Origin of the sequence: Bacillus sp. GMa5/1 (assembly GCF_050172015.1) — a bacterium.
In the GTDB taxonomy this organism is placed as follows: Bacteria; Bacillota; Bacilli; order Bacillales; family Bacillaceae_G; genus Bacillus_A; species Bacillus_A cereus.
The window spans coordinates 1-57,500 of sequence record NZ_JBNLYC010000010.1; the positions used below are offsets into that span (position 1 = coordinate 1).

A 57,500-nucleotide genomic window follows, 5' to 3' on the forward strand; every position below is an offset into this window, starting at 1 on the left:
TAACGATAAAATATTTTAAATGTTAGAAGTGTTGAGTTTTATAAATAAACTGTACAGACACAAACAACCTCACGCCCACATACACATAATAAAGACCACTATTTTGGCGGAGGTGAAAGGTTTGAGTCTATTCGCCGCAATTGGATATATGGTTCGAGAAGTGTTTGTCTTTGTTTCTTATGTGAAGAACAATGCGTTCCCGCAGCCGTTATCATCAGATGATGAGAGAAAGTACTTAGAGTTAATGGAGCAAGGTGATGCTCAAGCGAGAAATCTTTTAATTGAACATAATTTACGGCTTGTAGCTCATATCGTTAAAAAATTTGAGAACACAGGAGAAGATGCAGAAGATTTAATTTCAATTGGTACGATCGGGCTCATTAAAGCGATCGAGAGCTATTCTGCAGGAAAGGGAACGAAGCTTGCGACGTATGCAGCACGCTGTATTGAAAATGAAATTTTGATGCATTTACGTGTACTAAAGAAAACGAAAAAAGATGTTTCACTTCATGATCCGATCGGGCAAGATAAAGAGGGCAATGAAATATCGCTTATTGATATATTAAAATCAGAGTCTGAAGATGTAATTGATATGATTCAGCTTAGTATGGAGTTAGAAAAAATTAAAGAGTATATCGATATTTTAGACGAAAGAGAAAAAGAAGTGATTGTGAAACGTTTTGGACTTGGGCTAGATAAGGAGAAAACACAGCGGGAAATCGCTAAGGCGCTTGGTATTTCTAGAAGCTACGTATCACGGATTGAAAAGCGTGCTTTAATGAAAATGTTCCACGAGTTTGTAAGGGCAGAGAAAGAGAAAAAAGCGAAAGAGTAAAGTGTATTAGAAGCAGCCATATTTAAAATGGGCTGCTTTTCTTATTGTAAATAAGAAAAGAAAACGCGTTATGCTAAGAAGAAATACATGTTCACTGTTGAAAATGACGGATTCTATCTGTAATATTAGAAGGTGCTAAATAATTTAAGAATAATACCATACTTAGTTTTCTGTATATATAATAAGGCTGCTTTATATGATATGTGGGAATAAGAACCAATTTTACATATGATATAGAAAGAAAAGAAGGGAAAACTAAAGTTATAGACTGATTAGGGGGTTTCGCAATTTGCGACGTACATTATATCGACTTATGATAGAACTTACAAATGGTCGCTTTACTTCTTATATATTACGTAAATTTGCACAATCTCGTTTGAGCTCTATCATTATTCCATCGTACGCGAAAGTTTTTCAAATTAATCAAGATGAGATGGAAAAGGGTTTGAAGGAATATAGAACATTGCATGAATTATTTACGCGTAAGCTAAAAGAAGAAAAGCGTAGTATTGATACAGATGCATCGAGTATCGTTAGTCCTGTTGATGGTGTTTTTGCAGATCATGGTCCTATTGAGGATACAAAAACATTTGATATTAAAGGAAAGCGCTATTCAATCGTGGATATGCTAGGTAATGAAGAACGTGCAACGCGATATGCAGGCGGTACATATATGGTAATTTATTTGAGTCCAAGTCATTATCATCGCATTCATAGTCCGCTTTCTGGTTCTGTGACTGAAAGATTTGTACTCGGTAGAAAATCATATCCGGTAAATGCAGCTGGTATGGAATACGGGAAAGAACCACTGTCAAAAAATTATCGTTCTGTTACAGAAGTAAGCAGTGATGGCGAGCATATGGCTCTTGTAAAAGTAGGTGCTATGTTTGTTAATAGTATTGAGCTTTTGCATGAGAGAGACACTGTTCAAAAAGGTGAAGAAATGGCATACTTTACATTTGGTTCAACAGTTGTGTTATTGTTTGAAAAAGATATGATAGAAGTAGTGCAGGAATTAAAGAGTGGACAAGAGCTTCGTCTTGGTGAAAAAATAGCTACTCGCTTAGCTCATAAATAAAGAAAAGCTTTTATAACCGTAAGTAAGAGTTATGGGCAAAGATACTTAATGATGAAATCCCCTAGATGGGAGTACTTGTTTATTCGAGAGCCATCGTAGGATGGCTCTTTTTACAGGGCATCTAATAATTTATCCTTTAACTGTTTGATTGGTAAGGGCTGATTAAACTTTCACTTTATATGTAATCAAGATGATTTGACAAGCTTGTCCTCTAATGAGCGTCTAATGATTTCTTGTTTTATAAGTAAAATGAAGTCGGGATTTAATTTTAGTTCTTTTGCTTTATAATAAGACTCAGTGAGTAACTCAGTGGATAACTGTTCCATATGTTTTGTTTTCAAGGTGAGTCACCTCCTAATAATATAAGGATTGATTCGTTGATGCATTTAATGTACCAAAAAAATATGACAGTCACAAACGAGTGGTTATCCACATACCTAGGTGGATAAAGTGTGTATAGTTTGTTAGTAAATTCCAAATTAACTGCAAAATTAATGTGGAAAATGTGTACAATTTTATCCACAGGTTATATATCGAAAAATGTTGTCGAAAAATTTTATGAAAAATCCTCAAAGAGGTGAAAGAAATTGAAACTATTTTTACCAAATGAATATGTGAAAAATGTATATCATGTTCAACCAGAAGATTTAAAAAAACGTGGGATTAAAGGCGTTATTACTGACTTAGATAACACTTTAATTGAATGGGATCGTCCCAATGCAACGCCGCAACTTGAAAAATGGTTCTTGGAAATGAAAGAGCAAGGCATTCAAGTAACGGTTGTTTCAAATAATAATGAGCAACGTGTGAAAGATTTTGCTGATCCATTAGGTATTCCATTTATTCATAGTGCACGTAAACCATTTGTTCGCGCATTTAAGCGTGCGATACAAGAGATGCGTTTGCAGCCAGATGAAGTTGTAGTAATTGGAGATCAGTTACTGACTGACGTGCTTGGTGGAAACCGAGTAGGCCTTCATACAATTTTAGTTGTACCGGTAGCACAAACGGACGGATTAGTAACGCGCTTTAATCGAAAAATTGAACGAAGAATTATGAAAAATATGAAGAAAAAAGGTTTAATTAACTGGGAGGAATAAAGTTTGACTGAAACAATTAAATGTATTGGTTGCGGTGTAGAAATTCAAACAGAAAATAAAAACGAAGTGGGGTATGCTCCTGCCTCATCTTTAGAAAAAGAACAAGTCATTTGTCAACGTTGTTTTCGCTTGAAGCATTACAATGAAATTCAAGATGTATCGTTAACAGATGATGACTTCCTACGCATTTTAAATGGAATTGGAAAATCAGATGCATTAGTAGTCAAAATTGTAGATATTTTTGATTTTAATGGTAGCTGGTTACCTGGCTTACATCGTTTCGTAGGGAATAATAAAGTATTACTTGTGGGAAATAAAGCTGATTTAATTCCAAAGTCAGTAAAACATGATAAAGTAAAACATTGGATGCGCTATAGTGCAAAGCAGCTAGGATTAAAACCAGAAGATGTCTTTTTAATTAGTGCCGCGAAGGGACAAGGAATTGCTGAACTAGCAGATGCTATTGAGTATTATCGCGGCGGCAAAGATGTTTATGTTGTTGGATGTACGAATGTAGGGAAATCGACATTTATTAATCGTATGATTAAAGAATTTAGTGATGAGACTGAAAATGTAATTACAACATCTCATTTCCCAGGAACAACACTGGATTTAATTGATATTCCATTGGACGAAGAGTCTTCTTTATATGATACGCCAGGTATTATTAACCATCACCAAATGGCTCATTATGTTGGAAAGCAAAGCTTAAAGCTTATTACACCAACAAAAGAAATTAAGCCGATGGTATTCCAATTAAATGAAGAACAAACGTTATTCTTTAGTGGATTGGCACGTTTTGATTATGTAAGTGGTGGTCGTCGTGCATTTACTTGTCACTTCTCGAATCGATTAACAATCCATCGTACAAAGCTTGAGAAAGCAGATGAATTATATAAAAATCATGCCGGGGATTTACTAAGCCCACCAACGCCAGAAGAATTAGCAAATATGCCTGAGCTAGTGAAATACGAATTTAATATTCGTGAACCTAAAACGGATGTTGTATTCTCTGGATTAGGATGGGTTACTGTGAACGAACCAGGAGCAAAAATTGTTGCACACGTACCAAAAGGAGTAAGTGTTTCACTACGTAAATCTTTAATTTAATATGGAGAGGGATTTATGAAACAATTATATGGTGTAATCGGAAATCCAATTGGACATTCATTATCACCCGTTATGCATAACGATGCATTTGAACACTTGAATATGGATGCCCATTATCATGCGTTCCTTGTTGAAGAGGAATTGCTAGGGGAAGCAGTAAGAGGTTTAAAAGCATTAGGTATTTCAGGATTTAATGTAACAACTCCGCACAAGGTTGCTATTATGGAGTATTTGGATGAGATTGACCCATTGGCAAGGAAAATCGGTGCAGTAAATACAGTGGTTCATAAGGATGGAAGATTAATTGGCTATAACACAGACGGGATTGGTTTTGTTCGAGCGCTGCAGTCAATTAGTAATGAACCACTTCAAGGGAAACGTATTTTGTTACTTGGTTCAGGTGGTGCTAGCCGAGCTATTTATTTTTCTCTTGCTGATGTAGGTGTAAAAGAGATTGATGTAGCCAATCGTACAGTAAATAAGGCGAAGGAACTTATTGCTGCACGTACGGCCGATGTTAATTCTGTTGCTTTGTCGTTAGAAGAAGCGACAGAAGAACAAGGAAATTATGATATTATCATTCAGACGACAACGATAGGTATGCATCCGCACGTAGAATATACGCCATTACAAATTTGTTCGTTAAAAAAAGGAACGATTGTATCAGATATAATTTATAATCCATTTGAAACGAAAATTTTATGTGAGGCAAAAGAGCAAGGTGCAATCATTCAAAATGGTATTGATATGTTTGTTTATCAAGGAGCACTTGCATTTGAAATGTGGACAGGACGCACCCCAAATATCGAAAGAATGAAACAATTAGTTATAGAAAAGCTTGGAGGCTAACATATATGTTAACAGGAAAACAAAAAAGATTTTTACGTGCACAAGCACATCATTTAACACCAATTTTTCAAGTAGGAAAAGGCGGAGTAAATGAAAATATGATTAAACAAATTGCAGATACTTTAGAAGCTCGTGAGTTATTTAAAGTAAGTGTATTACAAAACTGTGAATTTGATCGCCGTGAGGTTGCGGAAGAACTTGCAAAAGGTGCACGTGCTGAAATCGTTCAAGTAATTGGAAGCACAATCGTTTTATACAAAGAATCAAGAGAAAATAAACAAATTAAGCTTCCTCGATAAAAAGATTAGCATGCGCTATTTTTATCGCTGATGCGTAATGATGTAGAGAGCGAAACCAATTGAACTTTTATTAATAGCAACTCTCTTCATTTCTAACCGAGGAGAGTTGCTGTATATAAAAGGAAGGGGCGTTTCTTTTGAGGAAAATTGGCATCATTGGCGGTACATTTGATCCGCCTCACTATGGACATTTGCTAATTGCAAATGAAGTATATCACGCTTTGAACTTGGAAGAAGTATGGTTCTTGCCAAACCAGATTCCGCCACATAAACAAGGGCGGAATATTACAAGTGTAGAAAGTCGTTTACATATGTTAGAGCTCGCGACTGAGGCAGAAGAACACTTTTCTATTTGTTTAGAAGAGCTAAGTAGGAAGGGCCCATCTTATACGTATGACACTATGTTACAATTGACGAAGAAGTATCCGGATGTGCAGTTTCACTTTATTATTGGTGGGGATATGGTTGAATATTTACCGAAGTGGTATAACATTGAAGCTTTACTTAATCTTGTAACGTTTGTTGGAGTTGCAAGACCTGGGTATACATTGCATACACCATATAAGATTACTACAGTGGAAATTCCGGAATTTGCAGTTTCTTCATCCTTATTACGTGAGAGATATAAAGAGAAGAAAACGTGTAAATATTTACTTCCTGAAAAAGTACAGGTATATATCGAGAGGAATGGGTTGTATGAATCGTGAGAATGCACTGCATATTGTCAAACAACAAATGCATGAAAAACGTTATATACACACAGTTGGTGTAATGGAGACAGCGATTGAGCTTGCTAAGTTATACGGTGTGGACGAGAAAAAAGCAGAGATGGCAGCTATATTCCATGATTATGCGAAATGTAGAGCAATTTCAGAAATGGAAGAGATTATTAAACGTGAAGATTTGCCGAAAGATTTACTTTGCTATAACAAAGAGTTATGGCATGCACCTGTTGGGGCATACTTAGTAGAAAAAGAAGTAGGCATTACGGATTCTGAAATTTTGCAAGCTATTACATATCATACAAGTGGTCATGAGAATATGACGATGTTAGATAAAGTGATTTATGTAGCTGATTACATTGAACCTGGGCGAAAGTTTCCAGGAGTGGAAGAGGCTCGTAAACTCGCATATACGGATATAAATCAAGCCCTATTATTTGCGTTAAAGAGAACAATTCAATTTTTAATGGAAAAAGATCAGACGATTTATCCATTAACATTCCAAACATACAATGCAGTTATCAAGGAGGAAATGAGTAAATGAACGATAAAGAATTATTAGTATTAGCGGCAAAAGCAGCTGATGATAAGAGAGCAGAAGATATGGTTGTCCTAAATATGCAAGGTATTTCACCAATTGCAGATTATTTCATTATTTGTCACGGAAATTCAGATAAACAAGTGCAAGCAATTGCACGTGAAATTAAATCAAAAGCACATGAGTTCCAAATCGACGTACAACGTATGGAAGGGTTTGACGAAGCACGTTGGGTATTAGTTGATCTTGGAGATGTAGTTGCTCATGTATTCCATAAAGATGAGCGTAATCACTATAATTTAGAGCGTCTATGGGGCGATGTGCCACGTGAAGATATTACAGAAGAGTTAGGCCAATGAAATACGAACAATTTGCATTGTTGTACGACGAACTAATGAATGATGTCCCTTATGATAAATGGGTGGAATTTACAGAGGAAAGTTTACAGCAGGCAGGTATGAAAGAGGCAAAAATTCTTGATGTAGCATGCGGTACAGGTAATGTAACCCTGCCGCTTGTGCAAAAGGGTTACGATTTAATAGGTGTCGATCTTTCAGAAGAAATGTTAACAGTCGCTCAGCAAAAACTAGGCGGAGAAGGGCATTTTATTCCTTTTTACCAACAAGATATGCGCGAGCTTGATGTTCCGGGTGAGTTTGACTGTGTAACGATTTTTTGTGATTCATTAAATTATGTATTGCAAGAAGATGGAGTACAAGAAACATTTAGAAGAGTATTTCACCATTTACGTCAAGATGGTTTGTTTTTATTTGATGTACACTCTTTATATAAAATACATCATGTATTTCAAAATGAAACGTATACAGTGAATGGAGAAGAAATATCTCTTATTTGGAATTGCTTCCCTGGTGAAGAATCAAATAGTGTAGAGCATGATTTAACATTCTTTGTTCAAGATCCAGAAGAAGATGTGTACCATCGGTTTGACGAATGTCACGTGCAACGTGCATATCAAGTGGAAGAGTTAACGAAATGGCTTGAAGAAGCAGGTTTTACAGTGCTTCGTGTAACAGGTGATTTTGAGCGACTTGAAGTTACAGAACAAACAGAGCGTATTTTCTTCATGGCGAAGAAAAACGGATAAAAACAAAAGCAACCGAGAAGGTTGCTTTTGTTTTATAAAGAAGATGTATTTTTAGTTCTAGCATAATCTAAAGATCGTATGCGTAAAGTGTGGGAATAGTAGTTGAAGTGAAAATGTATTGTAAAAAAGTAAGTATTTATAAAAAGGATTTGGAATGAAAATGACGTATTTATTATGTGTGTTTATTGAATTGCTGATCAACGCATTCTAAATCTTCATCAAATTTTTCATGTGTTCGCTCGATTAACTTATGGAACATATCTCCAACGTGTTCTTCTAAAACCCGAATGCCTTCCCCAGTAACGCCGCCTTTCACGCAAACCTTTTCTTGTAAGGTAGGTAATGTGAAGATTTCTTTTTCAAGTAATTTCCCCATCCCCACGACCATTTCACTTACTAAAGTAGTAGCCTCTTCGTGTGTAATATTTGTTTTATCTACCGCAGCGTTAATGAAGCATTGTAGTAAATAACTAAAGAAAGCAGGACCGCAACTTGCTATATCAGATGAAACGCGCGTTATATCTTCTTTTATTACAAGAGGTGTAGAAATGTTTTTGAATAGACGAAGTAGTTTTTGTTGCCATTCTTCAGAGCAATTATCTCCAAATGTAAATAGTGAGGCGCCAGAGAGAGCGCGATTTGTGATACTTGGAATGATACGCGCGACGTGGCAAGGTACGAGAGTCTCTAATTGTGATGGAGATATTGGACTTGTAATAGAAACTAAGCACGTTTCATCAGAAAAATGTTCAGCGTATTTTTTTAGGATAGGGTATATATCTATCGGCTTAACACAAATAAAAATAAGTTGTGATTGTTCGATTACTTCCGGGATTGTTTTTGCTATCTGAACAGAAGGGTATTTTTCTTTTATATGATATGCTTTTGCGGGCGTCCGATTAATGATTGTAAGGCAAGAAGGTTTGACAGCACGGGTTTCTAAAAATGCATCGATTAGTATATTTCCCATGTTTCCTGTCCCTATAATTCCTATGTTCAAAGTTTCATCCCTCCTTCGTAACAGCTTTCTCCTAAACAATATGAATGATGTTATAAATTTATGATTAGAGGTGTAAAATGATGTGGGATTTTCCGAAAAAGTGGTTGGGTTTAGTAGCTATTATTGGAACTTTACTTTTTCTTGTTTTTTGGAAAACGAATCAGAATGTAGAACGAACGCCTATTACAATGAATGTACAAGAGAAGGAGATAGAAAAAAAGGGTAAACCGAAAATATCGGATACAAAGGAACAGAAAAGAACAATTATAATTGATGTGAAAGGAGCGGTTAGTAAAGAAGGGGTATATGAAATGAAGGAAGGAGATCGTGTAAAGGATGCGGTTCAAAAGGCTGGTGGTTTTTTATCAGAAGTAGATATGAAAAAAGTAAATTTAGCACAAATTGTACAAGATCAAATGCTTCTTTATATACCGAGTAAAAATGAGTCAGAACAAGGGGTGCTTACTTCTTCTAAGGAAGATGGCAAGATTCGAATAAATACAGCGGCGAAAGAACAACTAGAAAAAATTACAGGGATTGGCTCTCGAAAGGCAGAAAGTATTTTGAAATATCGAGAAGAACATGGTCCATTTCAGAAAATAGAAGATTTATTAGAGATTGATGGGATTGGTGCGAAGTCTCTTGAAAAGATAAAAGGTCAAATTATTATTCCGTAAAAGATTGACGAAGTTTTTCTTCTTTCGCTACACTACAAGTAGACAAAAAAGTAGGTGAAAAATATGGAACGAATTTCATGGGATCAATATTTTATGACGCAAAGCCATCTACTATCTTTGCGTAGTACATGTACAAGGCTTGCGGTAGGAGCGACAATCGTTCGCGATAAACGAATTATTGCTGGTGGGTATAATGGTTCAATTAAAGGTGGCGTACATTGTATAGATGATGGTTGTTACGTAATCGATAATCATTGTGTTCGGACAATTCATGCCGAAATGAATGCTTTATTACAATGTGCCAAGTTTGGTGCGAAAACAGAGGAAGCAGAAATTTACGTTACGCATTTCCCTTGTTTACAATGTTGTAAGGCAATTATTCAAAGTGGTATTACAGCGGTTTATTATGCGCAGGATTATAAAAATCATCCATACGCCATAGAGTTATTTGAACAAGCGAACGTAACAGTGAAGCACGTTCCGCTAGAATATGATATTGCTGCATTAGAGGAGCAAAAACGTTATACAGAGTTGAAAGAATTATTTGCGTCTTTAGAAAAAGATAATTTATCAATGGAAGAATTACAGCATGTATTCACGAAAGCAAAAATGATGCTATAAGGAGTGAGTATAAGTTGCAGGAACAATGGGGGTATGTTGCAATCTCATTTATAATAGGGGTTGCAATTGCCTTTTCCTCGTCACTTTTATTGATAGTTTTTTGCCTCTTTTTAAATGTTTTCTTCTGTTTATATCGCACTTCGCGTAAAACCTTCATTTTTTGTATTGTAGCGTGCTTTAATAGCGCCATATACACTTCCTATGTTCAAACGTGGAATAAGCCTCTAGGGGAGTCCTATGGAGTTACAAGAGGGGTTATACAAAATACACCGCTTGTTAATGGGGATCGCCTATCTTTTCAATTTGAAGATCAGAATAAAAATATAGTGCAGTTAAGTTATAGAATCAAATCAGTCTTGGAAAAGAAAAAAATGCAACAATTATACGCAGGGATATCATGTGTATTCGAGGGTGAGAGGAAAGAACCGGAAACAGCTCGGAATTTTCATGGTTTTAATTACCGTGATTATTTATACAAACAACATATTCATTTCACATTTGAGGCTACATATATTTCTGAATGCTATAAAACATCACTGTCGCTCACGCAATGGATTCTTCTTTTGAGGCAACAAGTAATCTCGAAAGTTACAGAAATGTTTCCAGAGCAATCAGGTGCTTTTATGAATGCATTACTATTTGGTGATAGACAACAAATGACGTTTGAAGTGGAAGAGCAATATCAACAATTTGGTCTTGTACATTTGTTAGCAATTTCAGGTTCGCACATTGTACTGTTAATGGTGATAGTATATTTTATTTTGCTAAGAAGCGGTGTGACAAGGGAGGTAGCAACAATTTGCCTTATCGTTTGTATTCCTTTGTATATGGTTTTAGCAGGGGCGTCACCCTCTGTTATAAGAGCTTCTATAACAGGAGTTTTGATGTTAATTGCTTTTATGTGCTCGATTCGTTTATCTAGTTTAGATGCTTTAAGTGTAACAGCTATATGCATGCTTATATATGACCCTTATCTTGTTTTTAATATTGGATTTCAGTTTTCTTTTGTAGGTAGCTTCGCTTTACTTTTGTCTGCTCCGTTATTGTTAGAGAGTAGCAACGGAGTAATCCGAAATTCTATTTATATTTCTATCATTTCACAGCTCGTTAGTACTCCGATTTTGTTATACCACTTTGGTTATTTTTCTCCATATAGCATTCTCCTCAATCTCTTATACGTTCCGTTTTTATCTATCATTGTATTACCATGTAGCATTATTATTTTACTGTGTATGCCAATTGTCCCGTTTCTCGCAAAAGGATTTGCCGATGTATTATCAATAGGCTTGAGTATGTCTAATGATTTTCTAAGTTATTGTAAAAGTTTACCATTTACCCAGCTTATCTTCGGGGAAACGCCCTTCAATCTTGTAGCTGTATATTGCGCCAGTATTGTCAGCATATTGATGGTTTGGGAACGGAGAGCGCCGAAAAAAATAGTTTGTATAGTTGCGAGTGTATTTCTTTTTATTAGCACATGTCATTATATATATCCATATTTTAGAGGCGGCGGAAGTGTAACATTTATTGATGTTGGACAAGGTGATGCAATATTAATTCGCCTTCCGTATGATAAAGGGATTTATCTTATTGATACAGGTGGAACGCTTCGTGTGAATAAGGAAGAATGGCAACAAAAAAAGCATGAATTTTCTGTTGGAAATGATGTTTTAATACCCTTTTTACAAAAAGAAGGTATTAAAACAATTGATAAATTAATCGTAACGCATGGAGATGCAGATCATATAGGTGCTGCGCAAGAATTATTATCATATATACCTGTAAAAGAAGTGGTATTTGGCCGAAAGGGAAAAGATGCAGTATTAGAAAAAGTAGTAAAGAAACAGGCATTAGAAAAGGAAATGAAAATAACTGAAGTGGGGGAAGGGGAGAGTTGGAGTGTAAATGAAGCGGAATTTTTCGTTTTAGCTCCAAAAGGAAAAGAAAAAAGCGAAAATAACGCTTCAATTGTAATATGGGCAAAATTTGGAGGGTTGAAGTGGCTATTTACAGGCGATTTGGAAGAAGAAGGGGAAAAGATTTTAGTAGAGGCATATCCAGATTTACAAGTGGATGTTTTAAAAGTTGCTCATCATGGGAGTAATACGTCATCTATAGAGCCTTTTTTGAACGTCATACAGCCTCGTGTAGCGATTATATCTGTTGGTAAGCAGAATAGGTATGGACACCCGCATAAAGAAGTGATAGAGCGTTTTGAGAAGATGGGGAGTGCGATATGGCGCACGGACAAGCAAGGTGCTATTTCCTATGTTTTTAAAGGGGAAAATGGAACCTTTAAAAGTAAAATCACATATGATAAAACACATAATAGATGAAAAAGAGAAGACTGCCATGAAGTGGCAGTCTTTAAGAACCGATAAATTTAATAACAGTTGCAATGATGAAAAGTGTTGCGAAAAAACCAAATGAGACGATAAATCCTACCCCTGAATCAATAGCGTCATTGCGTTTACTTTGAACGTTTTGTTCAAAATCATTCATTTAGAATCCCTCCCCAACATTCCACTTTAGTATAAAATATTGTCAGAAAAAAATCTACAATTTCCATATGAAGAGAAAACGAGCTTTTTTGTTACTTGTAAATCATGAAGTAATGTGAGTTTTTCGTTTCCAAGCATGTTAACAGTTGGCACTTATACTCAAATTTTTATTGCGAATAATAAAGGGAAGGTGATTACCGCACACCAATAAGAAACCCGGGGCTTATTGCGTGGCGTTTAATATAAATAAAGGGACGGGTTATAAAGCCTGTTCCTTTGTACTTGTAAAACAAAAGCTAGGGCATTAGTATAAATATATATTGCCAAGTTAGGGAGTAGGAAAAAGTATGAGTGATATACATAAAAAAATTAAAAAGAAACAGTTTGCTCCGTTATATTTAATATATGGAACGGAAGCTTTTTTTATAAATGAAACGATAAAGCTTATTACGACAGAAGCACTTGAAGAAGAAGATCGAGAGTTTAATGTTGTGACATACGATTTAGAAGAAGCGTATTTAGAAGATGTGGTTGAGGATGCGCGTACGCTTCCTTTCTTCGGAGAACGGAAAGTACTGTTAATAAAATCACCGCTATTTTTGACTTCGCAAAAAGAAAAGTTAGAGCAAAATATAAAAATTTTAGAAGAATACATTGGTGAACCTTCTCCATTTTCTATTCTTGTTTTTGTTGCGCCTTACGAAAAACTTGATGAGCGAAAAAAAATTACAAAACTATTAAAGAAAACAGCAGATGTAGTAGAAGCGAATGCGATGCAAGTACAGGATGTTCAGAAGTGGATTGTTGCTCGTGCAGATGAAGTGCATGTGCATATTGATAACGCGGCTGTTAGTTTGTTGCTAGAGCTTGTGGGAAGTAATGTAACGATGTTGGCGAAGGAAATGGACAAGTTAACGTTATACGTTGGTATGGGCGGAGAGATTACGACGAAACTTGTTGCAGAGCTTGTGCCAAAATCAGTTGAGCAAAATGTATTTGCTTTGACAGAAAAAGTGGTGAAAAAAGATATTGCAGGTGCAATGCAAATTTTGGATGGATTATTTACGCAGCAGGAAGAGCCGATTAAATTGCTTGCGTTATTAGTGAGTCAATTCCGCTTGTTGTATCAAGTGAAAGAGCTACAGCAACGTGGTTATGGACAAAATCAAATTGCGTCTCATATTGGTGTACATCCGTATCGTGTAAAGTTAGCAATGAATCAAACGAAGTTTTTTTCTTTTGAAGAGTTAAAAAAAGTGATTATAGAATTAGCGGAAGCTGATTATAGTATGAAGACGGGAAAGATGGATAAGAAGCTTGTGCTCGAATTTTTCTTAATGCGATTAAATCATATGTGATGACACAAAAAAGTTCATGCACTTAGTGCATGAACTTTTTTGTATATAAAAAAACGATCCAAATGGATCGTTTTTTAAACGCCTTACGCGTTTACTTGTTTCGCTAAGCGAGATTTTTGACGAGCTGCAGCGTTTTGGTGGATAAGACCTTTACGAGCTGCTTTGTCAAGTTTTTTAGAAGCAGTTTTGAAAGCTTCTTTAGCATTTTCAAGATCGTTATTAGTAACTAAAGCTTCTACAGTTTTAACAGCAGAACGCATGTCAGACTTGATAGAAGCGTTATGTGCACGACGCTCTTCGCTAAGTTTAGCGCGTTTGATAGCAGATTTGATGTTTGCCATACTTTTCACCTCCCTGGTGCAATCGAATGACTCGATTCTTACATAGAACAAGTGATATTCTATCAAACGGTGAAGAGAATTGCAATAGTATATCCATGAAATTTCACGTAAAGGAAAGAATGACCTTATATAACTTTGGGAAATCTAACGATATTTACTATGAATTACGGAGGAGATACGATGAAAGAACCATTAGATTTAAGTAAATATAGCATTAGAACTGACCTTGCTGTAGAAGCTCATCAAATGTTGCAAGAAAGCCAAGAAGAACAAAAAGGGATACAGGGAGTTATTGTAAAAGAGAGAGAAGAAGAAGGTACTATAATTACAAAAGTAACGATTGATGAAGCTGCCTCTGAAGCGATGGGGAAAAAACCTGGAAATTATTTAACACTTGAAGTACAAGGGATACGTCAGCAAGATACAGAACTTCAACAAAAAGTGGAGCGTATTTTTGCAAAAGAATTTTCTTGTTTCTTAGAAGAGGTTGGAGTTACAAAAGAAGCAAGCTGTTTAATTGTAGGTCTTGGGAATTGGAATGTAACACCAGATGCTCTTGGACCGATAGTTGTAGAAAATGTATTAGTAACGAGACATTTGTTTCAATTGCAGCCTGAAAGTGTAGAAGAAGGATTTAGGCCTGTTAGTGCAATTCGGCCGGGGGTAATGGGGATTACAGGAATCGAAACGAGCGATGTTATTTATGGAATTATTGAGAAGACGAACCCGGACTTTGTAATTGCAATTGATGCATTAGCTGCTCGTTCTATTGAACGAGTAAATAGCACGATACAAATTTCTGATACTGGAATCCATCCTGGATCAGGGGTTGGGAATAAACGTAAAGAACTAAGTAAAGACACATTAGGTATCCCTGTTATCGCAATTGGTGTTCCGACTGTGGTCGATGCTGTTTCGATTACAAGTGATACGATTGATTTTATTTTGAAACATTTTGGTCGAGAGATGAAAGAAGGAAATAAACCTTCACGATCTTTGTTACCAGCGGGATTTTCATTTGGAGAAAAGAAAAAATTAACAGAAGAAGATATGCCAGATGAAAAGAGCAGAAATATGTTTTTAGGTGCTGTTGGTACGTTGGAAGAAGAAGAAAAAAGAAGGCTGATTTATGAAGTGCTATCTCCTCTTGGTCATAATTTAATGGTAACCCCAAAAGAAGTAGATACTTTTATTGAGGATATGGCGAATGTAATAGCGAGTGGTTTAAATGCAGCGCTACATCATCAAATTGATCAAGATAATACGGGAGCATATACACATTGAGGGGAACAGATGATTATGGTTTGAGTCGCTTTGCGCTTTTGTGTATATGTAGTGTAGCTTTATGTTTACTTATGATGATAGCAGGAGTGGCACTTGCTAATCATGGTTTGAAAAGTATGAAAGGCTATCAGCAATTGTCATATGAACAAATAGCTCATATGACAGGGACAGAAAGTACAGGTGCTGAATCAGAAATTTTGGGTAGCTCGTTTTCGGCCTCAGAAAAACAACAGCAATTAGAACGTTTAAGAAGTTTTAATGTTGTAGAAGGAATTGGGATGGCGGTAGCAAGTGTAGCTTATGAAATGACGAAGTTCGGGACGGATATAGTTGTTGGGAAAATAAAAGGAATTTTTAGCTAAGAGTAACATGGGAGGCGGTTGTTTTACTGATTTGTAGGACAGCCGTTTTAAAATTTGAAAAGGGTTTGTCTCTTATGGTTTATTCGCATAAGATATAGATAGAATGATTTGTATCGTAAGCAGCACGAGTTTTCATTGAATCTTTGTTGCTCTATTGATATAATCAGTGCTAGTGTATATTGGCGAGACTATTAGGAGTTGAGAACATAGATGAATAAAGAAGAAAGAGCAAAAAGACAGTCCAAAATTCGTAATTTCTCTATTATTGCTCATATTGACCACGGAAAATCAACGTTAGCAGACCGTATTTTAGAGAAAACAAACGCGTTAACACAACGCGAAATGAAAGCTCAGTTGCTTGACTCTATGGATTTAGAGCGTGAGCGTGGTATTACAATCAAATTAAACGCAGTACAATTAAACTATAAAGCAAAAGATGGTGAAGAGTATATTCTTCATTTAATTGATACACCAGGACATGTCGACTTTACGTACGAAGTATCTCGTAGTTTAGCGGCTTGTGAAGGCGCGATTCTTGTAGTAGATGCAGCGCAAGGTATTGAAGCGCAAACGTTAGCAAACGTATACTTAGCGCTTGATAACAATTTAGAAATTTTACCAGTTATTAATAAAATCGACTTACCAAGTGCGGATCCAGAACGTGTACGTCAAGAGGTAGAAGATGTAATTGGTTTAGATGCATCAGAAGCGGTACTTGCTTCTGCGAAAGCTGGAATTGGTATTGAAGAAATTTTAGAACAAATTGTTGAAAAAGTACCAGCTCCGTCGGGTGATTCAGAAGAGCCATTACAATGTATGATTTTCGACTCTTTATATGATCCGTACCGCGGTGTAATTGCTTATATCCGTGTTGTAAATGGAACAGTAAAAGTTGGCGATAAAGTACGTATGATGGCAACGGGTAAAGAATTTGAAGTAACAGAAGTAGGTGTATTTACACCGAAAACTACGCAACGTGACGAGTTAACAGTAGGTGATGTAGGTTTCTTAGCAGCATCGATTAAAAATGTTGGTGACACACGTGTTGGTGATACGATTACACATGCGAAACGTCCAGCTGCAGAGCCGTTAGCAGGTTACCGTAAGTTAAATCCGATGGTATTCTGTGGTCTGTATCCAATTGACTCTGCTCGTTATAACGATTTACGTGATGCATTAGAAAAATTAGAGTTAAACGATTCTGCTCTTGAGTTTGAACCAGAAACATCTCAAGCGCTAGGATTTGGTTTCCGTTGTGGTTTCTTAGGGCTTCTTCACATGGAAATCATTCAAGAACGTATTGAACGTGAATTTAAGATTGACTTAATTACAACAGCGCCAAGCGTTATTTATAAAGTTTATTTAACTAACGGTGAAGATGTTATTGTTGATAACCCATCTAATATGCCAGATCCACAGTCTATCGATCGTGTAGAAGAGCCGTTTGTGAAGGCTTCAATTATGGTTCCGAATGACTATGTTGGAGCTGTAATGGAGATTTGCCAAGGTAAACGTGGAACGTTTATTGATATGCAATATTTAGATGAAACGCGTGTTACATTAACATATGAAATCCCGTTATCAGAAATCGTATATGACTTCTTCGATCAATTGAAATCAAATACGAAAGGGTATGCATCATTTGACTACGAGTTAATTGGCTATAAACCATCTAAACTTGTGAAAATGGATATTCTTTTAAATAATGAACAAGTGGATGCTTTATCATTTATCGTACACCGTGATTCAGCGTATGACCGTGGTAAAGTAATCGTAGAGAAATTAAAAGAATTAATTCCGAGACAACAGTTTGAAGTGCCAATTCAGGCGACTATCGGAAATAAAGTTGTAGCACGTTCTACAATTAAAGCGATGCGTAAAAACGTACTTGCAAAATGTTACGGCGGTGACATTTCTCGTAAGCGTAAACTTCTTGATAAGCAAAAAGAAGGTAAAAAACGTATGAAGTCTGTTGGTTCTGTAGAAGTACCGCAAGAGGCATTTATGGCTGTACTGAAAATGGATGACAACTAATATTTGAAATAAAAAAGAAGTCGTTTGTGCGGCTTCTTTTTTCTGTATAATTACTTTTTAGACATCTGAGCAGCTCTCATTTACAATAATGAGAGAGCTTTTTAGTTCATATAGAGTTAGGAGATTGTTAATGTCCGAAAATATTCGAAAAGATATTCAAGATAAAATACAAAATGGTAATTTTAATTGTGAAAAGGAATTGACGCTTTCTATTATTAGTGGAAAGTGGAAAGTTGTGATACTGTGGCATCTTGGTGTGGAAGGACCACATCGTTTCAGTGAATTACAACGGTTATTCCCAAGCATTTCTCATAAAGTTTTGTCGAACCAATTAAAAGAGTTAATGGAAGATGGAATTGTTGATCGGACAGTATATCCCGAAATTCCTCCTCGCGTTGAGTATTATATGACGGAACTAGGCATGTCACTTTTACCGATCGTTGAAATGATGTATGATTGGGGAAAAATGCGAATGGAACAAATTCGTAATACGTTAGAGAAGTAGAGAACCCTCCGGAGTGCGGAGGTTTTCTTTTTAGAAAGGTAGGAGTTATATTTGGTACAAGCTGCATATATTCATATTCCGTTTTGTCAGCACATTTGTCACTATTGTGATTTTAATAAAGTGTTTATTGAACGCCAACCGGTTGATCAATATTTAGATTATTTAGAGAAGGAAATAATAAATACGGTTCAAAAAGTTCCGTTTGATAGTATAAAAACGATTTTTGTGGGCGGGGGAACTCCGACAGCGTTAAATATGGAACAGACAAAAAAATTACTCGAGATTATTAATCGTCATTTGCGTCCGTTCGCCCCAAATTGTGAATTAACATTTGAAGCGAATCCAGGAGATCTGCCGAAAGAGAAGTTGAATGTACTGCTAGAAGGTGGAGTGAATCGAATTAGTTTTGGTGTGCAAACGTTCCGTGATGAACTGCTTGAGAAAATCGGGCGCAAGCATACGAGGGAAGATGCATTCCTCGCGATTCGAGAAGCGCAGGAAGTAGGATTTAAAAATATTAATGTAGATATTATTTATGCTTTGCCAGGACAGACAATAGAAGATGTAAAAGAAACATTAGATATTGCTTTTACGCTTGGTGTACAACATTTCTCTGCATATTCATTAATTGTGGAACCTAAAACAGTGTTTTATAACTTAATGAACAAAGGGAAATTGCGTCTTCCGGGTGAAGACCATGAAGCGAAAATGTATGAAATAGTAATGGATGAAATGGAGAAACACGGTTATAACCAGTATGAAATTAGTAATTTCTCAAAAGGTGACAATAAAAGTAGACATAATCTCACATACTGGAATAATGAAGAGTATTATGGATTTGGAGCTGGAGCTCATAGTTATGTGAACGGGGAACGTATTCAAAATGTAGGTCCGCTGAAGCAATATTTTAATAAAATGGATGAAACAGGATTTCCGTATTTAGATGTTCACAAAGTGACGGAGAAAGAAAGAATGGAAGAAGAGCTGTTCTTAGGGCTTCGAAAAACAAAAGGTGTTTCTAAAACGGCGTTCCGCAATAAATTTAATGTAGAGATGGATCAAGTTTTCGCGAAGCAGTTACAAAGCAACCAAGAGCAGGGATTGCTTGAAGAGGAAGATGGACATGTGCGTTTAACGCGAAAAGGAAAATTATTAGGGAATGAAGTATTCCAATCATTTTTGATTGACTAATTAAATGTTCCATAGGCGTGAAAAAGTTTCATTATTTCGTGACGTTTCCGTTGACAATTGAATGTCAATTTTGGTAAGTTATTAATAGATTTAGCACTCAAAGACAAAGAGTGCTAACAGAGGTGATGATGAGATGCTTACGGAACGTCAGCTCTTAATTTTACAAACAATTATTGATGACTTTATTGGATCAGCGCAGCCCGTTGGGTCTAGAACGTTGGCTAAAAAAGATGAAATTACATTTAGTTCAGCTACTATTCGAAATGAAATGGCGGACTTAGAAGAATTAGGTTTTATTGAAAAAACGCACAGTTCTTCTGGACGTGTTCCTTCTGAGAAAGGCTACCGATTTTATGTAGACCATCTTTTAGCACCGCAAAACTTACCGAACGCTGAAATTGTACAAATTAAAGATTTATTTGCTGAAAGAATTTTTGAAGCGGAAAAAATTGCACAACAATCTGCTCAAATTTTATCAGAACTTACGAATTATACGGCCATTGTTCTTGGACCGAAGTTAAGTACAAATAAACTTAAAAATGTACAAATTGTGCCGCTTGATCGTCAAACTGCTGTCGCTATTATTGTAACCGATACAGGGCATGTACAAAGTAAAACGATTACCGTTCCGGAATCTGTTGATTTATCAGATTTAGAAAAAATGGTTAATATTTTAAATGAAAAGCTATCTGGCGTACCGATGGAAGAACTTCATAATAAAATCTTTAAGGAGATTGTTACAGTTTTACGTGGGTATGTTCATAATTACGATAGTGCAATAAAAATGTTGGATGGTACATTTCAAGTTCCGTTATCGGAAAAGATATACTTTGGAGGAAAAGCAAATATGCTTTCGCAGCCAGAGTTCCATGACATTCAAAAGGTTAGATCTTTACTTACCATGATTGATAATGAAGCCGAATTTTATGACATTTTGCGTCATAAACAAGTCGGGATTCAAGTGAAAATTGGTAGGGAAAACTCTTCGACGGCTATGGAGGATTGTAGTTTAATTTCTGCAACATATTCGATCGGCGAAGAGCAACTTGGAACAATTGCTATTTTAGGTCCTACGAGAATGCAATATTCTCGTGTAATTAGTTTGTTACAGTTATTTACGAGACAATTTACTGATGGACTTAAAAAGTAAATGAGAGTAATACATTCGCTCAAGTGATGAAATTTTCATTGCTGTGTGTAATATATAATGCTTAGGTAATCATGCTATGCATGATACCTAATACCTTTTAAGGAGGTGAATATTGTGGAAGAGCGTAACGAACAAGTGGTAGAAGAAGTAAAAGAAGCGCAAGTTGAAGAAGCTGTCACACCAGAAAACAGTGAAGAAACTGTAGAAGAAAAAAGTGAGGCTGCTCTTTTACAAGAAAAAGTAGATGAGCTACAAGCGAAACTAACGGAAACGGAAGGTCGCACATTACGTCTACAAGCTGATTTTGAAAATTATAAGCGCCGTGTCCAAATGGATAAACAGGCTGCTGAAAAATATAGAGCACAAAGTCTAGTTTCAGACATCTTGCCAGCTCTTGATAATTTTGAAAGAGCAATGCAAGTGGAAGCGACTGATGAGCAAACGAAATCCTTGTTACAAGGTATGGAAATGGTGCATCGTCAATTGTTAGAAGCGCTGACTAAAGAAGGTGTGGAAGTGATTGAAGCTGTTGGTAAACAGTTTGATCCTAATGAACACCAAGCTATTATGCAAGTGGAAGATAGTGAATTTGAATCAAACGCGGTTGTGGAAGAATTCCAAAAAGGTTATAAACTAAAAGACCGTGTGATTCGCCCATCAATGGTAAAAGTAAATCAATAATTTACATAAAACTAGGAGGATTCGCCATGAGTAAAATTATCGGTATTGACTTAGGTACAACAAACTCTTGTGTAGCTGTTATGGAAGGTGGAGAACCAAAGGTTATCCCAAATCCAGAAGGAAACCGTACAACACCTTCTGTTGTAGCTTTCAAAAATGAAGAACGTCAAGTTGGGGAAGTTGCAAAGCGCCAAGCAATTACAAACCCAAATACAATCATGTCTGTTAAACGTCATATGGGTACAGACTACAAAGTAGAAGTTGAAGGTAAAGATTATACACCTCAAGAAATTTCTGCAATCATTTTACAAAACTTAAAAGCTTCTGCTGAAGCATACTTAGGTGAAACAGTAACGAAAGCTGTTATTACAGTACCTGCATACTTCAACGATGCAGAGCGTCAAGCAACGAAAGATGCTGGTCGTATTGCTGGTTTAGAAGTTGAGCGTATCATTAACGAGCCAACAGCAGCAGCACTTGCTTACGGTTTAGAAAAACAAGACGAAGAACAAAAAATCTTAGTATATGACTTAGGTGGCGGTACATTTGACGTATCTATCCTTGAGTTAGCAGACGGCACATTCGAAGTTATTTCAACTGCTGGTGACAACCGTCTTGGTGGCGATGACTTTGACCAAGTTATCATCGATCACTTAGTAGCTGAGTTCAAAAAAGAAAATAACATTGATTTAAGCCAAGATAAAATGGCGCTTCAACGCTTGAAAGATGCAGCTGAAAAAGCGAAAAAAGATCTTTCTGGTGTAACACAAACTCAAATTTCATTACCATTCATTAGTGCTGGAGCTGCTGGTCCATTACACTTAGAATTAACGTTAACAAGAGCGAAATTCGAAGAGCTTTCAGCAGGTCTTGTTGAAAGAACATTAGAGCCAACTCGTCGTGCATTAAAAGACGCTGGTTTTGCTCCAAGCGAATTAGATAAAGTTATTCTTGTTGGTGGATCTACTCGTATCCCAGCTGTACAAGAAGCTATTAAACGTGAAACTGGTAAAGAGCCATATAAAGGTGTAAACCCTGATGAAGTTGTAGCATTAGGTGCTGCAGTTCAAGGTGGCGTACTTACTGGTGATGTAGAAGGCGTTCTATTATTAGACGTAACTCCACTTTCTTTAGGTATTGAAACTATGGGTGGCGTGTTCACGAAATTAATCGAGCGTAACACTACAATTCCAACAAGTAAGTCACAAGTATTCTCGACAGCTGCTGATAATCAACCAGCAGTAGACATTCACGTATTACAAGGTGAGCGTCCAATGTCGGCTGACAACAAAACGTTAGGTCGTTTCCAATTAACTGACCTTCCACCAGCACCACGTGGTATTCCACAAATCGAAGTAACATTCGATATTGATGCGAACGGTATCGTTAACGTACGTGCGAAAGACTTAGGAACAAGCAAAGAGCAAGCTATTACAATCCAATCTTCTTCAGGTCTTTCTGATGAAGAAGTAGAACGTATGGTACAAGAAGCGGAAGCAAATGCTGACGCTGACCAAAAACGTAAGGAAGAAGTTGAACTTCGTAACGAAGCTGACCAACTTGTATTCCAAACAGACAAAGTTGTAAAAGATTTAGAAGGTAAAGTAGATGCAGCTGAAGTTGCAAAAGCAACAGAAGCGAAAGAAGCATTACAAGCTGCAATTGAGAAAAACGAGCTTGAAGAAATTCGTGCGAAAAAAGATGCTTTACAAGAAATCGTACAACAATTAACTGTTAAATTATACGAGCAGGCTCAAGCAGCTGCTGGTCAAGCAGAAGGTGCGCAAGGTGCACAAGATGCTGGCGCAAAGAAAGACAATGTAGTTGACGCTGAGTTTGAAGAAGTAAAAGAAGACAAGTAATTCAATTGTAAACATAATAAGTAAGATGACAAAAAGTCAAAGTCAAGCGTGCCTTGACTTTGACTTTTTTCACGAATGAGAAGCGATGTGTGAGGATCTTAAGTTTTTCGCTTTGCATACTGTAAGTGAGGAAACTTTGTTGCAAAGCACTTTCTTTCGGTGTTAAAATTACGTTTATGTGAAAGATTCGGGGGTTGTAAATTTATGAGTAAACGAGACTATTATGAGGTCCTTGGACTTAGCAAGGGCGCTTCAACAGATGAAATTAAAAAAGCGTATCGTCGTTTGGCTAAAAAATACCATCCAGACGTAAGCAAAGAAGAAAATGCAATTGAAAAGTTTAAAGAAGTACAAGAAGCATACGAAGTGTTAAGTGATGATCAAAAGCGTGCACAGTACGATCAATTTGGTCATGCTGGTGCAAATCAAGGATTCGGTGGATTTGGCGGCGGAGGAGACTTCGGCGGTGGCTTCGGTTTTGAAGATATATTTAGTTCTTTCTTTGGCGGTGGCGGCGGCAGACGTCGTGATCCAAATGCTCCGCGCCAAGGTGCTGACTTACAATATCAAGTCACTTTAGATTTTGAAGAAGCTATTTTTGGTAAGGAATTAAATGTGGAAATTCCAGTAGAAGATCCATGTGATACTTGTAAAGGTAGTGGAGCAAAACCAGGAACTTCAAAAGAAACATGTAAACATTGTTCAGGCTCTGGTCAAGTGAGTGTAGAACAAAACACACCGTTTGGTCGTATCGTAAATCGTCAAGCTTGTGGTCATTGTTCAGGAACTGGACAAATTATTAAAGAAAAATGTACGACATGTCACGGTTCAGGTAAAGTTCGTAAACGTAAAAAAATCAATGTTAAAATTCCAGCGGGTATCGATAATGGTCAACAAATTCGTGTGTCTGGAAAAGGTGAAGCCGGCGTAAATGGCGGACCAGCAGGAGACTTATATGTTGTCGTTCATGTAAGAAATCATGAATTCTTCGAGCGTGAAGGAGATCACATTATTTGCGAAATGCCATTAACATTTGCGCAAATGGCGCTTGGTGATGAAGTGGAAGTTCCTACTGTTCATGGTAAAGTGAAGCTGAAAATTCCAGCAGGAACACAAACTGGAACAGAATTCCGCTTAAAAGGAAAAGGTGCTCCGAACGTACGTGGATACGGCCAAGGAGATCAATATGTAGTCGTTCGTGTTGTTGTACCGACGAAATTGACTTCGCAGCAAAAAGATTTATTACGTGAATTTGCAGGACAAGAAGAGCAGGATGATAGTTTATTCGGAAAGCTTAAACGTGCTTTCAAAGGGGAATAATGGAAATAAAAAATGGAGTTGGTAAATTGTGAAATGGTCAGAAATTAGTATTCATACAACAGAAGAAGCAGTAGAAGCTGTCTCTCATATTTTACATGAAGCTGGTGCTAGTGGAGTTGCGATTGAGGATCCAGCGGAGTTAACGAAAGAGCGCGAGCAACAATATGGTGAAATTTATGCATTGAACCCAGATGAATATCCGGCGGAAGGTGTATTAATAAAAGCGTATTTCCCGCAAACGGATTCTTTACATGAAACGATTGCAGGTGTAAAATCATCTATTGATGTGCTTCCATCTTACGACATCGAAATTGGTACTGGAAATATTACCGTTAACGAAGTCAATGAAGAAGATTGGGCTACTGCTTGGAAAAAATATTACCATCCAGTACAAATTTCTGATACATTCACAATCGTACCGACTTGGGAAGAATATACACCATCTTCTCCTGATGAAAAAATCATTGAATTAGACCCGGGTATGGCGTTTGGTACAGGAACTCATCCAACAACAACGATGTGTATCCGTGCTTTAGAAAAAACAGTACAGCCAGGTGACACTATTATTGATGTAGGAACAGGTTCTGGTGTACTTAGTATTGCGGCTGCAAAATTAGGTGCGTCTTCTGTTCAAGCATATGATTTAGATCCGGTTGCGGTTGAAAGTGCAGAAATGAATGTACGTTTAAATAAAACAGATGATATCGTGTCTGTTGGACAAAATAGTCTTTTAGAAGGCATTGAAGGTCCTGTTGATTTAATCGTAGCTAACTTATTAGCAGAAATTATTCTATTATTCCCTGAAGATGCAGCAAGAGTTGTGAAGTCAGGTGGATTATTTATTACATCGGGCATTATTGCTGCGAAGGAAAAAGTAATTTCTGAGGCGTTAGAACAAGCTGGATTTACAATTGAAGAAGTGTTACGAATGGAAGATTGGGTAGCAATTATTGCACGAAATGCGTAATATAGATTTTAGTCTATAATGAAAAGGGGAGTCTCTCACTATAAGGTGAGAGACTTGCCGTTTGTTATATGAAAAATGATAACGTTTCGTTCTTTTCGTAAGTGTTGACTTACGAAAGGAACGAAACTCTACTAAGGTGATTATATGCAACGTTATTTTGTAGAAGAGAAATATGTAAATGAGACAAGTATTCGCATTGTAGGTGATGACGTACATCATATCGCAAGAGTGATGCGTATGTCAGCTGGTGATCATATTTATTGCTGTGTAAACGGAAAAACAGCAGTATGTTCAATTGATGAAATTACCAGTGAATTTATTAATACGGCTATTGTAGAATGGGTAGAGGCGTCAAGTGAACTTCCTGTTTTCGTGACGATTGCAAGTGGACTGCCAAAAGGAGACAAGCTAGAGTTAATTTTTCAAAAAGGAACTGAGCTTGGGGCAGCTGCATTCTTACCATTTCAAGCATCTCGCTCTATCGTAAAATGGGATGCGAAAAAAGCTGATAAAAAAGTTGAGCGTTTAAGAAAAATTGTGAAAGAAGCTGCGGAACAATCACATAGAAGTGAAATTCCAGAAGTACATGCTCCGGCATCATTTAAGCAATTGCTTTCAATGAGTGGTGAGTATGATGTTTGTCTTGTTGCTTACGAAGAGGAAGCAAAACAAGGTGAGAAATCTAATTTTGCGAAAGCTTTAACGACAATGAAACCAGGTCAAAAGCTATTGATTGTATTTGGCCCAGAAGGCGGTTTAGCTGAGGAAGAGATTACAGCGCTTCGTGAACATAAATTTGTACCATGTAGTTTAGGACCAAGAATTTTAAGAACAGAAACGGCGCCGTTATACGCGTTAAGTGCTGCTTCGTATCATTTTGAATTGATGGGGTGATGATCAATGTCAACTGTTGCGTTCCATACGTTAGGTTGTAAAGTAAACCACTATGAAACAGAAGCCATTTGGCAATTGTTTAAACAAGGTGGTTATGAAAGAACAGAATATGAAAAGAAAGCTGATGTATATGTTATTAACACATGTACAGTAACGAATACTGGGGACAAAAAAAGCCGTCAAGTAATCAGACGTGCTGTGCGTCAAAATCCAGATGCAGTTATTTGCGTAACGGGATGTTATGCACAAACATCTCCAGCTGAAATTATGGCGATTCCGGGTGTAGATATTGTAGTTGGTACACAGGATCGTGAAAAGATGTTAGGTTACATCGAAGAATTCCGTAAAGAGCGTCAACCAATTAATGCTGTCCGTAATATTATGAAAACACGTGTGTATGAAGAACTTGATGTACCTTATTTCACGGATCGTACACGTGCGTCTTTAAAAATACAAGAGGGTTGCAATAACTTCTGTACATTCTGTATCATTCCTTGGGCGCGTGGTTTAATGCGTTCTCGTGATGGAAAAGAAGTTATTAAACAAGCACAACAATTAGTGGATGCAGGCTATAAAGAAATCGTATTAACGGGTATTCATACAGGTGGATACGGCGAAGACATAAAAGATTATAACTTAGCTGGATTACTTCGTGATATGGAAGCGGAAGTAGGCGGATTAAAACGTCTTCGTATTTCTTCTATTGAAGCGAGTCAAATTTCAGATGAAGTAATTGAAGTGTTAGATAAATCTGAAGTAGTTGTACGCCACTTGCATATTCCGTTGCAATCTGGTTCTAATACTGTATTAAAACGTATGCGTCGTAAATATACGATGGAGTTCTTCCAAGAGCGTTTAGATCGTTTGAAAGAAGCGTTACCAGGCCTTGCGATTACATCTGACGTAATCGTTGGTTTCCCAGGTGAAACAGAAGAAGAATTCATGGAAACATACAATTTCATTAAAGAGAACCGCTTTTCTGAGTTACATGTGTTCCCTTACTCAAAACGTACAGGAACACCTGCAGCACGCATGGAAGATCAAGTTCCTGAAGATGTGAAGAATGATCGTGTTCATCGTTTAATTGAGCTATCTAATCAATTAGCGAAAGAATATGCATCAGCGTTTGAAGGTGAAGTGCTTGAAATCATTCCAGAAGAGCAATTTAAAGACGGCGACCGTGAAGGGTTATATGTAGGGTATACAGATAACTACTTGAAAATTGTATTTGAAGGATCAGAAGAATTAATTGGTAAGCTAGTGAAAGTGAAAATTACGAAAGCTGGTTATCCATATAACGAAGCGCAATTTGTTCGTGTTCTTGAAGATGATGTAAAAAAAGAATCAGCTAGCGCATAAAAAGAGCGTGCAACCGGAAACGGTTTGCATGCTTTCTTTATTTGAAGCGGTTAAGTACTATAAGGTGGGGAGGCGTTTCATGCATCCCTGTATGAAAAAAGATGAAATGATAAAAATATAGTTGTCTTCATCAGTAAAGGATACTAGCTATTTGCATAACTTTTGAAAAGGAAATGCTTCTATTCTTCTTTTATTCTGCCAAATAGTTGACCTGAAGTGATAAAATGTATTATAATCGTAAAAGACATGCTGAAGAAGTGTTTCTTTTTGCATGCTGAAGTTAGTATGTAAGTGTGATGTTTCGGAGGGAGGGAAAGAGAATGTCAAAAACAGTCGTTCGTAAAAACGAGTCTTTGGAGGATGCACTTCGCCGTTTTAAAAGATCGGTTTCTAAAACTGGTACACTTGCTGAAGCAAGAAAGCGCGAGTTTTATGAAAAACCAAGTGTAAAACGTAAGAAGAAATCTGAAGCGGCAAGAAAGCGTAAATTCTAAGAGAGGGTGTAAGTTATGAGTCTTCTCGGTCGTTTAAACGATGATATGAAACAAGCGATGAAGAATAAACAAAAAGAAAAATTAACCGTTATTCGTATGGTTAAGGCTGCTTTACAAAATGAAGGTATTAAACTGCAACATACTCTTACTGAAGAAGAGGAAATAACAGTTTTAGCTCGTGAAGTAAAACAGTATAAGGACTCCCTCCTTGAATTTAAAAAAGCTGGTCGTGAAGACCTTGTTAATAAACTGCAAAGTGAAATTCAGATTTTAAGCGCATATTTGCCAGAGCAATTAACTGAAGAAGAACTAGTTGATGTAATCAAGCAAGTTATTTCTGAAGTTGGTGCGACTTCTAAAGCAGATATGGGTAAGGTGATGACTGCTATTATGCCGAAAGTAAAAGGTAAAACAGACGGATCACTTGTGAATAAGCTGGTTATCCAGCTATTAGCGTAAAAAAACGTCTCATTTCGTATGAGACGTTTTTTTAATGTTCTTATTAAGGAGAAACGCTATATTGCTTAAAAAGGGTTTCTATAAGTGATAGAAACCCCTCTAGTTAAAGTTTCAATTTATTATTTCCTTGTATAATTCCGATTCTACACCTATTCTTACTTCCTTGACTAAAACTTCTTTCGCAAATAAAAGCTAAGTACCGAACCTTCTGAAAATCAGATTGAAGTTTTATAGCTTGCTCTTCAGCATAATCCTCAAAGGTAACGAAAGAGATTCTAACTATTTTAGATTTTGCATCAGTTGCATAAAATGGCCGGATATTACTGTCGATAATTTGTTTTATAACATTCGAAATTTCTTGACTAAAGCCAATTTACTTTCGTATTTCCTCATTTATTAATTCATTTTTTAATGAACCCTAATATTTTTTGAAATTCATATAACAACCATCTATAAAATATTCTTACTTACAACGTAACATTCAGAGTGGAGAAATTTTCTTTTTTTTTGATTTTATCCCTCATTAACGGGCAGCCCGATTGGTGAGGGGGGATTAAAGTTTCACTTTATCTCATTTGTCCAATAAATGACAACTACTTATTCTATGGTCAGTATGTCACATCCAGAACGAATTGTAACAGTTTTTTTCAAGTTTCTAACTTCTCGCTAGGCTCAATTTCTTAATGTAACTTGTACTGATATCCTGTAGGGGCGCATATTCTTGTATTAATACTTCTATTATTAAAGGTAACATCCTCTGATCCATCATTGTCCTGACAAATATGATTTCATATAGCGACTGTTTTAATTAACATGATATGAACTCTTACAGAATATAGTTATGTTAGTGAAGTCGTTATAACACGATAGGCACTTGTGAAGAAATACATATATATGGGATGAGAGGGGGTCTTTCGAGATGAAGAAATTAGAACAAATGAAAAATTGGTTGACAAAACAAGTAGACCTACCAGTGGATGTATTAATGGATCTACCTCGGATTACTCTTGTTGGGCAAATACATATTTATATAGAAAATCATCGGGGGTTATTAGTGTTTTCAGATAAAGAAGTGCGATTACTTTTAAAACACGGTCAATTATTAATTAAAGGACAATCCTTTGTTATTAAAACGATTCTTCCAGAAGAGCTTTTGCTCGAAGGGATAATTGAGCAAGTAACATTTTTAGAAAATGAAAAAAAAGGTGATTGAAGTGAAACTTCCATTTGTGAAGTTTTTCTTCTTTATCCTGTAAAAGTTCCGTTGATAGAGACTGATTACAGTTTTACTCGGTTTCATTTTAGTACGAGCTATTTTAATGTTTCAAATAAAAAGTAGTATATCTACTTTTAGAAAGGTAGTGAAGGTGGTAAATGAAAAATAAATGGTTTATAAAGTGGCTTGGATATGTAAAAGTGCGAATTGAAGGTAGAGGAGCGGAACGGTTTGTTAATGAATGTGTACGGAGGAATTTATTAGTTTGGGATGTTAAAAAGATAGCTGATGAAACGTTAGTTTTTTGTATGTTGTTACGCGATGTGAAAAAAATAAAACCAATTTATAGAAAAAATGAATGTAAATTATATTTTATTGGACGTTATGGTTTTCCTTTTTGGAATAAGCGTTTAATTAAAAATAGTGGATTTTTAATTGGTTTTTTAATTTTCTTTTTTGGTGTGATTGCAATGTCAAATATGGTTTGGAAAATTGAAATTACAGGAGCAAAACCTGAAACGGAATATATATTGATGAAAGAATTGGATAAAATGGGTATTAAAAAAGGGAAACTACAATTTCAAATGCCGAATGTAGAAGATGTACAACGCCATTTGACAGATAATATTAATGCCATTACTTGGGCGGGACTAGAAGTAAGAGGAACGACGTATCATTTTAAAATTGTTGAAAAAAACGAACCGAAGAAAGAAAAGGAACAAAGGCCGCAAAATTTAGTAGCAAAAAAAGAAGCGATTATTACAAAGACGTTCGTAGAAGTTGGAAAGCCGGTTGTACTGAAAAATGATCATGTAGAAAAAGGGCAGATTCTCGTATCAGGAATATATGGTAATGAGGAAAGTCCGACGATTGTTTCAGCGAAAGGTATTGTGTATGGAGAAACGTGGTATACATCTAAGGTGGATGTCCCGTTAAAGACGCAATTCCAAGTGTATACTGGTAATGTATACAATGAACATTTTCTTAAATTTGGGGATACGAAAATAAAAATATGGGGATTTCAGCATGATAAGTATAAACGCTCTCGTACTGAAAGTGTAAAGCATGATGTGAAATTATTTGGTTTTACACTGCCGATTGCATATGAAAAAGATGTTGTGAGAGAAGAGGAAGAAGCGAATCGAGAATATACAGAAAAGCAAGCGCTGAAAGTAGCGAAAGAGATGGCCGAAAAAGAACTAAAGAAAAAATTGGATGAACATGCTATGATTGTAAGTGATAAGATTTTGAGTAAAGAGGTTGAGGCGGGTCAACTAAAGGTCACATTGCATTATACTGTGGTTGAAAATATTGCAGAGCCACAACCAATATCCGAATCCGATATTCAAGGAGACTGAGTAATGGCAGAACAATTAGTAGAAATGAACCAACAATTGGAAAATACTAACGAAGCAATCGCTCTTTTTGGAGTCAATGATGCACATTTAAAAGTAATTGAACGAGAACTGAATGTATCGATCGTAACTAGAGGAGAAACTGTTCATGTATCTGGGGCAGTTGAAACGGTGACACTCGTAGAAAAAATCTTACAGCAATTACTTGTTGTAATTCGTAAAAGTATATCAATTTCAGAGAGAGATGTTGCGTATGCAATTCAGCTTGCACAACAAGGGAAAATTGCTCAATTTGAAGAGTTATATGAAGAAGAAATTTTCAAGACTGCAAAAGGTAAATCCATTCGTGTAAAAACAATGGGGCAAAGACGATATATTCATGCGATGAAGAAGAATGATATTGTCTTTGGGATAGGGCCTGCAGGAACTGGAAAAACATACTTAGCTGTAGTAATGGCTGTGAGGGCTTTAAAACAAGGGTATGTAAAGAAAATTATTTTAACAAGACCTGCTGTAGAAGCTGGAGAAAATTTAGGTTTTTTACCAGGGGATTTGAAAGAGAAGGTAGATCCATACTTACGCCCATTATATGATGCCTTACATGATATTCTTGGACAAGAATATACGCAGCGTATGATGGAGCGAGGAGTAATTGAAATCGCGCCGCTTGCTTATATGAGGGGGCGTACGCTTGATGATTCATTTGTTATTTTAGATGAGGCTCAAAATACAACGGGTGCTCAAATAAAAATGTTTTTAACAAGATTAGGTTTTAGTTCTAAAATGGTTATTACAGGGGATCCTTCACAAGTAGACTTGCCAAAAGGGGTAAAATCAGGACTATCTATAGCTGCTAATATTTTATCTGGTGTATCAGGTCTGTCATTTATTACATTAGAACAAACGGACGTTGTGAGACATCCATTGGTGCAACGTATTATTGAGGCATATGATAAAATGGAATGATCCTATTTGTCAGGATCATTTCTTTTTGTATGATAAGGTTGGCGAACGTCATATTTTTTACTATCATGAAAGATAAGGAAAATAAACTATAGGTACTAGTGTATAAAATGTTGCCTCAAAGTATCGTTTGGTAGAAGAAATGAAAGCTATAAATAGTTTCACTTTATTTCTGGAGAGGAGAAGGTATTGAAATCATGTCAAGATCTCAAGAAATTTCTAAGTGGTTTCGTAATTTACAACATTCGAAAAAACTAAGTTGGATTTCTTACGTTGTATTAGGAGCAGTGCTGTTTTTTGCGCTTATGAATAATGTAAAACCAGAGCAATTAGATGTTAATATGTATTCTATTGCGAAAAAGACAATCCATTCTCCTATAAAAATTGAAGATAAAGTTACAACGGATAAAAAGAAAAAAGAAGCCGCTACAAAAGTTGAAGATCAATATACATATAAAAGTGAGTATAAACAAAACAAAGTTGATATTGTGAATGACGTCTTTGCTAAAGTGGATGAAGTGGTGCAAGAGATTAAAGCTGTTGGACCGGATGATCAAAAAAAGATGACTGATGCTGAGAAAGTGGAGAAGTTAAAAAAGAAACTACCCGCTGACTTAACGAAAGAATTATCTGATTCAAACTTACTAAGTTTGATTAATGCAGATTCGAGCCAATTAGTATTAGCGAAAGATGCTGCGGTCACAGCGATTAATAGTATCATGACTGAGCATATTAAAATGGACGAATTGAAAGATGCGAAAGAACGATATGTAAGTGAGATGAATAGTGTTAATGTTGATAATGGTTTAAAAGAGTCAATTAAGGCGCTAGGAAGATATGCAATTTCAGCAAACTATTTTTATGACCCGATCTTAACGAAAGAGAAGAGAAAAGCAGAGGAAGATTTAGTTCCACCTGTTTATATTCTTCAAGGACAAGTTCTTGTTAGAGAAGGTGAAACAATTTCAAGTGATGTGTATAATCAGTTGAAATTAGTTGGTTTGTTAGAAAAAGGGAACGGCTTTCAACCTTATGTTGGATTAGCGGTACTCATTGGTGTGTTACTATACTTTATGCATAAACAATTTGAATTATTTTTAAAGAGAAAAAGAGAAGATAGACCGTATGTTTTAGCGTATATTACAATTTTGTCTATCACAATCGTCTTAATGAAAATCATTAGTTTGTTTCAAAAACTTGAATACGCGGGGATTGCATATGTTGTCCCAGTTGCGATGGGAACAATACTTGTAAAACTAATGATTGGTGATCGATTTGTCTTTTTAACGAGTATGATTTTTTCTGTATGCGGAAGTATTATGTTTAATGAAGGAGTAACGAGTACATTAAATTATAGTGTAGGGATTTACGTATTGTTAAGTTCATTATCGGTTAGTATTTTCTTGCGAGAAAAAAATCGTCGTACAATGATTTTACAAGCTGGTATACTCGTTTCTGTATTAAATGTAGTCGTATTGGCGGCGCTCTTATTATTACGTAATGGGAATTTTTCGCCTCTTGAAATTGGTACGCAATTATTAATGGCTTCACTTTCAGGGATTATATCATCCGTTTTGGCTATGGGGATTTTACCATATTTAGAAAGTGGACTTGGAATCGTATCAAGCATGAAGCTTATGGAACTATCAAGTCCAAATCATCCGCTTTTACGCAGAATTTTGTTAGAAGCGCCAGGGACATATCATCATAGTGTAATGGTAGCGAATCTTTCTGAGGCTGCTTGTGAAGCAGTCGGGGCAAATGGTGTATTAGCGCGTGTAGGGGCATATTATCATGATGTAGGAAAAACAGTACAACCGCAATTTTTTATTGAAAACCAAATGGGAATTGAAAACCCGCATGATAAATTAGATCCTGTAACGAGTAAAGATATTATAATTGCTCACGTAACGGATGGAGTAAGAATGCTCGAAGAATATCATATTCCACAAGAAATTATTGATATCGCTGGGCAACATCACGGTACAACGTTACTGAAATATTTTTATTATAAAGCTATTAAAGAAGATAAAGAAAAATATACAGAAGAGATGTTCCGTTATCCAGGTTCAAAAGCAACTTCGAAAGAATCGGCAATTGTTGGTATTGCTGATAGTGTAGAAGCTGCGGTACGTTCTATGAATCACCCAACGCCAGAACAAATTAATAATTTGGTGCAAAGTATTATTAAAGATCGACTACAAGACGGTCAATTTAGTGAATGTGATTTGACGTTTAAGGAACTACAAATCGTTGGAAAAACGTTGTGTGAAACGTTAAATGGTATTTTCCATTCGCGTATTACATATCCGGAACTTCCGGAAGAAAAGGAGAAAGAATGAGTTTGTTAATTGATTTTATTGATGAAACAGAAGAAGTAAAAGAAGCGTATATGAGTTTAATTCGTGAAGTGTTAGAAAAAGCAGCTCAAATGGAAAATATCGAGGATGGTGCGGAGGTATCGGTGACATTTGTAGATAATGAGCGCATTAGAGAAATTAATCGTGATTACCGAGATAAAGATCAACCTACAGATGTAATATCCTTTGCGATGGAAGAAATGGGAGAAGGAGAAATGGAGATTGTTGGTGCAGAGATGCCACGCATGTTAGGTGATCTTATTATCTCTATTCCAAGGGCGAAAGAGCAAGCTGAAGAGTACGGACATTCTTTCGATCGTGAACTTGGATTTTTGGCATTACATGGCTTTTTACATTTACTTGGTTATGATCACATGACAGAAGAAGATGAAAAAGAAATGTTCGGAAGACAAAAAGAAATTTTAGAAGCTTTTGGATTAGGACGATGAAAAAAGGAAAACTTATAGATAGTTTTGGATATGCTATAGCTGGTATATTCTTTTGTTTTCGTCATGAGCGAAATATGAAAATCCATTATTTAGCCGCAGTCATTGTTATATGCTGCGGCTTTTATTTCCATATTACGAGAACAGAGTGGATGATATTACTTATTGTAATAGGGAGTGTAATGAGTTTAGAAATGGTAAATACGGCTGTGGAAAAAACAGTAGATTTAGCGACTGCCGATATTCATCCATTTGCAAAAATTGCAAAGGATGTTGCGGCAGGAGCGGTTTTATTGTTTGCAATTATAGCTGTTATAATTGGTGCTATTATCTTTTTACCGTATATGGTATAGTTGCATTCCGAAGCTTTTATTAAGCTTTGGAAGTGCCGTAAGGGGCTTTAATGAGAGAGTGTACCTCTTCATAGCTGTGAACAGGAAGGATGCGGGAATATGAATAGTAAACAATTAATTCTAGAAGCAATCGAAGCGCGTAAACAAGCGTACGTACCATATTCTAAATTTCAAGTAGGTGCAGCACTATTAACGCGCGATGGAAAAGTATATCGTGGATGTAATGTTGAGAATGCATCATATGGCTTATGTAATTGTGCTGAAAGAACAGCTTTATTTAAGGCGGTTTCTGAAGGAGATAAAGAATTTGTAGCCATTGCGGTTGTAGCAGATACAAAGCGCCCAGTACCTCCTTGTGGAGCATGTCGACAAGTTATGGTAGAATTATGTAAACAGGATACGAAAGTATACTTAACAAATTTACATGGTGACGTTCAAGAGACGACAGTCGGAGAATTGTTACCAGGAGCATTTTTAGCGGAGGATTTACATGAATAGAAAAGGTTATAAATCAGGTTTTGTCTCTATTATTGGCAGACCGAATGTTGGGAAATCTACATTTTTAAATCGTATTATCGGCCAGAAAATTGCTATTATGAGTGATAAGCCACAAACGACTCGTAATAAAATTCAAGGTGTATATACAGAAAATGATGCACAAGTTATTTTCATTGATACACCAGGAATACATAAACCTAAACATAAACTAGGCGACTTCATGGTGAAGATGGCGCAAACGACATTAAAAGAAGTTGATATCGTTCTGTTTATGGTTAATGCTGTCGAAGGCTTTGGTCGTGGTGAAGAATTCATCATCGAGAAGTTAAAAGAAACGAAACAACCAGTATTTTTAGTAATTAATAAAATTGACCAACTTCATCCAGAGCAATTACTAGAGTTAATTGATCAATATCGTAAACTACATGAGTTTGCAGAGATTGTACCAATTTCTGCGTTAGACGGTAATAATGTGGACGCTTTAATTGGAACAATTAAAAAGTATTTACCAGAAGGACCACAATACTATCCAGATAATCAAGTAACGGATCATCCGGAGAGATTTATTATTGCAGAGCTTATTCGTGAGAAAGTACTACATTTAACACGTGAAGAAGTGCCGCATTCTGTGGCTGTTGTTATCGATGCGATTCAAAAGCGTGAGGGCGGGGCAGTTTATATAAATGCAACGATTGTTGTTGAACGTGCATCACAAAAAGGAATCATCATCGGAAAACAAGGGAAAATGTTAAAAGAAGTTGGTAAGCGAGCTCGTTTTGATATTGAAGCGCTACTTGGTTCTAAAGTATTTTTAGAAGTATGGGTAAAAGTGCAAAAAGATTGGCGTAATAAAATGTCTCAGCTTCGTGACCTAGGTTTCCGCGAGGATGAGTACTAAAATAGAGTCAAGCTGTAATCAGTGGATGGTTGGTTCATCCACTGATTATTGGTTTTTATGAACTTTGATAAATTAGGAAAAATTTTTCTCACATGAAAATGGACAAAATGGGTCAATTTAATAACAACAAAGGAAATTGGTTTATAGGCTACGCTTATTGAGAAAGGTGGATTCTTATGCTAGATTTTACCTGGAAGTTTTTCTCCAAAACAGGAAGCATTGAAACGTACTTGCTTTTGAAAGAAATGGAAAAAGACGTAAACGATGAGATGGATCAACATGAAGAGGAGCTAGCGCATCTAGACTCTCCAATTTCTTGACCCGTTTTGTTCAAACCTTGGATGGTGACGAACATGTTTCAAAAAGTTGAGGGCATCGTTATCCGTACGACAGATTACGGAGAAACGAACAAGATTGTTACAATATTCTCAAGAGAACTTGGTAAGGTAAGTGCAATGGCAAGAGGGGCAAAAAAACCGAAAAGCCGATTAGCATCTGTGTCGCAATTAATGACACATGGCCAGTTTCTTATTCAAATGGGATCTGGGCTTGGAACATTGCAACAAGGCGAGATTATTTCAACTATGAAAGAAATTCGCGAGGATATATTTTTAACTGCTTATGCATCATTTATTGTTGAATTAACTGATAAAGCAACAGAAGATAAAAAACATAATCCGTATTTATTTGAAATGTTATATCAAACGTTGCATTATATGTGTGAGGGTGTTGATCCAGAAGTATTATCATTAATTTATCAAACGAAAATGCTTCCGGTATTAGGGATGCGCCCGTACTTTGATACATGTGCGATTTGTCATCAAGAAACAGACTTTGTCGCCTTCTCCGTTAGGGAAGGCGGTTTTCTGTGCTCACGTCATGCAGAGCAAGACCCGTATCGTATACCGGTAGGAGAAGCTGTTCATAAATTATTACGTCTTTTCTTCCATTTCGATTTACATAGGCTCGGAAATGTATCGGTAAAGGATAGCACAAAAAAACAAATGCGTTTAGTATTGAATACATATTATGATGAATATTGCGGAATTTATTTGAAATCAAGACGTTTTTTAGAACAACTTGATAAGTTTCAAATATAATTTTGGGCCGTATACGGTCCTTTTTACATACTTTCTTTTTCGAATAGCATATTTAGTATATAATATTTAAGAGATAGTATAACTTTTTTCGTTGTGCATTAAAGGTGGTGATTATCATAGAGCTGAATAAACGGCAAGAACATATCATTCAGATTGTAAAAGATCACGGTCCTATTACAGGGGAATCAATTGCAGCGCAATTGGGTCTAACACGTGCGACGCTAAGACCAGACTTAGCAATTTTAACGATGGCTGGTTATTTAGAAGCACGTCCACGCGTAGGTTATTTTTATACGGGTAAAACTGGGGGGCAGCTATTATCTGAAGCTGTTAAGAAAATTAAAGTACAAGATTATCAATCTAGACCGGTTGTAATTGATAAAAATGTTTCCGTATACGATGCAATTTGTACGATGTTTTTAGAGGACGTTGGTACATTGTTCGTTGTAGATCAGATGACTCTATTAGTTGGTGTTGTGTCTCGTAAAGATTTATTAAGAGCGAGCTTAGGAAAGCAGGATTTAACCTCTCTTCCGGTTAATATTATCATGACAAGGATGCCAAACATTGCGATGTGTCGTAGAGAGGATTCTTTATATGATATTGCGATGGAATTAATAGAAAGACAGATTGATGCAATGCCAGTTGTAAAAGATACGAAACAAGGTTTAGAAGTGATTGGGCGAATTACAAAAACAAATATTACACGTGCGTTTGTAAATTTAGTAAATAACGAATAAGTGTAATTTGTTTAAAGTGAGGTAATGTAATGGATAATAAAATCGTATATGTCGTATCTGACTCTGTAGGGGAAACGGCTGATTTGGTTGTTCGAGCAGCAATGGGGCAATTCCCGTTTGCTCCTGATATTAGACGTGTACCGTATGTAGAAGATACAGGGACATTAAAAGAAGTGATTTCGATTGCTAAGAGTAATCAAGCACTTATATGTTTTACGTTAGTTAAGCCTGATATGCGCAAATATTTAGTAACAGAGGCTGCAAAAGAAGGGGTAGAGGCATACGATATTATCGGCCCTCTTATTGATCAAATTGAAGAAATTACGGGGCAAGTGCCGAGATATGAGCCAGGCGTTGTCCGTAGGTTAGATGAAGAATACTTTAAAAAGATTGAAGCGATTGAGTTTGCTGTGAAGTATGATGACGGCAGAGATGCACGAGGTATTTTAAAAGCGGATATCGTGTTGATTGGTGTTTCGCGTACATCAAAAACACCACTTTCCCAATATTTAGCTCATAATAAACGCTTGAAAGTTGCGAATGTACCACTCGTGCCAGAAGTTGACCCACCTGAAGAACTATATCAAGTGGCAAAAGAAAAATGTTTCGGTTTGAAAATTACGCCAGATAAGTTAAATCATATTCGAAAAGAACGATTAAAATCACTTGGATTAAGTGATGGAGCAACATATGCAAATATTAATCGTATTCAAGAAGAAATTGATCACTTTGAGGAAGTAATTAGTAAAATAAATTGTCAAGTAATCGATGTATCGAATAAAGCAATTGAAGAAACAGCAAATATTATTGTGAATGCAGTGCAAAACCAAAAAATGTTTTAGCACATTTACCAAAGGTGAATGTGCTTTTTTCGCTCGTGTGAAATATGGTACCTATGGATTTTGTAATAGATTGTAGTGTAATGGTTATACTTATACTCCTTTGTCTTTTAGTATATTCAAGGTGTGAGTTTGTCATCCTGAAATGTAAGATGAAAAAATAAAGGGATATGTAGCGTAGTTGAAGAAAATATATTATAATAAAAAATTGTGATAAAAACCTATATTTTACGTTTAGACTTTAATTTTTCAGAATAAACTAGGGATAGGATTTACGAAAAAGACATGTAATTACGTTAAATCGACAAAATCTATACAAGAAAACGCACATTATGGAAGGATTCACAGAAGGGATGTAGAATACAGAAATATGCAAAGCATTGACAACATATTAGTTGGTGTAGATGTATATCCCGTGAAGGCTGAAATTGTGCAAGTTGGAGCGGAATTTCATGTCGGAATTTTGTTTGTCGCATCATATGCTCATCCTTTAAGGAAATAGCAAGGCAATTGGATCTTTGTAGATACTGAACAAAATGGAGTTGATCGTTATATGGATCAACATGAAAAAGTTACAAATCTCAAGATCAAACAGTATATGTAGCTTGCTACTCTTCTTATAAAAAGGTGTGTATGTATTGTTTCTAAGAGATACATTTGTAACAGATGAGCAAATGTATACAATTTTATATAGCAAGTATGTATATGCGATTTATGCAGATAAAGGACCTATAGGAAAGGTTCAAAATCGTTTATACAATGTAATCGGCAACACTTTCTAACAAGTTTAGAAAAATATTGTCGAATTATAAAGGAATTTTTTAATTTATATCGAATACAAAATACGACACGGAGATGGAGTTATGGGGAACAGAATTCCCGAAGAAGTTGTTGAACAGATTCGGACATCATCCGATATTGTAGAAGTCATTGGTGAATACGTTCAACTTAGAAAACAGGGGCGTAACTATTTCGGCCTTTGTCCATTTCATGGTGAGAATTCTCCTTCATTCTCTGTTTCATCTGATAAGCAAATTTTTCATTGCTTCGGATGTGGAGAAGGTGGAAATGTATTTTCCTTTCTAATGAAAATGGAAGGACTGGCTTTTACCGAGGCTGTTCAAAAGCTAGGCGAAAGAAATGGAATTGCGGTTGCAGAGTATACATCAGGGCAAGGACAACAAGAAGACATATCTGATGACACTGTCATCATGCAACAAGCTCATGAATTATTGAAAAAGTATTATCATCATTTATTAGTAAATACGGAAGAGGGAAATGAAGCACTTTCATATTTATTAAACCGTGGTATTACGAAAGAGATGATTGAGAAGTTTGAAATTGGTTATGCATCACCTGCTTGGGATGCAGCGACGAAAATTTTACAAAAAAGAGGTTTATCGCTGTCTAGTATGGAACAAGCTGGCCTTCTAATAAGAAGTGAGAAGGATGGTAGTCATTATGATCGCTTCCGTGGAAGAGTTATGTTCCCGATCTATACGTTACAAGGTAAGGTGATAGCGTTTAGTGGAAGGGCGTTAGGAGATGACACTCCGAAATATTTAAATAGCCCTGAAACACCGATTTTTCACAAAAGTAAATTGTTGTATAACTTCCACCAAGCAAGACCGTTTATTAGAAAGCGTGGGCAAGTGGTTCTTTTCGAAGGATATGCCGATGTACTAGCTGCGGTAAAAAGTGGTGTGGAAGAAGCTGTTGCGACAATGGGAACAGCTTTAACTGAAGAACAAGCAAAACTTCTGCGACGTAACGTTGAAACTGTTGTTCTTTGCTATGATGGTGATAAAGCAGGGCGAGAAGCGACGATGAAAGCAGGGCAATTATTGCTAAAAGTTGGTTGCCAAGTGAAAGTCACATCCTTGCCAGATAAGCTTGATCCTGATGAATATGTGCAACAATATGGGACTACTGCTTTTGAAAATCTTGTGAAATCAAGTGTGAGTTTTGTTGGTTTTAAAATAAATTATTTGCGTTTAGGGAAAAATTTGCAAGATGAGTCTGGCAAAGAAGAATATGTGAAGAGTGTTTTAAAAGAGTTATCGTTGTTACAAGATGCGATGCAGGCAGAGTCATATTTGAAGTCATTATCGCAAGAATTTTCGTATTCAATGGAAACACTTTTGAACCAATTGCACCAATATCGCAAAGAACAAAAGGTACAGCAAAAACAAATAAAGCAGGTTGCTAAACCGTCTCAAGTCGTTCAAACAAAACCGAAGTTAACAGGTTTTGAAAGAGCGGAAAGAGAAATTATTTACCATATGTTGCAAAGTGCAGAAGTAGCTGTTCGTATGGAATCCCATATAGAAGATTTTCATACAGAAGAACATAAAGGGATTTTATATGAACTATACGCATATTATGAAAAGGGAAATGAACCTTCAGTTGGAACATTTTTAAGTTGGCTCTCTGATGAAAAGTTGAAAAATATTATCACTGATATTTCGACGGATGAATTTATTAATCCAGAATACACAGAAGAAGTGTTGCAAGGCCATTTGGAGACGCTTAGACGGCATCAGGAAAAACTTGAAAAGATGGAAATTATCTTTAAAGTGAAACAAATGGAAAAAACAGATCCTGTAGAGGCTGCTAAATATTATGTAGCATATTTACAAAATCAAAAAGCGAGAAAATAGCTTTTTTGATAAAGTTTTAGTATAATGAATGTTTGTATCTCGCGTAAGGAGGGGAACAGATGGCTGACAAACCAGCTCGTTCTAAACAAATTGAAACTGAAATGACCCTTGAGCAAGTGAAAGAACAACTCACTGAGCTCGGAAAAAAACGTGGCGTTCTTACATATGAAGAGATTGCAGAACGCATGAATGGATTTGAAATTGAATCCGATCAAATGGATGAATACTATGAATATTTAGGTGAACAAGGCATTGATTTAGTTGGTGATAATGACAACGAAGAAGGCCCTAATAATCGCCAAATTACAAAAACAGAAGAAGAGTTTGACCTCAATGATTTAAGTGTACCACCTGGGGTTAAAATCAACGATCCTGTTCGTATGTATTTAAAAGAAATTGGTCGTGTAGACTTACTATCTGCAGAAGAAGAAATTCGACTTGCAACGCGTATTGAAGAAGGCGATGAAGAAGCGAAACGTCGTCTTGCAGAAGCAAACTTACGTCTTGTAGTAAGTATTGCAAAGCGCTATGTAGGCCGTGGTATGCTTTTCTTAGACTTAATTCAAGAAGGTAATATGGGTCTAATTAAAGCTGTTGAAAAGTTCGATTATCGTAAAGGTTTCAAATTTAGTACGTATGCAACTTGGTGGATTCGCCAAGCTATTACACGTGCCATTGCAGACCAAGCGCGAACAATTCGTATTCCAGTTCATATGGTTGAAACGATTAATAAGTTAATTCGTGTACAACGTCAATTATTACAAGATTTAGGTCGCGAACCATCTCCTGAAGAGATTGGTGAGGAAATGGATCTTGCTCCAGAAAAAGTACGTGAAATCTTAAAAATTGCACAGGAGCCAGTTTCTCTTGAAACACCAATTGGTGAAGAAGATGACTCCCATTTAGGTGACTTTATTGAAGACCAAGAAGCAACATCGCCTGCGGACCATGCAGCCTATGAATTGCTAAAAGAACAATTAGAAGATGTGTTAGATACACTAACAGATCGTGAAGAAAATGTTCTACGTCTTCGTTTCGGTTTAGATGATGGACGAACTCGTACGCTTGAAGAAGTTGGGAAAGTATTCGGCGTAACGAGAGAGCGTATTCGTCAAATTGAAGCAAAAGCACTTCGCAAATTAAGACATCCAAGCCGTAGTAAGCGTCTTAAGGATTTCTTAGAATAGGTTATTTTTTAAGTTTACTTCACTTTTGTGAAGTAAACTTTTTTATTTTATTAATTTTTGTTAAAATTTAGCTATGGGCAACGATTACAATTTCTTGTAATTTATTTTACAGAATTGTCTTTTGATTTGCAAATGCTCATTTTTCGATTTTTCGATTAATTTTGTTTATTATATACAAAAATATATGTAGAAAAGCGAAAAATATGATGAGAAACGTTAATAATTATCGAAATAATAAGCGATATGACAATAAAAAACAATAAACTGAATTTATGGAATATTTTTAACAAGTAGTAGTTTGCTCTTTTCTGATAGAGCGTTTTCAAGTACAATATAAATGACTGAATCATCTAACTATTTAGGGGTATAGAGGGGGGAGAAGAGATATGAAACGTAATCCGCTGATTCCGTTCGCTCTTATTGCAGCATTGGGTATTATCGTTATGTTTGTATTTTCATTTCAGGGGCTAAATAAATCTAAAGAGTTAGCTGATGCAAAAAATGGCGGGAAGCCAGCACAAACGGCATCAAAACCAGAAGATATTGTGAAGCAAAGCTGTACGAGCTGCCATGGTGATCAGTTACAAGGGGCAGTTGGACCTAACTTACAAAAAATTGGTGGGAAACTTTCAAAGGATGAAATTAAAGAAATTCTTTCGAAAGGAAAAGGCAATATGCCTGCCAATATAGTTCCAGCTGATCAAGCCGCTAAAGTAGCTGATTGGTTATCGAAGAAAAAATAAAGTTCCGTATGACAAGCCTTTTGCTTATGCAAAGGGCTTGTTTTTCTATATTTTCTAAAATACGATGAATGATAGAGCGGTGAATTGTTGTTATGGGCTTGCAACAACTACTATAAATTCATTATCATGGAGACAGACTGACAAGAGAAGGAGTAATGGAAATACATGAATGAAGTAAAGCTTTCAAAACGATTAGAAGAAGTTGTACGTGAAATACCAGTAGGATCTACAGTTGCTGATATTGGATCGGATCATGCGTATTTACCGTGTTATACAATTATAAATAATATTGCTACAAAAGCAGTTGCAGGAGAGGTTGTAGATGGACCATTTCGCTCTGCGCAAGCAACTGTAGCTGAAAGTGGTTTACAAGATAAAGTAGATGTGCGTAAAGGGAATGGATTAGCTGTTATCGCACCAGGAGAAGTAGATGTAATTACGGTTGCCGGAATGGGCGGAGCGTTAATTCGTGACATTTTAGAAAGTGGTAAAGAAAAATTAGAAGGTGTAACACGTTTAATTTTACAGCCTAATATTGCAGCGCATCATATTCGTGAATGGTTTATTGAGAATGGTTGGGAGCTTATCCATGAAAAAATCGTAAAAGAAGATGGGAAAATTTACGAAATTTTAGTAGGGGAGCGCGGAAATGTTGTAGCGCCTTACTCTGAAAATAAACAAGCTGAATTGTTTATGGGACCATTTTTAATAACAGAAAAAAGTGAAGCCTTCGTTGAAAAATGGGAAGGAGAATTAAAAAACTTCCAAAATATTTTAAAACAGTTAGAACGTGCGGCTGATTCTGAAGAAACAAAAGCGAAGCGTGGGGAAGTAGAAGCGAAAATGAAAATGATAGGGGAGGTTTTATCATGAGTAAAATTCCAAACGGCCATGAAATTATTTCTTTATTTGAAAGTATGTATCCGAAGCATTTGGCAATGGAAGGAGATAAGATTGGTCTGCAGATTGGAGCGCTTAATAAACCCGTGCAGCACGTATTGATTGCGCTAGATGTAACGGAAGAAGTTGTGGATGAAGCAATTCAATTAGGGGCAAATGTCATTATTGCTCATCATCCTTTAATTTTTAACCCGTTAAAAGCGATTCATACAGATAAGGTGTATGGGAAAATTATTGAAAAGTGTATTAAAAATGATATTGCAATCTATGCAGCGCATACAAATGTGGATGTTGCTAAGGGCGGGGTAAACGATTTACTTGCTGAGGCGTTAGGATTGCAAAATACAGAAGTTTTGGCACCGACATATGCAGAAGAAATGAAAAAAGTTGTTGTGTTTGTGCCAGTCACTCATGCAGAAGAAGTAAGGAAAGCATTAGGAGACGCAGGTGCTGGTCATATCGGCAATTATAGCCACTGTACGTTTAGTAGCGAGGGTACAGGCACATTTGTACCTCAAGAGGGGACAAATCCTTATATCGGGGAAACTGGACAGTTAGAACGTGTAGAAGAAGTGCGAATCGAAACGATTATTCCAGCTTCCTTACAGCGGAAAGTGATTAAAGCAATGGTAACGGCGCACCCTTATGAAGAAGTAGCGTACGATGTGTATCCGCTTGATAATAAAGGTGAAACGTTAGGCCTAGGAAAAATAGGATACTTACAAGAAGAAATGACGCTTGGCCAATTTGCAGAACATGTGAAACAATCATTAGACGTGAAGGGCGCAAGAGTTGTCGGTAAGTTAGATGATAAAGTGCGTAAAGTAGCTGTACTTGGTGGAGATGGTAATAAATATATAAACCAAGCGAAATTTAAAGGAGCAGATGTATATGTAACTGGTGACATGTACTATCATGTTGCTCATGATGCGATGATGCTCGGTTTAAATATAGTTGACCCGGGACATAATGTTGAAAAAGTAATGAAACAAGGTGTGCAAAAGCAATTACAAGAAAAAGTGGATGCAAAGAAACTCAATGTACACATTCATGCTTCGCAGTTACATACAGATCCATTTATATTTGTATAAGAAAAATAAAAACCGTTGCTCATGTAAGCAACGGTTTTTATTATTGTTCTTTTTTCACTTTCACGCGAGGTAATATTTTTTGTAACGGTACTTTTCGAACTCTTTCCCATGTAGCGGGATTCATTGGGTCATATTGCTCTAAGAAAGCGATAACTTCTTTCGTAATTGGCGTTGGAGTAGAAGCACCTGCTGTAACAGCTACGTTTTCTACACCTTGTAGCCACTCTAATTGAATTTCGCTTACATCAGCAACTCGATATGCTTTTGTACCCGCGATTTCTTGTGATACTTGTGCTAAGCGATTTGAATTGTTACTTTTCGGATCACCAACAACAATTGTTAAGTCTGCAACATCAGCTTGTTTAGCGACAGCTTCTTGGCGAACTTGAGTAGCTAAACAAATTTCTTTATGGAATTCTGCTGTTGGGAATTTTTTTTGAATGTCCTCCATTAAATGTTGAACATCCCATTGACTCATCGTTGTTTGATTTGTTACTAAAATTTTATCTGTTGGGATTTCTAATGTTTTTAAATCATCGGCTCTTTCGATAAGGTGAACGATGTCAGGTGCAATACCAACTGCGCCTTCTGGCTCTGGATGATTTTTTTTACCGATATAAATGACATGATACCCTTCCGCTTTCTTAGCTTCGATAAGGTCATGCGTCTTGGTAACATCTGGGCAAGTGGCATCGATTGTTGTTAAACCTTTTTCTTTTGCGCGTTGTTTAACTTCTGGAGAAACACCGTGTGCTGTGAAAATAACAGTACCAGAATCAATTTTATCTAAAATTTCTAAGCGACTTGGACCGTCTAATGTGATGATTCCATCTTCTTCAAAAGCGTCTGTAACATGTTTATTGTGAACAATCATACCTAAAATATAAATGGGTCTCGGCAATGATTTATCTAATGCAGCATTACGTGCAATTACCATTGCATCGACAACACCGTAGCAATAACCACGAGGGGAAATTTTAACAATTTTCATATGAGTAATCCTCTCCTTCTAAACAAGGGATACTTTTGTGCATAGTCTTTTACATTATAAAGGAGGAGTGGATAGAAAACAAAGGATTGTTACACATATAGTTTTGGTTTTGTTGCTGTTTGTTGAACTGGTTCTTTCGGTAACTCTTTTTCTATTACAGGTTCAATCACTATTTTCTTTCGTTTTCGTTTCTTTTTTTGAGGTGCAGGAGGCGGACTTTCTACCTCAACTGGCTCTGTTACATTTTCCGTTTGATTTTCTTCCGTACTTTTTCCAGAGGTGAGGATTTTAACAATGCTTGGTAGACTACGCATAATAGGACCATACTGTTCGACGACAGGACCTACAGATTGAACGACTTGGGATACTTTTTCGATGTTGTTTATCATATTAGTGGGATTTGAAATTAAGTTCGAAAAGAAACTGCCGATGCCACTGCTTGCTGTTGCCGCAGCTGTAGTTGCGCCGCCGCGCGTTTCATTTGATTCATACATTTGAGGCGGTATCATTTGCTCAGGGTGTTGCTGCATGTATGGTTGATATTGTGGATGTTGCTGCTGATATTGTTGGTGGTATTGCTGCTGATATTGCTGTTGATATTGTGGCGGTGGTGGTTGCTGATGCATCATCGGTTGCCCCTCCATTTGTCGGTAAGGTGGAACCATTTGCATAAAAGGCTCGGTTGGATCGTGTTTTTTAAAAAGCTTAGCAAGAAAACCTTTCTTTTTTTGTGCCATTGGTGGTAGTTGTGGAATTGGATATGGTGTATAAGGTTGTTGCCCTGGATTCGGATACATTTGCCTTGTAGGGGATTTCGGAAACATGTGAGAAATCCTCCTTTCTTCAGTTAGGTATATACACATACAATATGCAATAAAAGGGAAGAAGGTTAGTTTTTGAAGTGAAAACCTAAACTAAAGATGGATTTTACTTGTAGATTTCGATATAATGTAGACTTGACTGATTTGTGCGCGCAGTAGAAATTTTAGAAAGAAGGTGTAACTTATGACACAACAAACTTTTACACAGTATGATTTTAAACCATTTTTAATAGATGCAGTTCGTGAACTACGCTTTACAGAGCCGACAGGAATTCAGCAGAAAATTTTCCCGGTCGTGAAAAAAGGTGTAAGTGTAATTGGACAATCCCAAACAGGTTCTGGGAAAACACATGCATACTTACTTCCTACATTAAACAGAATTAATGCAAGTCGTGAAGAAGTACAACTTGTTATTACAGCGCCTACTCGTGAGTTAGCACAACAAATTTACGAAGAAATCGTGAAATTAACAAAGTTTTGTGCGGAAGACCAAATGATTACAGCACGTTGTTTAATTGGTGGAACTGATAAACAACGCTCAATTGAAAAGTTGAAAAAACAACCTCATATCGTAGTTGGAACACCAGGACGTATTAAAGATTTAGTAGAAGAGCAAGCATTATTTGTTCATAAAGCAAATACGATTATTGTCGATGAAGCAGACTTAATGCTTGATATGGGATTCATTCATGATGTAGATAAAATTGCAGCACGCATGCCTAAAAACTTGCAAATGTTAGTTTTCTCTGCAACAATTCCTCAAAAACTAAAACCGTTTCTGAAGAAGTATATGGAGAATCCAGAGCATATTCATATCAATCCAAAACAAGTTGCAGCTGGAAACATTGAACACTATTTAGTGCCTTCTAAACATCGTAATAAAATTGATTTAGTGCATAAAATGCTACTTCAATTTAAACCGTATTTAGCAGTTGTTTTCACGAATACGAAAAAGATGGCAGACCAAGTTGCTGATGGATTAATGGAACGCGGCTTAAAAGTTGGACGAATTCACGGGGATTTATCACCACGTGATCGTAAAAAAATGATGAAACAAATTCGTGACCTTGAATTCCAATATATTGTTGCGACTGATTTAGCAGCACGTGGTATTGATATTGAAGGGATTAGCCATGTTATTAACTATGAGCTACCATCAGATTTAGATTTCTTCGTTCACCGCGTTGGAAGAACAGCACGTGCGGGGCATTCTGGTATTGCAGTGACGATATATGATCCAGCAAACGAAGAAGCGTTAGATAGTTTAGAAAAACAACGTCATATTGAGTTCAAGCATGTAGATTTACGCGGAGATGAGTGGGCCGATTTAGGTGAGCGTCGTCGTCGTAAGAGCCGTAAAAAACCAAATGACGAACTTGATGTTATGGCAACGAAAGTTATTAAAAAACCGAAAAAAGTAAAACCAAACTATAAACGTAAACTTGCAACAGAACGTGACAAAGTGAAGAAAAAATATGGCAATAAAAAAAGATAAGGGGTTTCCCTTATCTTTTTTTTATCCCGCTATTTGTGGGAGGTGTAATCAATATGGATAGAAAAGTATTGATTAAAGTTTCACTTAATCCAGCTAATTTAAATGAAAAGTATAGTCTGTATAAATAGTCATATAAATTTGTGTAGTGCATCTTTTGTGAACAAACAATTCACTACATATTTCTACAAATTATGCTATCATTATATCTATTGTATATTGAAGAGGTGATTGTATGTTAAAGATTGGATCTCATGTTTCCATGAGTGGTAAGAAAATGTTATTAGCAGCAAGTGAAGAGGCTGTTTCATACGGTGCAACAACGTTTATGATTTATACAGGTGCACCGCAAAATACACGAAGAAAACCAATTGAAGAATTGAACATAGAAGCAGGAAGAAAACATATGGAGCTGAACGGAATTGAGGAAATTATCGTCCATGCGCCGTATATTATTAATGTTGGGAATACGACGAAGCCAGAAACATTCCAATTAGGCGTAGACTTTCTTCGCATGGAAATTGAAAGAACATCGGCATTAGGTGTAGCGAAACAAATTGTTCTTCACCCAGGAGCGCACGTTGGTGCTGGAGCGGATGCTGGTATTCAACAAATTATTAAAGGGCTTAATGAAGTATTAACGCCAGAACAGACGGTTAACATTGCGTTAGAGACGATGGCAGGAAAGGGAACAGAATGCGGTCGTAGCTTTGAAGAAATTGCAAAAATTATTGATGGTGTAAAATATAATGAAAAGCTATCTGTATGCTTTGATACATGTCATACGCACGATGCAGGATATGATATTGTAAATGACTTTGACGGCGTATTAAACGAATTTGATAAGATCGTTGGTATAGATCGTTTACAAGTACTTCATATTAATGATAGTAAAAATATACGCGGAGCAGGAAAAGACCGTCATGAAAACATTGGATTTGGTCACATTGGGTATAAAGCATTGCATCACATTGTACATCATCCACAGTTAATGCATGTACCAAAAATTCTTGAAACACCGTATGTAGGGGAAGATAAAAAAGATAAGAAGCCGCCATACAAATTGGAAATCGAAATGCTGAAAAACGGCACTTTTGATGAAGGGCTTCTTGAAAAAATTAAAGCGCAATAAGGAGGGGGAAATCCCCTCCTTATTTTAGTAGTTGCTGAAATAATGTATTTACTTGTTGGGCAGTGGCAGGGGAAGTTACTTTTGCGATTTGTTTTAAGAGCTCTAGTCGCTCGTTGTTATCGTAAATATTAATATTTTTACCCTTCATAAGTAAAACGATTTGATCAGCTTGTGCGGCTGTAATGGGAACTTCATATTCTTTGCTATATTTTAATAACTCTTTTGTAGAAATATGATTTAATTTTTTATTAACAATTTGTTTAATGAGGTTCATCTTATTATCCTCCTTCACGCGTTCTTCTATCGAAATATATGAGCATATAGCTTGTACATATTCGTATGGAGTTTCTTTTTTCATGAGGAAAAGAAGCGTATGTTATAATATAAGGACAAAACTACAGAAAAAGAGTAAAGGGAGGACTTATGGAGCAAAAGCAACATCGAAAAGAAAGTGTTATTCATCTCATTTATCGTTTAGTTATGATTATTTTTGGAGCAGCATGCGCGGCGGTAGCAATTGAACTATTTTTAATGCCAAATAAAATTATTGATGGTGGAATTATTGGTATTTCTCTTATATTAGATTATCTTACTCCTAACATTTGGTGGTTAAGTTTTTCTACTTTAGTCGTTGTTCTCAATATCCCATTTATGTATTCCGGTTATAAGCAAATTGGAAAAACATTTATGTTATCTTCGACATTTGGTATTGTAGCATTAGCTTTCATTGAGTCAACGTTACATGCGGTACCACCATTTACAACAGAACCTATTTTAGCGACAGTGTTTGGTGGTCTTATTTTAGGTCTTGGTGTAGGACTTGTAATTCGTCATGGTGGATCGCTAGATGGAACTGAAATTATGGGGATTTTATTAACGAAGAAATTACCGTTCTCTGTTGGTGAATTCGTAATGTTTGTGAACTTATTTATTTTTGCATGGGCAGCATTTGTGTTTGGTGTGGAACAAGCGATGTATTCTGTTATGGCGTACTATATCGCATTTAAAACGATCGATACAGTAATTCAAGGGCTAGATGAAACGAAGGCGGTTTTAATTGTATCTGATCAATATGAGGAAGTATCAAACGCGATTTTGCATCGTCTTGGCCGTGGAACTACAAAGCTTGTAGCGAAAGGTGGTTACACGGATAAAGAAAAAGAAGTTATTTATGCAGTTGTAACGCGTCTAGAAGTGACGAAGTTAAAATCAATTGTGCATGAAATTGATGAAAATGCGTTTGTTACGATTATGAGCACGCAAGAGACAAATGGTGGTAAGTTTAAATCGGCTATTCACTAAAAAGTTTATAGGAATATTTTTCGAAAGCAGAGAATTTTTCTCTGCTTTTTGTTATAATAGTAAGGTTTCTTGAAAAAATAGATATATTTTAGGCAGATTGGTTTACAACTATAATAAGCTGTACTATAATTCAAATAGATATAAATCGGAATCATTCTGAATTAAAATAGGTGAGATGCTATGAATAATATATTAGAAATTGAAGGTTTAACATTCCGATACGAAGATCGGAATGTGTTAGAAAATATTAATTTGCAAGTTCCGAAGGGAGCTTTTTTAGGTTTAGTGGGACCGAATGGTTCAGGTAAATCAACTTTACTTAAGTGTTTATTAGGTGTTTTAAAGCCAAAAGAAGGAAGCATTCGCGTGTTTGGCGTTGATAGTAAGAAGTTTAAGGAATGGAACAAAGTTGGTTATGTATCCCAAAAGGCAAATAGTTTCAATTCTGGTTTTCCAGCAACTGTTTCTGAAGTTGTGTCAATGGGACTTGTTTCGAAAAAAGGGCTTTTTCGCTTTTTCACAAAAGAGGATAAGAAAAAGGTAGAAAAAGCAATTGCTGATGTAGGGATGAGTGAGTTTCAAGGTCGTAACATTGGAGAGCTTTCTGGTGGACAGCAACAGCGTGTATTTATTGCTCGTGCGCTCGTTAGTGATCCTGAATTGCTTATTTTGGACGAGCCTACTGTTGGAATCGATGTGAAAAATGTGGAAAGTTTTTACGAAATATTAGAGGATTTAAACAAAAGGCTCGGGATCACATTAATTCTTGTTACTCATGATATGGGAGCTGTTACTGAAAAAGTAACACATGTTGCATGCCTAAACCAACATCTACATTTCCATGGAAATGTAGAGAAGTTCCGAGAGTTAGAAGATGCAGAAATGTCCGTCTTATATGGACATCATGTTCATCGTTTAGAACACGAACATGAGCATCACGGGAGGATATAATGATACAAGATTTTTTACAATATGACTTTTTACGTAATTCTTTATACGCAGGTATTTTAATTGGACTTGTTGCACCGCTAATTGGTGTGTTTGTTGTTATTCGTCGTTTATCTCTTATTGCGGATGCATTAAGTCACGTGACGTTATCGGGTATTGCAGCAAGTTTATTACTTGAAAAAACCATTTTTACAGGTGGGTTTTTAAACCCCTTATATATGGGGATGATTTTCTCGATTGGTGGAGCGCTACTAATCGAAAAGTTACGAACTGTATATAAGCACTATCAAGAATTAGCAATTCCAATTATCCTTTCGGCAGGTATGGGGGTTGGAGTTATTTTCATTTCACTTGCAAATGGATTTAACACAGACTTATTTAGTTATTTATTTGGTAGTGTCAGTGCTGTAACAAGTACAGATTTAATTATTATTGGGATTGTAGCAATTGTTGTTGTTGCGACAATTATTTTATTATATAAAGAGCTGTTTCTATTATCATTTGATGAGGAATACGCAGTATCAACTGGTTTAAGAGCGAAATGGATTCACTTTATTTTCATTATATTAGTTGCTCTTGTCATTGCAGTATCAATGCGTGTAGTGGGGGTTCTTCTTGTATCATCATTAATGACGTTACCAGTTGCAGCAAGTATTCGTATTGCTAAAGGATTTAAACAAACAATTTTCTTTTCCATTTTATTTGGTGAAATTGCAGTAATTGGTGGAATGTTTGCTTCGTATCAACTTGATCTAGCGCCAGGTGGTACAATTGTTATGATAGCAGTTCTTATTTTAATCGGTGCGATTTTATGGAAGAAGAAAAAAACTGCATAAAGTAGGGATAGGTATGAATCTAACAGAAGCTTTACGCCTAATGAAAGAAAAAGGATACAAACATACTGGAAAAAGAGAAGAGATGCTCAGATTATTTGCAGCACATAATCGTTATTTAACTGCGAAAGACGTTTTAGAGCATATGAAGGACGATTATCCGGGGCTTAGTTTTGATACGATTTATCGTAACTTAACAGTTTTTGCTGAGATTGGTGTTTTAGAACAAACGGAATTAAATGGTGAAAAACATTTTCGTTTTACTTGTTCTATTATGGAACATCATCATCATTTTATTTGTTTGGATTGTGGGGGAACGAAAGAGATTACTTCCTGCCCAATGGATTTTATGAATAAAGATTTTACCGGTTATGAAGTAACGGGTCATAAGTTTGAAATATATGGTCGTTGTCCAAAATGTGCAAAGTAAAAGCTCGTCGGTTAAACTGACGAGCTTTTTTACGTAGAAAAGAAGGTTGCTCACAAATATTGTGGCAACCTTCTTTTTATTGTTCTTGTGTCTCTTTTTCTTTTTCTCGTTCAGCAGCCATTTCAGCAGCAATTACGTCGATTTCTTTTTTCAGTTCTTCTACCATTGTTTCTTCTGGTACTTTACGAACGACTTGCCCTTTACGGAATAATAATCCCTCTCCACGTGCACCGGCAATACCGATATCAGCTTCACGAGCTTCACCAGGGCCATTTACAGCGCAACCAAGTACTGCAACTTTAATTGGTACTTGAAGTGTAGAGATGTATTCTTCCACTTCGTTAGCGATGCTAATTAAATCAATTTCAATACGACCACAAGTTGGACAAGAGATAAGTGTTGCTGCGTTAGACGCAAGACCGAATGATTTTAATAGTTCACGAGCAACTTTTACTTCTTCAACTGGATCAGCACTTAATGAAATACGTAGTGTATTTCCGATGCCTTTATTTAAGATTGCTCCAAGACCAGCAGCACTTTTTACAGTTCCGGCAAACAATGTTCCAGATTCTGTAATACCTAAATGTAATGGATAATCAAAAGCACGAGCAGCTTTCTCGTATGCTTCAATTGCTAAGTTAACATCAGAGGCTTTCATAGATACGATAATATCGTGGAAATCTAGGTCCTCTAAAATTTTAATATGATGTAGCGCGCTCTCAACCATACCATCTGCAGTTGGGTACCCATACTTTTCTAAAATATGACGCTCTAATGAACCAGCGTTTACACCAATACGGATTGGAATACCGCGCTCTTTTGCTGCATTTACAACAGCTTCTACTTTATGGCGACGACCAATGTTACCTGGATTGATACGTACTTTATCAATGCCGCCTTCAATTGCTTTTAAAGCAAGGCGATAATCAAAATGAATATCAGCAACAAGTGGAATGTTGATTTGTTTTTTTATATCAGCAATAGCATCTGCTGCGCGTTCATCTGGAACGGCAACGCGGACGACTTGACAGCCGGCTTCTTCTAAACGCTTAATTTCAGCAACTGTTGCTTCAACATCATGTGTTTTTGTTGTTGTCATACTTTGTATAATTAATTCATTATTACCGCCGATTGTTAAATTACCGACTTTAACTGGACGTGTTTTTGTACGATGAGTCATTTCATTCACGAATAGATCGCTCTCCTTATAAAAGAAGTTTCTTATTTAGTCCCTCATATCAATGATAGTATACGTGATATAGGGCTATAGAAACCGAAGTACTCGGTTTCACTTTTACTATTGTATCAGCGCCTTTATGTAATTGACAAGGATTAAGTGATAGCTTATTGATATAAGGGGAATTTATAAGACTTTCCAATTTGTATTTTTGTAGCAGATGTACTTTTGTTTAATTGTTTAAAGTCGTCAATGACTTTTTCTATGGAAGGAATTTTTTTCTTGTTAATTTGTTCTGTAATAGAAAGAACTGTCTCACCAGTTTTTACTTCAATTGTTTTATAAGATACATCCGTTTCTTTTTCTGTTTTGTTCTCTTTATTCTGCTGACTGTCTGTGTTTTCTTTTTTAATCGTTTGAGCAGCAGTTGTTTTTTTATATGAACTTAACATCGGTAAAGTACCGATTTTTATATCGTAATAAAATATATAACCGAGAACAAGCACGAATAGGAATATACCTAATCTCTTCATATTCTTCACTCCTTTGCTAGGAATATATGCTTGTCCAAAAAAAAAATGCCTATTTAGGCATTTTTTTTCGTTCTTATTTTTCTTTCGGTTTTGGAACTTCTTTAATCGTTAAGTACAGAACAATTAAAACAACTGCGATATAGATGAATGTTGATCCAGGTACGACAATCTTACATGCATCCATAATCATAAAGAAGATTGTTGGGATTGTGTAGCTGTATGCAGTTAGTGTCCAAACTTGTTTATAGGATAGTTTACGTTGACCGCTCATAGCAGAACCGATGAACGCAAGTAAAGTCACACCTACAAAAGTGATGAATAATTGGAATAGGTACACTAAGAATCCAATAACAAATAATAAAATTGGATAAATATTATCGAATAAAGAAATAAATTCTTGTAGATCTTTTTTCTCAAGAGATGCACCTAACAAATCGTTATAAGAATACGTTTGTATTTGACCATTTCCCATAGAGACTACTTTATCTTTTAAAACAAATAAACCTGTTTTATTTTGATATTTTTCTAGGTCTGTTGAATTTGGATCAAATACGAAAAGTGCATTTCCTTCTTCTTTTTCAATAGGTTGATCAATATCGGCTTTTAGTTCGCCATTTTCAATTTTAAAATCAGGTAAATCTTTATCGATGACTTGATTTACCATGCTTACACCATCTTGGATAAAACTACCGTACAAAAAAGTTCTTGGAATAGTAGTAATTAAGCAAAGTAGCATAATATACAAAATGGTTTTACCGATTTTTTGAAAACGGAATAGCGCCATATCTTTAGGCGAGTATATGCTTTTTACGAATTGGGTAAATATGGACATAGATTCACTTCCTTTATGTATGTATAAAATCATTGTAACGTAGTAATCTAGAGAATCTCAAGATATATTATATTTACATATAGTGGAGATAACTAAATTTCTTTTATTAACTTTCTTCTTTTAAATAAGAAAAATACAATTGACACTTTTCTTTTCTATATGGTAAATTTATCTTACATTTCTTAAAGAGCATATCCGATAGGAATTCCTTTATTTGATATGTTGTTACATACATAATTGTGGACCCTTAGCTCAGCTGGTTAGAGCAGACGGCTCATAACCGTCCGGTCGTAGGTTCGAGTCCTACAGGGTCCATATCCATTTCACATGTTTATTATGTTAGCAGGAAGCTTCCTTGTAGAAGGAAGCTTTTTTTACGGAATATATGAGCATTTTAATTGAAAAGAAGTGGGAATTTTGCTACTTTAATGATAGCAAGACAATGTGATTTATTTGTTTGCACCCTATGGCAATTAGGGTAGAATGAAGTTGTATGTCACTTAAGTGGCAATACATAAACTGGGAGGAATATAACAATGGCAAAACACGAATTACCAAATTTACCTTATGCGTATGATGCTTTAGAGCCTCACTTTGACAAAGAAACAATGAACATCCATCATACAAAACATCACAACACGTACATTACAAACTTAAACGCTGCTTTAGAAGGTCATGCAGAATTAGCTGACAAAAGCGTAGAAGAATTAGTTGCAAACTTAAACGAAGTACCAGAAGGAATCCGTACAGCAGTACGTAACAATGGTGGCGGACATGCTAACCATACATTCTTCTGGACAATCCTATCTCCAAATGGCGGAGGACAACCTGTAGGTGAACTTGCAACTGCAATTGAAGCAAAATTCGGTAGCTTCGATGCATTCAAAGAAGAATTCGCAAAAGCTGGCGCAACTCGCTTCGGTTCTGGTTGGGCTTGGTTAGTAGTAAACAATGGTGAGTTAGA

64 protein-coding genes and 1 tRNA gene (1 of these 65 running past the window's edge) are annotated in these 57,500 nt (G+C 36.2%); 55 read left to right on the forward strand and 10 right to left on the reverse strand.

The window, feature by feature from the left end:
- Positions 1-121 precede the first annotated feature (121 nt).
- On the forward strand, positions 122-835 hold the full coding sequence (sigK, locus tag ACQGSG_RS04405; RefSeq protein WP_000051382.1) for an RNA polymerase sporulation sigma factor SigK: 714 nt from the start codon (positions 122-124) through the stop codon (positions 833-835).
- 289 nt (positions 836-1,124) lie between these two features.
- Positions 1,125-1,913, forward strand: a complete 789-nt coding sequence (locus tag ACQGSG_RS04410; RefSeq protein ID WP_098021298.1) for a phosphatidylserine decarboxylase — start codon at positions 1,125-1,127, stop codon at positions 1,911-1,913.
- A 185-nt stretch (positions 1,914-2,098) separates the two neighbouring features.
- Here ACQGSG_RS04410 and ACQGSG_RS04415 read toward each other — a convergent pair whose 3' ends face one another.
- Positions 2,099-2,254 carry a sporulation histidine kinase inhibitor Sda gene (locus ACQGSG_RS04415; RefSeq protein WP_000850094.1) on the reverse strand — a complete coding sequence of 52 codons (156 nt, stop codon included), beginning with the start codon at positions 2,252-2,254 and terminating at the stop codon, positions 2,099-2,101.
- Positions 2,255-2,500: 246 nt separating this feature from the next.
- On the opposite strand from ACQGSG_RS04415, the gene ACQGSG_RS04420 reads away from it, so the two are divergent.
- From ACQGSG_RS04420 to ACQGSG_RS04455, 8 genes are all read left to right on the forward strand, one after another.
- A complete protein-coding gene (locus ACQGSG_RS04420; protein ID WP_000765314.1) occupies positions 2,501-3,013 on the forward strand; it encodes a YqeG family HAD IIIA-type phosphatase in 513 nt (170 codons plus the stop codon).
- A 3-nt stretch (positions 3,014-3,016) separates the two neighbouring features.
- Complete coding sequence (yqeH, locus tag ACQGSG_RS04425) at positions 3,017-4,123, forward strand: ribosome biogenesis GTPase YqeH (RefSeq protein WP_000140799.1); 1,107 nt, start codon at positions 3,017-3,019, stop codon at positions 4,121-4,123.
- 15 nt (positions 4,124-4,138) lie between these two features.
- Entirely contained in the window at positions 4,139-4,972 is an 834-nt protein-coding gene (gene aroE / locus ACQGSG_RS04430) for a shikimate dehydrogenase (protein WP_098021299.1), read from the forward strand.
- Positions 4,973-4,977: 5 nt separating this feature from the next.
- Complete coding sequence (gene yhbY, locus ACQGSG_RS04435; RefSeq protein WP_000955224.1) at positions 4,978-5,271, forward strand: ribosome assembly RNA-binding protein YhbY; 294 nt, start codon at positions 4,978-4,980, stop codon at positions 5,269-5,271.
- A gap of 137 nt (positions 5,272-5,408) precedes the next feature.
- A complete protein-coding gene (gene nadD / locus ACQGSG_RS04440) occupies positions 5,409-5,978 on the forward strand; it encodes a nicotinate-nucleotide adenylyltransferase (protein WP_001226048.1) in 570 nt (189 codons plus the stop codon).
- Complete coding sequence (yqeK, locus tag ACQGSG_RS04445) at positions 5,968-6,537, forward strand: bis(5'-nucleosyl)-tetraphosphatase (symmetrical) YqeK (protein ID WP_025709769.1); 570 nt, start codon at positions 5,968-5,970, stop codon at positions 6,535-6,537. Before nadD ends, yqeK begins: the two co-directional genes overlap by 11 nt.
- On the forward strand, positions 6,534-6,890 hold the full coding sequence (rsfS, locus tag ACQGSG_RS04450) for a ribosome silencing factor (protein WP_000998193.1): 357 nt from the start codon (positions 6,534-6,536) through the stop codon (positions 6,888-6,890). Before yqeK ends, rsfS begins: the two co-directional genes overlap by 4 nt.
- Entirely contained in the window at positions 6,887-7,636 is a 750-nt protein-coding gene (locus ACQGSG_RS04455; protein WP_000873074.1) for a class I SAM-dependent methyltransferase, read from the forward strand. The genes rsfS and ACQGSG_RS04455 overlap by 4 nt, the downstream gene beginning before the upstream one ends.
- 172 nt (positions 7,637-7,808) lie before the next feature.
- Here the strand turns inward: ACQGSG_RS04455 and comER are convergent, their stop codons facing one another.
- Entirely contained in the window at positions 7,809-8,636 is an 828-nt protein-coding gene (gene comER / locus ACQGSG_RS04460) for a late competence protein ComER (RefSeq protein WP_001020560.1), read from the reverse strand.
- Positions 8,637-8,713: 77 nt separating this feature from the next.
- Here comER and ACQGSG_RS04465 point away from each other — a divergent pair, with 77 nt between their 5' ends.
- The 3 genes from ACQGSG_RS04465 (at position 8,714) to ACQGSG_RS04475 (ending at position 12,270) form a co-directional block, all read left to right on the forward strand.
- Entirely contained in the window at positions 8,714-9,313 is a 600-nt protein-coding gene (locus tag ACQGSG_RS04465) for a helix-hairpin-helix domain-containing protein (RefSeq protein ID WP_000989929.1), read from the forward strand.
- A gap of 63 nt (positions 9,314-9,376) precedes the next feature.
- Positions 9,377-9,934 (forward strand): ComE operon protein 2, encoded by a 558-nt coding sequence (locus ACQGSG_RS04470; RefSeq protein WP_000439773.1) that lies wholly within the window; start codon positions 9,377-9,379, stop codon positions 9,932-9,934.
- Positions 9,935-9,948: 14 nt separating this feature from the next.
- The gene (locus ACQGSG_RS04475) at positions 9,949-12,270 is read left to right on the forward strand and encodes a DNA internalization-related competence protein ComEC/Rec2 (protein ID WP_325842920.1); all 2,322 of its coding nucleotides are present in this window, start codon (positions 9,949-9,951) and stop codon (positions 12,268-12,270) included.
- A 31-nt stretch (positions 12,271-12,301) separates the two neighbouring features.
- Here the strand turns inward: ACQGSG_RS04475 and ACQGSG_RS04480 are convergent, their stop codons facing one another.
- On the reverse strand, positions 12,302-12,436 hold the full coding sequence (locus ACQGSG_RS04480; RefSeq protein WP_000997609.1) for a YqzM family protein: 135 nt from the start codon (positions 12,434-12,436) through the stop codon (positions 12,302-12,304).
- 346 nt (positions 12,437-12,782) lie between these two features.
- Between ACQGSG_RS04480 and holA the strand changes: the two genes are divergently transcribed.
- The gene (holA, locus tag ACQGSG_RS04485; protein WP_001279908.1) at positions 12,783-13,793 is read left to right on the forward strand and encodes a DNA polymerase III subunit delta; all 1,011 of its coding nucleotides are present in this window, start codon (positions 12,783-12,785) and stop codon (positions 13,791-13,793) included.
- An 83-nt stretch (positions 13,794-13,876) separates the two neighbouring features.
- On the opposite strand, the gene rpsT is transcribed toward holA, so the two are convergent.
- Positions 13,877-14,134, reverse strand: coding sequence for a 30S ribosomal protein S20 (rpsT, locus tag ACQGSG_RS04490; protein ID WP_001274011.1), 258 nt, complete (start codon positions 14,132-14,134; stop codon positions 13,877-13,879).
- A gap of 180 nt (positions 14,135-14,314) precedes the next feature.
- Between rpsT and gpr the strand changes: the two genes are divergently transcribed.
- The 33 genes from gpr (at position 14,315) to ACQGSG_RS04655 (ending at position 46,045) form a co-directional block, all read left to right on the forward strand.
- Complete coding sequence (gpr, locus tag ACQGSG_RS04495; protein WP_000662616.1) at positions 14,315-15,418, forward strand: GPR endopeptidase; 1,104 nt, start codon at positions 14,315-14,317, stop codon at positions 15,416-15,418.
- On the forward strand, positions 15,415-15,780 hold the full coding sequence (locus ACQGSG_RS04500) for a YqxA family protein (RefSeq protein WP_001215034.1): 366 nt from the start codon (positions 15,415-15,417) through the stop codon (positions 15,778-15,780). The genes gpr and ACQGSG_RS04500 overlap by 4 nt, the downstream gene beginning before the upstream one ends.
- A 210-nt stretch (positions 15,781-15,990) precedes the next feature.
- Positions 15,991-17,814: an elongation factor 4 gene (gene lepA / locus ACQGSG_RS04505; protein ID WP_001030951.1), complete on the forward strand. Its 1,824-nt coding sequence runs from the start codon at positions 15,991-15,993 to the stop codon at positions 17,812-17,814.
- Between the two features lie 130 nt (positions 17,815-17,944).
- Positions 17,945-18,319, forward strand: coding sequence for a winged helix-turn-helix transcriptional regulator (locus tag ACQGSG_RS04510; RefSeq protein ID WP_001293539.1), 375 nt, complete (start codon positions 17,945-17,947; stop codon positions 18,317-18,319).
- Positions 18,320-18,370: 51 nt separating this feature from the next.
- Positions 18,371-19,510, forward strand: a complete 1,140-nt coding sequence (gene hemW / locus ACQGSG_RS04515; protein ID WP_098605434.1) for a radical SAM family heme chaperone HemW — start codon at positions 18,371-18,373, stop codon at positions 19,508-19,510.
- A 133-nt stretch (positions 19,511-19,643) separates the two neighbouring features.
- On the forward strand, positions 19,644-20,660 hold the full coding sequence (gene hrcA, locus ACQGSG_RS04520) for a heat-inducible transcriptional repressor HrcA (protein WP_000954941.1): 1,017 nt from the start codon (positions 19,644-19,646) through the stop codon (positions 20,658-20,660).
- A 114-nt stretch (positions 20,661-20,774) separates the two neighbouring features.
- Entirely contained in the window at positions 20,775-21,341 is a 567-nt protein-coding gene (gene grpE / locus ACQGSG_RS04525; RefSeq protein ID WP_000392711.1) for a nucleotide exchange factor GrpE, read from the forward strand.
- 26 nt (positions 21,342-21,367) lie between these two features.
- The gene (gene dnaK / locus ACQGSG_RS04530; protein ID WP_000034700.1) at positions 21,368-23,203 is read left to right on the forward strand and encodes a chaperone protein DnaK; all 1,836 of its coding nucleotides are present in this window, start codon (positions 21,368-21,370) and stop codon (positions 23,201-23,203) included.
- 204 nt (positions 23,204-23,407) lie between these two features.
- A complete protein-coding gene (gene dnaJ, locus ACQGSG_RS04535) occupies positions 23,408-24,523 on the forward strand; it encodes a chaperone protein DnaJ (RefSeq protein ID WP_000043947.1) in 1,116 nt (371 codons plus the stop codon).
- A 28-nt stretch (positions 24,524-24,551) separates the two neighbouring features.
- Positions 24,552-25,490, forward strand: a complete 939-nt coding sequence (prmA, locus tag ACQGSG_RS04540; RefSeq protein WP_000872103.1) for a 50S ribosomal protein L11 methyltransferase — start codon at positions 24,552-24,554, stop codon at positions 25,488-25,490.
- A 144-nt stretch (positions 25,491-25,634) separates the two neighbouring features.
- The gene (locus tag ACQGSG_RS04545; protein WP_001190159.1) at positions 25,635-26,384 is read left to right on the forward strand and encodes a 16S rRNA (uracil(1498)-N(3))-methyltransferase; all 750 of its coding nucleotides are present in this window, start codon (positions 25,635-25,637) and stop codon (positions 26,382-26,384) included.
- 6 nt (positions 26,385-26,390) lie between these two features.
- Complete coding sequence (gene mtaB, locus ACQGSG_RS04550; RefSeq protein WP_000108679.1) at positions 26,391-27,743, forward strand: tRNA (N(6)-L-threonylcarbamoyladenosine(37)-C(2))-methylthiotransferase MtaB; 1,353 nt, start codon at positions 26,391-26,393, stop codon at positions 27,741-27,743.
- Positions 27,744-28,063: 320 nt separating this feature from the next.
- Positions 28,064-28,237: a 30S ribosomal protein S21 gene (rpsU, locus tag ACQGSG_RS04555; RefSeq protein ID WP_000048061.1), complete on the forward strand. Its 174-nt coding sequence runs from the start codon at positions 28,064-28,066 to the stop codon at positions 28,235-28,237.
- A gap of 15 nt (positions 28,238-28,252) precedes the next feature.
- A complete protein-coding gene (locus ACQGSG_RS04560; protein ID WP_325842919.1) occupies positions 28,253-28,696 on the forward strand; it encodes a GatB/YqeY domain-containing protein in 444 nt (147 codons plus the stop codon).
- A gap of 919 nt (positions 28,697-29,615) precedes the next feature.
- Positions 29,616-29,909 (forward strand): sporulation protein YqfC, encoded by a 294-nt coding sequence (gene yqfC, locus ACQGSG_RS04565; protein WP_000732269.1) that lies wholly within the window; start codon positions 29,616-29,618, stop codon positions 29,907-29,909.
- A gap of 161 nt (positions 29,910-30,070) precedes the next feature.
- On the forward strand, positions 30,071-31,270 hold the full coding sequence (yqfD, locus tag ACQGSG_RS04570) for a sporulation protein YqfD (protein WP_000792499.1): 1,200 nt from the start codon (positions 30,071-30,073) through the stop codon (positions 31,268-31,270).
- 3 nt (positions 31,271-31,273) lie between these two features.
- Positions 31,274-32,233 carry a PhoH family protein gene (locus ACQGSG_RS04575; RefSeq protein ID WP_000840520.1) on the forward strand — a complete coding sequence of 320 codons (960 nt, stop codon included), beginning with the start codon at positions 31,274-31,276 and terminating at the stop codon, positions 32,231-32,233.
- Between the two features lie 194 nt (positions 32,234-32,427).
- Entirely contained in the window at positions 32,428-34,572 is a 2,145-nt protein-coding gene (locus ACQGSG_RS04580; RefSeq protein WP_000091514.1) for an HD family phosphohydrolase, read from the forward strand.
- Positions 34,569-35,039 carry an rRNA maturation RNase YbeY gene (ybeY, locus tag ACQGSG_RS04585; RefSeq protein ID WP_000054679.1) on the forward strand — a complete coding sequence of 157 codons (471 nt, stop codon included), beginning with the start codon at positions 34,569-34,571 and terminating at the stop codon, positions 35,037-35,039. Before ACQGSG_RS04580 ends, ybeY begins: the two co-directional genes overlap by 4 nt.
- On the forward strand, positions 35,036-35,389 hold the full coding sequence (locus ACQGSG_RS04590) for a diacylglycerol kinase family protein (protein WP_000715469.1): 354 nt from the start codon (positions 35,036-35,038) through the stop codon (positions 35,387-35,389). Before ybeY ends, ACQGSG_RS04590 begins: the two co-directional genes overlap by 4 nt.
- 99 nt (positions 35,390-35,488) lie before the next feature.
- Entirely contained in the window at positions 35,489-35,887 is a 399-nt protein-coding gene (locus ACQGSG_RS04595; protein WP_001086282.1) for a cytidine deaminase, read from the forward strand.
- On the forward strand, positions 35,880-36,785 hold the full coding sequence (gene era / locus ACQGSG_RS04600; RefSeq protein ID WP_001080229.1) for a GTPase Era: 906 nt from the start codon (positions 35,880-35,882) through the stop codon (positions 36,783-36,785). The genes ACQGSG_RS04595 and era overlap by 8 nt, the downstream gene beginning before the upstream one ends.
- Before the next feature lie 176 nt (positions 36,786-36,961).
- The gene (locus tag ACQGSG_RS04605; protein ID WP_000883924.1) at positions 36,962-37,105 is read left to right on the forward strand and encodes a YqzL family protein; all 144 of its coding nucleotides are present in this window, start codon (positions 36,962-36,964) and stop codon (positions 37,103-37,105) included.
- 33 nt (positions 37,106-37,138) lie between these two features.
- On the forward strand, positions 37,139-37,885 hold the full coding sequence (gene recO / locus ACQGSG_RS04610; protein ID WP_000487013.1) for a DNA repair protein RecO: 747 nt from the start codon (positions 37,139-37,141) through the stop codon (positions 37,883-37,885).
- 107 nt (positions 37,886-37,992) lie between these two features.
- A complete protein-coding gene (locus tag ACQGSG_RS04615) occupies positions 37,993-38,625 on the forward strand; it encodes a helix-turn-helix transcriptional regulator (RefSeq protein ID WP_000583756.1) in 633 nt (210 codons plus the stop codon).
- A 29-nt stretch (positions 38,626-38,654) separates the two neighbouring features.
- The gene (locus ACQGSG_RS04620) at positions 38,655-39,467 is read left to right on the forward strand and encodes a pyruvate, water dikinase regulatory protein (protein ID WP_000368936.1); all 813 of its coding nucleotides are present in this window, start codon (positions 38,655-38,657) and stop codon (positions 39,465-39,467) included.
- A gap of 367 nt (positions 39,468-39,834) precedes the next feature.
- Complete coding sequence (locus ACQGSG_RS04625; RefSeq protein ID WP_002000855.1) at positions 39,835-39,966, forward strand: hypothetical protein; 132 nt, start codon at positions 39,835-39,837, stop codon at positions 39,964-39,966.
- 136 nt (positions 39,967-40,102) lie between these two features.
- Positions 40,103-40,246: a hypothetical protein gene (locus tag ACQGSG_RS04630; protein ID WP_000479733.1), complete on the forward strand. Its 144-nt coding sequence runs from the start codon at positions 40,103-40,105 to the stop codon at positions 40,244-40,246.
- A gap of 81 nt (positions 40,247-40,327) precedes the next feature.
- Positions 40,328-42,124: a DNA primase gene (dnaG, locus tag ACQGSG_RS04635; RefSeq protein WP_000528221.1), complete on the forward strand. Its 1,797-nt coding sequence runs from the start codon at positions 40,328-40,330 to the stop codon at positions 42,122-42,124.
- 59 nt (positions 42,125-42,183) lie between these two features.
- Positions 42,184-43,311 carry an RNA polymerase sigma factor RpoD gene (gene rpoD, locus ACQGSG_RS04640; RefSeq protein ID WP_000764066.1) on the forward strand — a complete coding sequence of 376 codons (1,128 nt, stop codon included), beginning with the start codon at positions 42,184-42,186 and terminating at the stop codon, positions 43,309-43,311.
- 386 nt (positions 43,312-43,697) lie between these two features.
- Positions 43,698-44,054 carry a cytochrome c550 gene (gene cccA, locus ACQGSG_RS04645; RefSeq protein WP_000828141.1) on the forward strand — a complete coding sequence of 119 codons (357 nt, stop codon included), beginning with the start codon at positions 43,698-43,700 and terminating at the stop codon, positions 44,052-44,054.
- 165 nt (positions 44,055-44,219) lie between these two features.
- The gene (locus tag ACQGSG_RS04650) at positions 44,220-44,927 is read left to right on the forward strand and encodes a tRNA (adenine(22)-N(1))-methyltransferase (protein WP_001006545.1); all 708 of its coding nucleotides are present in this window, start codon (positions 44,220-44,222) and stop codon (positions 44,925-44,927) included.
- Entirely contained in the window at positions 44,924-46,045 is a 1,122-nt protein-coding gene (locus tag ACQGSG_RS04655; protein ID WP_000036233.1) for a Nif3-like dinuclear metal center hexameric protein, read from the forward strand. Before ACQGSG_RS04650 ends, ACQGSG_RS04655 begins: the two co-directional genes overlap by 4 nt.
- A 40-nt stretch (positions 46,046-46,085) precedes the next feature.
- Here ACQGSG_RS04655 and ACQGSG_RS04660 read toward each other — a convergent pair whose 3' ends face one another.
- The gene (locus ACQGSG_RS04660; RefSeq protein WP_000706659.1) at positions 46,086-47,036 is read right to left on the reverse strand and encodes a 4-hydroxy-3-methylbut-2-enyl diphosphate reductase; all 951 of its coding nucleotides are present in this window, start codon (positions 47,034-47,036) and stop codon (positions 46,086-46,088) included.
- An 89-nt stretch (positions 47,037-47,125) separates the two neighbouring features.
- The gene (vrrA, locus tag ACQGSG_RS04665) at positions 47,126-47,860 is read right to left on the reverse strand and encodes a VrrA/YqfQ family protein (protein WP_000484170.1); all 735 of its coding nucleotides are present in this window, start codon (positions 47,858-47,860) and stop codon (positions 47,126-47,128) included.
- A 181-nt stretch (positions 47,861-48,041) separates the two neighbouring features.
- On the opposite strand from vrrA, the gene ACQGSG_RS04670 reads away from it, so the two are divergent.
- Positions 48,042-49,352 (forward strand): DEAD/DEAH box helicase, encoded by a 1,311-nt coding sequence (locus tag ACQGSG_RS04670; protein ID WP_000194015.1) that lies wholly within the window; start codon positions 48,042-48,044, stop codon positions 49,350-49,352.
- 232 nt (positions 49,353-49,584) lie between these two features.
- The gene (locus tag ACQGSG_RS04675; RefSeq protein ID WP_000912456.1) at positions 49,585-50,481 is read left to right on the forward strand and encodes a deoxyribonuclease IV; all 897 of its coding nucleotides are present in this window, start codon (positions 49,585-49,587) and stop codon (positions 50,479-50,481) included.
- Between the two features lie 19 nt (positions 50,482-50,500).
- Here ACQGSG_RS04675 and ACQGSG_RS04680 read toward each other — a convergent pair whose 3' ends face one another.
- Complete coding sequence (locus ACQGSG_RS04680; RefSeq protein ID WP_001048954.1) at positions 50,501-50,755, reverse strand: DUF2624 domain-containing protein; 255 nt, start codon at positions 50,753-50,755, stop codon at positions 50,501-50,503.
- A 149-nt stretch (positions 50,756-50,904) separates the two neighbouring features.
- Between ACQGSG_RS04680 and ACQGSG_RS04685 the strand changes: the two genes are divergently transcribed.
- The 4 genes from ACQGSG_RS04685 (at position 50,905) to ACQGSG_RS04700 (ending at position 53,994) form a co-directional block, all read left to right on the forward strand.
- Entirely contained in the window at positions 50,905-51,783 is an 879-nt protein-coding gene (locus tag ACQGSG_RS04685) for a YitT family protein (protein WP_325842918.1), read from the forward strand.
- Positions 51,784-51,963: 180 nt separating this feature from the next.
- A complete protein-coding gene (locus tag ACQGSG_RS04690; RefSeq protein ID WP_001059662.1) occupies positions 51,964-52,734 on the forward strand; it encodes a metal ABC transporter ATP-binding protein in 771 nt (256 codons plus the stop codon).
- The gene (locus tag ACQGSG_RS04695) at positions 52,734-53,567 is read left to right on the forward strand and encodes a metal ABC transporter permease (RefSeq protein ID WP_000613815.1); all 834 of its coding nucleotides are present in this window, start codon (positions 52,734-52,736) and stop codon (positions 53,565-53,567) included. The genes ACQGSG_RS04690 and ACQGSG_RS04695 overlap by 1 nt, the downstream gene beginning before the upstream one ends.
- 13 nt (positions 53,568-53,580) lie before the next feature.
- Positions 53,581-53,994 (forward strand): Fur family transcriptional regulator, encoded by a 414-nt coding sequence (locus ACQGSG_RS04700; protein WP_001054516.1) that lies wholly within the window; start codon positions 53,581-53,583, stop codon positions 53,992-53,994.
- Between the two features lie 76 nt (positions 53,995-54,070).
- Here the strand turns inward: ACQGSG_RS04700 and ispG are convergent, their stop codons facing one another.
- From ispG to yqgB, 3 genes are all read right to left on the reverse strand, one after another.
- Positions 54,071-55,174, reverse strand: a complete 1,104-nt coding sequence (gene ispG, locus ACQGSG_RS04705) for a flavodoxin-dependent (E)-4-hydroxy-3-methylbut-2-enyl-diphosphate synthase (protein WP_153577907.1) — start codon at positions 55,172-55,174, stop codon at positions 54,071-54,073.
- A gap of 164 nt (positions 55,175-55,338) precedes the next feature.
- Positions 55,339-55,704 (reverse strand): protein YqfZ, encoded by a 366-nt coding sequence (yqfZ, locus tag ACQGSG_RS04710; RefSeq protein ID WP_000825416.1) that lies wholly within the window; start codon positions 55,702-55,704, stop codon positions 55,339-55,341.
- A 73-nt stretch (positions 55,705-55,777) separates the two neighbouring features.
- Complete coding sequence (gene yqgB / locus ACQGSG_RS04715) at positions 55,778-56,536, reverse strand: protein YqgB (protein WP_000021899.1); 759 nt, start codon at positions 56,534-56,536, stop codon at positions 55,778-55,780.
- Between the two features lie 241 nt (positions 56,537-56,777).
- Here yqgB and ACQGSG_RS04720 point away from each other — a divergent pair.
- Together ACQGSG_RS04720 and sodA are read left to right on the forward strand one after the other, a co-directional pair.
- Positions 56,778-56,851: transfer RNA gene (locus ACQGSG_RS04720), tRNA-Ile, on the forward strand.
- Between the two features lie 221 nt (positions 56,852-57,072).
- Positions 57,073-57,500, forward strand: partial view of a superoxide dismutase [Mn] gene (sodA, locus tag ACQGSG_RS04725; protein WP_001052035.1) — the 5' portion only. It continues 184 nt past the right edge of the window; only the first 428 of its 612 coding nucleotides appear in the window; it begins with the start codon at positions 57,073-57,075; its stop codon lies off the right edge, out of view.

What these genes read in the sequence shown, in the direction of transcription:
- aroE (WP_098021299.1), top strand. Translation starts at nt 4,139, where the DNA reads ATGAAACAATTATATGGTGTAATCGGAAATCCAATTGGACATTCATTA.
- yhbY (WP_000955224.1), top strand. Translation starts at nt 4,978, where the DNA reads ATGTTAACAGGAAAACAAAAAAGATTTTTACGTGCACAAGCACATCAT.
- yqeK (WP_025709769.1), top strand. Translation starts at nt 5,968, where the DNA reads ATGAATCGTGAGAATGCACTGCATATTGTCAAACAACAAATGCATGAA.
- rsfS (WP_000998193.1), top strand. Translation starts at nt 6,534, where the DNA reads ATGAACGATAAAGAATTATTAGTATTAGCGGCAAAAGCAGCTGATGAT.
- ACQGSG_RS04455 (WP_000873074.1), top strand. Translation starts at nt 6,887, where the DNA reads ATGAAATACGAACAATTTGCATTGTTGTACGACGAACTAATGAATGAT.
- ACQGSG_RS04465 (WP_000989929.1), top strand. Translation starts at nt 8,714, where the DNA reads ATGATGTGGGATTTTCCGAAAAAGTGGTTGGGTTTAGTAGCTATTATT.
- ACQGSG_RS04470 (WP_000439773.1), top strand. Translation starts at nt 9,377, where the DNA reads ATGGAACGAATTTCATGGGATCAATATTTTATGACGCAAAGCCATCTA.
- ACQGSG_RS04480 (WP_000997609.1), bottom strand. Translation starts at nt 12,436, where the DNA reads ATGAATGATTTTGAACAAAACGTTCAAAGTAAACGCAATGACGCTATT.
- holA (WP_001279908.1), top strand. Translation starts at nt 12,783, where the DNA reads ATGAGTGATATACATAAAAAAATTAAAAAGAAACAGTTTGCTCCGTTA.
- rpsT (WP_001274011.1), bottom strand. Translation starts at nt 14,134, where the DNA reads ATGGCAAACATCAAATCTGCTATCAAACGCGCTAAACTTAGCGAAGAG.
- gpr (WP_000662616.1), top strand. Translation starts at nt 14,315, where the DNA reads ATGAAAGAACCATTAGATTTAAGTAAATATAGCATTAGAACTGACCTT.
- lepA (WP_001030951.1), top strand. Translation starts at nt 15,991, where the DNA reads ATGAATAAAGAAGAAAGAGCAAAAAGACAGTCCAAAATTCGTAATTTC.
- ACQGSG_RS04510 (WP_001293539.1), top strand. Translation starts at nt 17,945, where the DNA reads ATGTCCGAAAATATTCGAAAAGATATTCAAGATAAAATACAAAATGGT.
- hrcA (WP_000954941.1), top strand. Translation starts at nt 19,644, where the DNA reads ATGCTTACGGAACGTCAGCTCTTAATTTTACAAACAATTATTGATGAC.
- dnaK (WP_000034700.1), top strand. Translation starts at nt 21,368, where the DNA reads ATGAGTAAAATTATCGGTATTGACTTAGGTACAACAAACTCTTGTGTA.
- dnaJ (WP_000043947.1), top strand. Translation starts at nt 23,408, where the DNA reads ATGAGTAAACGAGACTATTATGAGGTCCTTGGACTTAGCAAGGGCGCT.
- ACQGSG_RS04545 (WP_001190159.1), top strand. Translation starts at nt 25,635, where the DNA reads ATGCAACGTTATTTTGTAGAAGAGAAATATGTAAATGAGACAAGTATT.
- mtaB (WP_000108679.1), top strand. Translation starts at nt 26,391, where the DNA reads ATGTCAACTGTTGCGTTCCATACGTTAGGTTGTAAAGTAAACCACTAT.
- rpsU (WP_000048061.1), top strand. Translation starts at nt 28,064, where the DNA reads ATGTCAAAAACAGTCGTTCGTAAAAACGAGTCTTTGGAGGATGCACTT.
- ACQGSG_RS04560 (WP_325842919.1), top strand. Translation starts at nt 28,253, where the DNA reads ATGAGTCTTCTCGGTCGTTTAAACGATGATATGAAACAAGCGATGAAG.
- yqfC (WP_000732269.1), top strand. Translation starts at nt 29,616, where the DNA reads ATGAAGAAATTAGAACAAATGAAAAATTGGTTGACAAAACAAGTAGAC.
- yqfD (WP_000792499.1), top strand. Translation starts at nt 30,071, where the DNA reads ATGAAAAATAAATGGTTTATAAAGTGGCTTGGATATGTAAAAGTGCGA.
- ACQGSG_RS04575 (WP_000840520.1), top strand. Translation starts at nt 31,274, where the DNA reads ATGGCAGAACAATTAGTAGAAATGAACCAACAATTGGAAAATACTAAC.
- ACQGSG_RS04580 (WP_000091514.1), top strand. Translation starts at nt 32,428, where the DNA reads ATGTCAAGATCTCAAGAAATTTCTAAGTGGTTTCGTAATTTACAACAT.
- ybeY (WP_000054679.1), top strand. Translation starts at nt 34,569, where the DNA reads ATGAGTTTGTTAATTGATTTTATTGATGAAACAGAAGAAGTAAAAGAA.
- ACQGSG_RS04590 (WP_000715469.1), top strand. Translation starts at nt 35,036, where the DNA reads ATGAAAAAAGGAAAACTTATAGATAGTTTTGGATATGCTATAGCTGGT.
- ACQGSG_RS04595 (WP_001086282.1), top strand. Translation starts at nt 35,489, where the DNA reads ATGAATAGTAAACAATTAATTCTAGAAGCAATCGAAGCGCGTAAACAA.
- era (WP_001080229.1), top strand. Translation starts at nt 35,880, where the DNA reads ATGAATAGAAAAGGTTATAAATCAGGTTTTGTCTCTATTATTGGCAGA.
- ACQGSG_RS04605 (WP_000883924.1), top strand. Translation starts at nt 36,962, where the DNA reads ATGCTAGATTTTACCTGGAAGTTTTTCTCCAAAACAGGAAGCATTGAA.
- recO (WP_000487013.1), top strand. Translation starts at nt 37,139, where the DNA reads ATGTTTCAAAAAGTTGAGGGCATCGTTATCCGTACGACAGATTACGGA.
- ACQGSG_RS04620 (WP_000368936.1), top strand. Translation starts at nt 38,655, where the DNA reads ATGGATAATAAAATCGTATATGTCGTATCTGACTCTGTAGGGGAAACG.
- ACQGSG_RS04625 (WP_002000855.1), top strand. Translation starts at nt 39,835, where the DNA reads ATGCAAAGCATTGACAACATATTAGTTGGTGTAGATGTATATCCCGTG.
- dnaG (WP_000528221.1), top strand. Translation starts at nt 40,328, where the DNA reads ATGGGGAACAGAATTCCCGAAGAAGTTGTTGAACAGATTCGGACATCA.
- rpoD (WP_000764066.1), top strand. Translation starts at nt 42,184, where the DNA reads ATGGCTGACAAACCAGCTCGTTCTAAACAAATTGAAACTGAAATGACC.
- cccA (WP_000828141.1), top strand. Translation starts at nt 43,698, where the DNA reads ATGAAACGTAATCCGCTGATTCCGTTCGCTCTTATTGCAGCATTGGGT.
- ACQGSG_RS04650 (WP_001006545.1), top strand. Translation starts at nt 44,220, where the DNA reads ATGAATGAAGTAAAGCTTTCAAAACGATTAGAAGAAGTTGTACGTGAA.
- ACQGSG_RS04655 (WP_000036233.1), top strand. Translation starts at nt 44,924, where the DNA reads ATGAGTAAAATTCCAAACGGCCATGAAATTATTTCTTTATTTGAAAGT.
- ACQGSG_RS04660 (WP_000706659.1), bottom strand. Translation starts at nt 47,036, where the DNA reads ATGAAAATTGTTAAAATTTCCCCTCGTGGTTATTGCTACGGTGTTGTC.
- vrrA (WP_000484170.1), bottom strand. Translation starts at nt 47,860, where the DNA reads ATGTTTCCGAAATCCCCTACAAGGCAAATGTATCCGAATCCAGGGCAA.
- ACQGSG_RS04670 (WP_000194015.1), top strand. Translation starts at nt 48,042, where the DNA reads ATGACACAACAAACTTTTACACAGTATGATTTTAAACCATTTTTAATA.
- ACQGSG_RS04675 (WP_000912456.1), top strand. Translation starts at nt 49,585, where the DNA reads ATGTTAAAGATTGGATCTCATGTTTCCATGAGTGGTAAGAAAATGTTA.
- ACQGSG_RS04680 (WP_001048954.1), bottom strand. Translation starts at nt 50,755, where the DNA reads ATGAACCTCATTAAACAAATTGTTAATAAAAAATTAAATCATATTTCT.
- ACQGSG_RS04685 (WP_325842918.1), top strand. Translation starts at nt 50,905, where the DNA reads ATGGAGCAAAAGCAACATCGAAAAGAAAGTGTTATTCATCTCATTTAT.
- ACQGSG_RS04690 (WP_001059662.1), top strand. Translation starts at nt 51,964, where the DNA reads ATGAATAATATATTAGAAATTGAAGGTTTAACATTCCGATACGAAGAT.
- ACQGSG_RS04695 (WP_000613815.1), top strand. Translation starts at nt 52,734, where the DNA reads ATGATACAAGATTTTTTACAATATGACTTTTTACGTAATTCTTTATAC.
- ACQGSG_RS04700 (WP_001054516.1), top strand. Translation starts at nt 53,581, where the DNA reads ATGAATCTAACAGAAGCTTTACGCCTAATGAAAGAAAAAGGATACAAA.
- ispG (WP_153577907.1), bottom strand. Translation starts at nt 55,174, where the DNA reads ATGACTCATCGTACAAAAACACGTCCAGTTAAAGTCGGTAATTTAACA.
- yqfZ (WP_000825416.1), bottom strand. Translation starts at nt 55,704, where the DNA reads ATGAAGAGATTAGGTATATTCCTATTCGTGCTTGTTCTCGGTTATATA.
- yqgB (WP_000021899.1), bottom strand. Translation starts at nt 56,536, where the DNA reads ATGTCCATATTTACCCAATTCGTAAAAAGCATATACTCGCCTAAAGAT.